Origin of the sequence: Methylobacterium oryzihabitans, from assembly GCF_004004555.2 — a bacterium.
Lineage (GTDB): Bacteria > Pseudomonadota > Alphaproteobacteria > Rhizobiales > Beijerinckiaceae > Methylobacterium > Methylobacterium oryzihabitans.
Genome location: NZ_SACP01000041.1, coordinates 1 through 41,141, shown reverse-complemented (window position 1 = coordinate 41,141; position 41,141 = coordinate 1). Strand labels below are relative to the sequence as shown.

General features: G+C 73.2%; 37 protein-coding genes. 19 read left to right on the top strand and 18 right to left on the bottom strand.

The features are described 5' to 3' along the window. Positions 1-554 (top strand): DUF1236 domain-containing protein (locus EOE48_RS30110; RefSeq protein ID WP_246154900.1); only part of this gene is annotated, 554 nt, incomplete at its 5' end. Between the two features lie 193 nt (positions 555-747). After that, complete coding sequence (locus EOE48_RS26110) at positions 748-1,626, top strand: MBL fold metallo-hydrolase (RefSeq protein ID WP_127733810.1); 879 nt, start codon at positions 748-750, stop codon at positions 1,624-1,626. Between the two features lie 11 nt (positions 1,627-1,637). Here the strand turns inward: EOE48_RS26110 and EOE48_RS26105 are convergent, their stop codons facing one another. From EOE48_RS26105 to gcvA, 3 genes are all read right to left on the bottom strand, one after another. Next, a complete protein-coding gene (locus EOE48_RS26105) occupies positions 1,638-2,654 on the bottom strand; it encodes a nickel/cobalt transporter (RefSeq protein ID WP_127733809.1) in 1,017 nt (338 codons plus the stop codon). Continuing rightward, complete coding sequence (locus EOE48_RS26100) at positions 2,645-3,325, bottom strand: DUF1007 family protein (protein ID WP_127733808.1); 681 nt, start codon at positions 3,323-3,325, stop codon at positions 2,645-2,647. The genes EOE48_RS26105 and EOE48_RS26100 overlap by 10 nt, the downstream gene beginning before the upstream one ends. Positions 3,326-3,404: 79 nt before the next feature. Further along, on the bottom strand, positions 3,405-4,334 hold the full coding sequence (gene gcvA / locus EOE48_RS26095) for a transcriptional regulator GcvA (RefSeq protein ID WP_127733807.1): 930 nt from the start codon (positions 4,332-4,334) through the stop codon (positions 3,405-3,407). A gap of 165 nt (positions 4,335-4,499) precedes the next feature. On the opposite strand from gcvA, the gene EOE48_RS26090 reads away from it, so the two are divergent. Continuing rightward, a complete protein-coding gene (locus EOE48_RS26090) occupies positions 4,500-4,715 on the top strand; it encodes a DUF1127 domain-containing protein (RefSeq protein WP_127733806.1) in 216 nt (71 codons plus the stop codon). A gap of 222 nt (positions 4,716-4,937) precedes the next feature. On the opposite strand, the gene denD is transcribed toward EOE48_RS26090, so the two are convergent. From denD to EOE48_RS29390, 4 genes are all read right to left on the bottom strand, one after another. Beyond that, a complete protein-coding gene (gene denD, locus EOE48_RS26085; RefSeq protein WP_127733805.1) occupies positions 4,938-5,921 on the bottom strand; it encodes a D-erythronate dehydrogenase in 984 nt (327 codons plus the stop codon). A gap of 247 nt (positions 5,922-6,168) precedes the next feature. After that, complete coding sequence (locus EOE48_RS30335; RefSeq protein WP_127733804.1) at positions 6,169-7,332, bottom strand: GNAT family N-acetyltransferase; 1,164 nt, start codon at positions 7,330-7,332, stop codon at positions 6,169-6,171. Between the two features lie 95 nt (positions 7,333-7,427). Further along, a complete protein-coding gene (locus EOE48_RS26075) occupies positions 7,428-7,688 on the bottom strand; it encodes a hypothetical protein (protein ID WP_127733803.1) in 261 nt (86 codons plus the stop codon). A gap of 331 nt (positions 7,689-8,019) precedes the next feature. Further along, positions 8,020-8,172, bottom strand: a complete 153-nt coding sequence (locus EOE48_RS29390; RefSeq protein WP_187371554.1) for a hypothetical protein — start codon at positions 8,170-8,172, stop codon at positions 8,020-8,022. A gap of 386 nt (positions 8,173-8,558) precedes the next feature. On the opposite strand from EOE48_RS29390, the gene EOE48_RS26070 reads away from it, so the two are divergent. The 3 genes from EOE48_RS26070 to EOE48_RS26060 all read left to right on the top strand — a co-directional run bounded on the left by EOE48_RS26070 (position 8,559) and on the right by EOE48_RS26060 (position 11,463). Continuing rightward, complete coding sequence (locus EOE48_RS26070) at positions 8,559-9,710, top strand: aminotransferase (RefSeq protein ID WP_127733802.1); 1,152 nt, start codon at positions 8,559-8,561, stop codon at positions 9,708-9,710. 93 nt (positions 9,711-9,803) lie between these two features. Beyond that, entirely contained in the window at positions 9,804-10,259 is a 456-nt protein-coding gene (locus tag EOE48_RS26065) for a DUF4112 domain-containing protein (protein ID WP_127733801.1), read from the top strand. A 22-nt stretch (positions 10,260-10,281) separates the two neighbouring features. Then, positions 10,282-11,463: an ABC transporter permease gene (locus tag EOE48_RS26060; RefSeq protein ID WP_127733800.1), complete on the top strand. Its 1,182-nt coding sequence runs from the start codon at positions 10,282-10,284 to the stop codon at positions 11,461-11,463. A gap of 40 nt (positions 11,464-11,503) precedes the next feature. Here the strand turns inward: EOE48_RS26060 and EOE48_RS26055 are convergent, their stop codons facing one another. The 3 genes from EOE48_RS26055 to EOE48_RS26045 all read right to left on the bottom strand — a co-directional run bounded on the left by EOE48_RS26055 (position 11,504) and on the right by EOE48_RS26045 (position 17,924). Beyond that, positions 11,504-12,970, bottom strand: a complete 1,467-nt coding sequence (locus EOE48_RS26055; protein ID WP_127733799.1) for a mechanosensitive ion channel family protein — start codon at positions 12,968-12,970, stop codon at positions 11,504-11,506. Positions 12,971-13,729: 759 nt separating this feature from the next. After that, positions 13,730-15,136, bottom strand: a complete 1,407-nt coding sequence (locus EOE48_RS26050) for an MFS transporter (RefSeq protein WP_246154898.1) — start codon at positions 15,134-15,136, stop codon at positions 13,730-13,732. A 202-nt stretch (positions 15,137-15,338) separates the two neighbouring features. Next, on the bottom strand, positions 15,339-17,924 hold the full coding sequence (locus EOE48_RS26045) for an FtsK/SpoIIIE family DNA translocase (protein ID WP_127733798.1): 2,586 nt from the start codon (positions 17,922-17,924) through the stop codon (positions 15,339-15,341). Positions 17,925-18,183: 259 nt separating this feature from the next. On the opposite strand from EOE48_RS26045, the gene addA reads away from it, so the two are divergent. The 6 genes from addA to EOE48_RS26015 all read left to right on the top strand — a co-directional run bounded on the left by addA (position 18,184) and on the right by EOE48_RS26015 (position 25,815). Continuing rightward, a complete protein-coding gene (gene addA / locus EOE48_RS26040) occupies positions 18,184-21,630 on the top strand; it encodes a double-strand break repair helicase AddA (RefSeq protein ID WP_127733797.1) in 3,447 nt (1,148 codons plus the stop codon). Between the two features lie 132 nt (positions 21,631-21,762). Then, positions 21,763-22,083 carry a thioredoxin gene (trxA, locus tag EOE48_RS26035; RefSeq protein WP_127733796.1) on the top strand — a complete coding sequence of 107 codons (321 nt, stop codon included), beginning with the start codon at positions 21,763-21,765 and terminating at the stop codon, positions 22,081-22,083. Between the two features lie 228 nt (positions 22,084-22,311). Then, positions 22,312-22,761, top strand: a complete 450-nt coding sequence (locus EOE48_RS26030) for a copper chaperone PCu(A)C domain-containing protein (RefSeq protein ID WP_127733795.1) — start codon at positions 22,312-22,314, stop codon at positions 22,759-22,761. Between the two features lie 79 nt (positions 22,762-22,840). After that, positions 22,841-24,634 carry a PQQ-dependent dehydrogenase, methanol/ethanol family gene (locus tag EOE48_RS26025; protein WP_127733794.1) on the top strand — a complete coding sequence of 598 codons (1,794 nt, stop codon included), beginning with the start codon at positions 22,841-22,843 and terminating at the stop codon, positions 24,632-24,634. A gap of 61 nt (positions 24,635-24,695) precedes the next feature. Next, positions 24,696-25,214: a c-type cytochrome gene (locus EOE48_RS26020; RefSeq protein WP_127733793.1), complete on the top strand. Its 519-nt coding sequence runs from the start codon at positions 24,696-24,698 to the stop codon at positions 25,212-25,214. Then, on the top strand, positions 25,180-25,815 hold the full coding sequence (locus EOE48_RS26015) for a hypothetical protein (RefSeq protein ID WP_127733792.1): 636 nt from the start codon (positions 25,180-25,182) through the stop codon (positions 25,813-25,815). The genes EOE48_RS26020 and EOE48_RS26015 overlap by 35 nt, the downstream gene beginning before the upstream one ends. Before the next feature lie 298 nt (positions 25,816-26,113). On the opposite strand, the gene EOE48_RS26010 is transcribed toward EOE48_RS26015, so the two are convergent. Further along, positions 26,114-26,458 (bottom strand): hypothetical protein, encoded by a 345-nt coding sequence (locus EOE48_RS26010; RefSeq protein ID WP_127733791.1) that lies wholly within the window; start codon positions 26,456-26,458, stop codon positions 26,114-26,116. A gap of 575 nt (positions 26,459-27,033) precedes the next feature. Between EOE48_RS26010 and EOE48_RS26005 the strand changes: the two genes are divergently transcribed. Next, positions 27,034-27,444 (top strand): DUF1236 domain-containing protein, encoded by a 411-nt coding sequence (locus EOE48_RS26005; RefSeq protein WP_127733790.1) that lies wholly within the window; start codon positions 27,034-27,036, stop codon positions 27,442-27,444. Positions 27,445-27,694: 250 nt separating this feature from the next. Further along, positions 27,695-27,967, top strand: coding sequence for a hypothetical protein (locus EOE48_RS26000; RefSeq protein WP_127733789.1), 273 nt, complete (start codon positions 27,695-27,697; stop codon positions 27,965-27,967). A gap of 108 nt (positions 27,968-28,075) precedes the next feature. Here EOE48_RS26000 and mscL read toward each other — a convergent pair whose 3' ends face one another. After that, the gene (mscL, locus tag EOE48_RS25995; RefSeq protein ID WP_127733811.1) at positions 28,076-28,486 is read right to left on the bottom strand and encodes a large conductance mechanosensitive channel protein MscL; all 411 of its coding nucleotides are present in this window, start codon (positions 28,484-28,486) and stop codon (positions 28,076-28,078) included. Between the two features lie 100 nt (positions 28,487-28,586). On the opposite strand from mscL, the gene tam reads away from it, so the two are divergent. Continuing rightward, entirely contained in the window at positions 28,587-29,354 is a 768-nt protein-coding gene (tam, locus tag EOE48_RS25990; protein WP_127733788.1) for a trans-aconitate 2-methyltransferase, read from the top strand. A gap of 10 nt (positions 29,355-29,364) precedes the next feature. On the opposite strand, the gene pssA is transcribed toward tam, so the two are convergent. From pssA to EOE48_RS25970, 4 genes are all read right to left on the bottom strand, one after another. Continuing rightward, positions 29,365-30,222 (bottom strand): CDP-diacylglycerol--serine O-phosphatidyltransferase, encoded by an 858-nt coding sequence (pssA, locus tag EOE48_RS25985; protein ID WP_127733787.1) that lies wholly within the window; start codon positions 30,220-30,222, stop codon positions 29,365-29,367. A 9-nt stretch (positions 30,223-30,231) separates the two neighbouring features. Further along, positions 30,232-30,945 (bottom strand): phosphatidylserine decarboxylase, encoded by a 714-nt coding sequence (locus EOE48_RS25980; protein ID WP_127733786.1) that lies wholly within the window; start codon positions 30,943-30,945, stop codon positions 30,232-30,234. Positions 30,946-31,273: 328 nt separating this feature from the next. After that, complete coding sequence (locus EOE48_RS25975) at positions 31,274-33,259, bottom strand: ABCB family ABC transporter ATP-binding protein/permease (protein WP_127733785.1); 1,986 nt, start codon at positions 33,257-33,259, stop codon at positions 31,274-31,276. 53 nt (positions 33,260-33,312) lie between these two features. Further along, positions 33,313-34,452 (bottom strand): LysM peptidoglycan-binding domain-containing protein, encoded by a 1,140-nt coding sequence (locus EOE48_RS25970; RefSeq protein WP_127733784.1) that lies wholly within the window; start codon positions 34,450-34,452, stop codon positions 33,313-33,315. Between the two features lie 213 nt (positions 34,453-34,665). On the opposite strand from EOE48_RS25970, the gene EOE48_RS25965 reads away from it, so the two are divergent. Then, entirely contained in the window at positions 34,666-35,259 is a 594-nt protein-coding gene (locus tag EOE48_RS25965; RefSeq protein ID WP_127733783.1) for an LOG family protein, read from the top strand. A 207-nt stretch (positions 35,260-35,466) separates the two neighbouring features. Here EOE48_RS25965 and cysS read toward each other — a convergent pair whose 3' ends face one another. Beyond that, on the bottom strand, positions 35,467-36,849 hold the full coding sequence (cysS, locus tag EOE48_RS25960; RefSeq protein WP_127733782.1) for a cysteine--tRNA ligase: 1,383 nt from the start codon (positions 36,847-36,849) through the stop codon (positions 35,467-35,469). 365 nt (positions 36,850-37,214) lie between these two features. On the opposite strand from cysS, the gene EOE48_RS25955 reads away from it, so the two are divergent. Both EOE48_RS25955 and EOE48_RS25950 read left to right on the top strand, forming a co-directional pair. Next, positions 37,215-37,547 carry a hypothetical protein gene (locus EOE48_RS25955; RefSeq protein ID WP_127733781.1) on the top strand — a complete coding sequence of 111 codons (333 nt, stop codon included), beginning with the start codon at positions 37,215-37,217 and terminating at the stop codon, positions 37,545-37,547. A gap of 212 nt (positions 37,548-37,759) precedes the next feature. Next, positions 37,760-38,464: a class I SAM-dependent methyltransferase gene (locus EOE48_RS25950; RefSeq protein WP_127733780.1), complete on the top strand. Its 705-nt coding sequence runs from the start codon at positions 37,760-37,762 to the stop codon at positions 38,462-38,464. Between the two features lie 21 nt (positions 38,465-38,485). Here the strand turns inward: EOE48_RS25950 and EOE48_RS25945 are convergent, their stop codons facing one another. Then, complete coding sequence (locus EOE48_RS25945; protein WP_127733779.1) at positions 38,486-39,013, bottom strand: CreA family protein; 528 nt, start codon at positions 39,011-39,013, stop codon at positions 38,486-38,488. A gap of 142 nt (positions 39,014-39,155) precedes the next feature. Here EOE48_RS25945 and EOE48_RS25940 point away from each other — a divergent pair, with 142 nt between their 5' ends. After that, positions 39,156-40,163, top strand: a complete 1,008-nt coding sequence (locus tag EOE48_RS25940; RefSeq protein WP_127733778.1) for a DUF2865 domain-containing protein — start codon at positions 39,156-39,158, stop codon at positions 40,161-40,163. Positions 40,164-41,141 lie beyond the last annotated feature (978 nt).

Below are 41,141 nucleotides of genomic sequence, written 5' to 3'. Positions count from 1 at the left end.
CGCGAGGCGGGGCCGACGGGGCCGGGCCGCGCGGCGCCCAGCCGGGAGACGCGGGCGGCCGCGGCGGCGCCGGGGGCGAGCGCCCGGGCGCGACGGAGCCCGGCGGCCGCGGCGGCGAGTCCGGCGGCCGGGCGGGAGATCGCGGCGGCGAGCGCGGAGATCGTGGCGGCGAGCGTGGGGACCGGGGCGACCGGACCGGCGAGCGCGGGGGTGAGCGCGGCGACAGGGGCGATCGGGGAGATCGCGGCGCCGACCGGGGCGAGCGCGGGGCCGGCCGCGGCGAGGCCCGCGGCGCCGTCACGCGCCTCGACACCCGCCAGCGCACGGAGTTCCGCCAGACCATCGTCCGGTCCGGGGTGCGGCCGGTCACCAACGTGAATTTCGCGCTCTCGGTCGGCACCGCGGTGCCGCGCTCGGTGACGCTGCACGCCCTGCCCCCGGCGATCCTGACGCTGGTGCCGGCCTATCGCGGCTTCAGCTACGTCCTGGTCGGCGACGACATCGTCATCATCGACCCCGACACCTACGAGATCGTCGACGTGATCCCGGCCTGACGGGGCGGGAGGCCGCGGCCGGGGCCCCCGGCCGGCCGATCGTAACGGTGGTTTAACGGCCGGGGAGGAACCTGTGCGCCGGTTCTGCCGTTCGGGTTGCGGCAGGTCATCTGTCGGGCCGGGGTTCGGCCCTCCCGGTTGTCGTGTGTGTTAGCGCACTTGCGTTTCCCTCAACCCCGACCAACTTCCAGCCATGAGCAACAGGGGTCCGATCGAGCAGGAAGGGGTCACGCTTCGGTTCTGGGGCGTGCGCGGTTCTACCTGTGCGTCAGGTCCCGACTTCGTCCAGTTCGGCGGCCACACCCCGTGCGTCGAGGTCCGGTGCGGCGAGCGGCTGTTCATCCTCGACGCCGGCTCCGGCCTGAACGCGCTGGGCGCCCATCACGGCACCTCCCTGCCCCGGCGCGTCGATCTGCTGTTCAGCCACCTCCACCTCGACCACATCGCCGGCCTGCCGTTCCTGAAGCCGGCCGTGCTCGATCCGTCGCGGGAAATCCACACCTATTGCGGCAACCTCGACGGCGCCAGCGCCGCCGAGACGGTCGACCGCCTGTTCTCGCCGCCGATCTTCCCCATCCCCCTCGACGTGCTGCCGGCGCGCTTCGTCCATCACGGCTTCCGGGCCGGCGAGACGCTGACCTTCGAGGACGGGATGCAGGTCGGGACGATCCCGCTCCACCATCCCCAGGGCGCGACCGGCTTCCGGTTCCGGCACGGCGGTCGCACCGCCTGCTACATCAGCGACCTCGAGCACACCGAGCCGTGGCCGGACCCGGCCCTGCGGCGCTTCGTCGAGGGCGCGGACCTCGTCGTCTACGACGGCATGTTCACCCAGGGCGAATATCCGGCCTGCCGCGGCTGGGGTCATTCGACCTGGGAGAAGGGCGTCGAGCTGTGCCGCGCCGCCGGCGTCGGGCAGCTCGCGATCATCCACCTCTATCCCCAGCACACCGACACGATGCTGCTCGGCATGGAGCAGCAGCTCAAGGCGGCGATGCCGACCGCCTTCATCGCCCGCGAGCGCCAGGAGATCGTGCTGCCGGCCCTCGCGCGGGTGCCGGCGGTGGCCTGAGCGGCCCGGCGTCAGAACGCCGCTACCGCCCAGCCCGACAGCAGCCCGACGCCGAGCACCAGCACGAAGCCGCCGGCGAGGAGTTCCAGGGCGCCGACCGCCACCGCGCCACTCTGCCCGCGCCCGCCGGCGAGCCGGAGGGCGAGGGCCTTGGCGAACACCGCCAGCGAGGCGAGCGCCCCGGTGGTGAGCGCGGTGCCGAGCGCCATCGCGAGGGTCGCGGCGATGCCGGCCCAGAACACCCCCTGCGACAGCGCGAAGACCAGCACCAGCACCGCCCCGGCGCAGGGCCGCAGGCCCGCCGCGACCACGATGCCGGCGCGCTCGCGCCAGTCGCTGCGCCCGATGCGCTCGCCGTCGGCGAGCCGGCCGTGGCCGCAATCCGGCCCGCAGGCCGGGCCGGCCTCGTGCCGCAGCAGCGCGGCGAGCCGCCCGGCCTTGCCCCAGGTGACGACGAGGCCGAGGAGCGCCACCGCGGCGAAGCCGGCGATCTCGATGCCGGTCCCGGCCCGGCTCAGGCCGGACGCGGTGAGGCGCAGCGCCACCGCGCCGCCGCCGACCAGCGCCACCGCCACGGCGGCCTGGAGCAGCGCCGCGGCGAAGCTCATGGTGAAGCCGCGCCGCAGCGCACGCTCGCCGGCGACGATGTAGCCGGCGATCACCGCCTTGCCGTGGCCGGGGCCGGCGGCGTGGAACACCCCGTAGGCGAAGCCGAGGCCGACGAGCAGGCCGTAGCCGGCCTGCCCCGCCTTCACCGCCGAGACCGCGCGCTGGAGCTGGCGCGAGAAATCCGCCTGGAGGGCGAGCAGCCAGCCGCCGAGCCCGCCGGCCGAGGGCGTCGCCTCGCGGAAGCCGAGGCCGAACGGCGAGCGCGGCGGCGGCGCCGACAGGCCCGGCGCGAGGAGCAGCATCAGCCCGGTGAGGAGGCCGAAGGCGGCGACGACCGCCGCCGCGGCGAGCAGCAGGCGCAGGCCGGTGCGGCCGGTGGCGAGCGGCAGCCCGGCGGCGGGGCTAAGTCTCAGGAGCATGCGACCACGATCCGGTTGGCGAACTGCACCCCGTAGGTCGAGGCGGCGGTGAGGGCCTCGAAGAACGCCTCCGACATCCCGGCGGCGGGCTTGTCGGTGGACTTGCCGGCGGACTTGGCGTCCGCGGCCTGCGGCCTGGGCCGGTGCACGGTGGCCCGGCAGCCGGCGGGGGCGCCCGACAGGGTCGCGACGCCGTCGCCCTCGGCGAGGCTGAAGGCGACGAAGTAGGTCGGATCGAACACTTCGAGCGACAGCGCGCCCGGCCCCGCCGGGGCCTTGAGCGGCAGGGTGAAGCTGAGGGTCAGCGCGCCGTCGGCGTAGCCCATCGCCGGCGCCTCGGGCGCCCCGACCTCGACCGGGCGGCCGGACACCTTCAGGGCGGTGAAGTAGCGCGAATCGCCGAGGCTCTCGATGTTCTCCCGCGCCAGGACCGCCAGGGCCTGCGGGCTCGGCGCGCCGTCGCCGCCGCGCTCCAGCCCCTGCACCGTGAGGGCCGAGTAGGACGGGTCGAAGGTCCAGGCGTGGCGCAGGCCGGTGACGCGGCCGTCCGGGCCGTAGACGATCTCGGCCTTCGTCGTGATCCAGACATGCGGATGGGCCGCGGCAGGCGCCGCGGCGGCGAGGCCGAGCCCGGCCGAAGCCAGCAGGAGAAGGTGCGATCGGATCGTCATGGTGGCTTGGCGTGCGTCCGCGACGCTCCCCCGGGAATGGCTGATCGACCGTCGGCGACGGCGTCGTCCCCGCCGCATCCTAGGTCCCGTCGCAAAGCGGCGAAAGCGGGGCCGCCTGCTCGGCGAGCCAGGCGCGGAACAGCGCCACCTTGGGCGGGTCCTGGCCCTCCGGCGTGACGATGAAGAAGGCGTAGGGGCTCGCCACCTCCTCGGGGAACGGCCGCACGAGGCGCCCGCCCGCCAGCAGGTCGCCGCCCAGCACCCGGGTCGCCAGGGCGACGCCCTCGCCGGCGGTGGCGGCCTGGAGCACCATGAAGGTGTGGGTGAAGCGCGGGCCGCGCCGGGCCTCGATCCCGGTCACCCCCGCCGCGGCGAGCCAGTCCGGCCACGCGACGGCCTCGAGGTCGATCGGGTCGTCGTCGTGCAGCAGGACGTGGCGGGCGAGGTCGGCGGGGCGGGCGAGCGGCGGGGTGCCGTCGCGCAGGGCCGGGCTGCAGACCGGAAACACGCTGTCGCGCAGCAGCAGGTCGGCGCGCAGGCCGCGATAGCGGCCGCGGCCGTGCCGGATCGCCACGTCGAGCTCGTCGCGGGCGAAATCCGCCAGAGTGTTGTTGGCGACGACGCGCACGTCGAGCTCGGGATGGCGGGCCCGGAACGCGCCGATGCGCGGAATCAGCCACAGCGAGGCGAAGGAATGGGTCGTGTTGACCGTCAGCACGTGGTCCTGGCCCTGCCGGCGCAGCCGCGCGGTCGCGTCGGCGAAGCCGTCGAGGAGGTCGCCCACGGCCGCCGCGTAGCGCTCGCCGGCGGGCGTGAGGGCGACCCCGCGGCTCGGCAGCCGGCGGAACAGCGGCACGCCGAACCACCCCTCCAGCGCCTTGACCTGCTGGGCCACCGCCCCGGCGCTTACGCCGAGTTCGTCCCCGGCGGCCTGGAAGGTCGGGTGGCGCGCCGCCGCCTCGAAGGCCCGGACGGCGTTGAGCGGCGGCAAACGGCGGCGCAGGGTCATCTCGGCCCAGATTTCCTATGCCGGAGCGGCAGAGCTTCTGGTTTGCTCCCGTCGCGTCCCGGCGGCAAGATCGCTGCTATCGATCACATCTGCTGAAGGCGGGAGGACGTCATGGCGGCGCTCGCGAGTACCCGAGAAAATCTGCGGCGGGACCCGGTCCCGGCGATGCCCGCCCCGCGCCTGCGCCTCGTGCCGCCGGTGGCCCTGCGCCCGGCCCGGCCGCGGCCGGTCGCCAACTGGTTCGAGCGGCTCGAACTCTGGGCCGAACGAGCCCGCGAGCGCCGGCTCCTCGCCGAGGCCCCCGACGCGATGCTGCACGACCTCGGGCTCTCCCGGGCCGACGTTTCCCGGGAGACGGGGAAGCGGTTCTGGCAGGGGTGAGGCGGCGGCGATCCTGGACGGCACCGGGCCTGAGCTTCCGAACGGCCTGGCACCGCCGCACCGGGACGGAGCGGTCGCCCTGTCGATGCGGGGCAGACCCGAGCGCGCATCGATGCGCCGGCGTTCCGGCCCCGTCGCCCACGCGGCGAAGGGCCGGGTGCGCCCGACCGGGAACCGGGCGGGCCGACCGCCGCGGACCGGTGCGCTCCCGTCCCTCCCCGGTCACGCCGCGATGCGTCCGCCGAGCTCGTCCTCGATATGGGCGCGGATGATCGTCTCGAAATCCGGCTCGGCGGTGAAGCCGAGTTCGATCGCCCGGCGCGGGTCGAAGCCGCGGGGCCAGCCGGCGACGATGCGCTCGATCACCGGATCAGGCTGGTGGCGGATGCGCGCGGCGACGGCGTCGCCGGCGACCCGGCGCAGGGCCTCGATCTGCTCGGCCACCGTCACGGCGACGCCGGGCATCGTCAGGTTGCGCCGGTCGCCGAGGCGCGCACCGTCGATCGTCGCCGCGTGCAGCAGGAACCCGATCGCGGCCCGCGGCGAGGCGTGCCAGTGGCGCACCCCGTCCGAGACCGGCAGGATCGCCTCCTGGCCGGCGAGCGGCTCGCGGATGATGCCCGAGAAGAAGCCCGAGGCGGCCTTGTTCGGCTTGCCCGGCCGCACGCAGATCGTCGGCAGGCGGATGCCGACGCCGTCGAAGATGCCGCGCCGGGTGTAGTCCGACAGCAGCAATTCGCCGATCGCCTTCTGGGTGCCGTAGCTGGTCAGCGGCGCGGTGAGGTACTCGTCGCCGATCGCGTCGGGCATCGGCGCGCCGAACACCGCGATCGACGAGGTGAAGACGAGGCGCGGCCGGTAGCCGTCGCCGATCGCCCGCACGGCGTCGAAGAGCCGGCGGGTGCCGTCGAGGTTGATGCGGTAGCCCTTGTCGAAATCGGCCTCGGCCTCGCCCGACACGATGGCGGCGAGGTGGACGATCACGTCCGGCCGGGCGGCGACGAGCCGCTCGGCCTCGCCCGGCAGCGAGAAGTCGGAGGCCGAGAGCGAGACCGGCACGCCGGTGCCGGCGGGGGCCTCGGGCGCCACCACGTCGTGCAGGGTGAAGCGGGTGATCGTCTCGCCGCCGAGCCGGCAGTCACGGACCAGCCGGTCGAGCAGCTTGCGCCCCACCATGCCGGCGGCGCCGAGGATGAGGATGTGCATCGGAAATCTCCTGTCGCGGTGAACGATCGGTCGGCGGGCGGGATCGGGAGGGAGGCGGGGCGGCGGATGTCGCGCGGGTCAAGGCCGCGGCAGGCGGACCGGTCCCGCGCGCGGACGCGGCCGGTCGGGGCATCCGACCATGTTCTCCTCCCTGCCGCCCTGAAGGGCGGTGTCGCCCTCGCGGGCGTGTCGCCCTGACGGGCGTATCGCCCGTTCGGGCGTGTCGTTCGGCCTGCGGGTGTTCCCGTCAGGCGAGATGCTTGACCATGTGGACCAGCCGGCGGTCGGCGAGGGGCTCGATCCGCTCGGTGTCCCACCCCTGCCGCGTGTACCAGTCCCGGTTCCGCGTCAGGGGCTCCCCGGTGTAGAGGCGCAGGGTGGCGAGGTCGAGATCCCGCGCGCGGTTCTCCGCCGCCGCGAGCAGGCGGTTGCCGAGGCCCTGCCCCTGGCGGCGCGGATCGACGGCGACGCTCCAGATCGTCAGGTGGCCGGGCTCGGGATCGAGGACGAGGGCGCCGGCGACGTCGTCCCCCTCCCCCGCGAGCCAGACCTCGTGCTCGGCCAGCACCGTGGAGGCCGGGGTCAGGAGCGGCAGCGGCTCGACGCCGAGCAGCGCCCGGTTGCCCGCGAAGGCGTCGGCCTGCACCCGCCCGAGCGCCGGGAGGTCGGCGGCGTCGGCGCGGCGCAGGTCGCTGCCCGTGATGCGCCCGGCGTTCAGCGCCGACAGGCGCAGGCGCTGCGGGTCCGGCCCCGACAGGTTGTCGGGCGCGAGCCAGCGCCGGAAGGCGCCGGCGGCCTGCGGCCATTCGCGGTCGAGGAGCGAGAACCACGCGGTGTCGCGGTTGCGCCCCTTCACGATCATCGCCTGGCGGAAGATTCCCTCGAAACGGAAGCCGAGGCGCAGGGCGGCGCGGCGCGACGGCGCGTTGAGGGCGTTGCACTTCCACTCGTAGCGGCGGTAGCCGAGGGTGTCGAAGACGTAAGCCGCGAGCAGCGCCATCGCCTCGGTCGCCCCGGGCCGGCGCTGGAGCGCGGGCGCGTACAGGATGTTGCCGACCTCGATCACCCGGTTGGCCGGGTCGATCCGCATCAGCGCCGCGTGCCCGACCGCCCGGCCGCTGGCGCGGTCGAGGATGGCGTAGAACAGCGGGTCCTCCGAGGCGGCGCAGGCGGCGAGATGGTCGAGGAACGGGCCGCGCTCGGGGAACGGGCCGGCGCCCATGTAGGGCCACAGCGCCTCGGTGCCGGGGCCCGTCACCGCCTGCGCGAGGTCGTCCCCGTGCGCGGCGGGATCGAGCGGGACCAGGGTGACGAGGTCGCCCTCCAGAACGATCCGCTCCGGCCGGGGCGCCGCACCGACGGCGACCGGCTCGCCGACGGGCAGGCGGGTGACAGGATCGGCTTCGGCCATGGATCGTCTCCGGCACCGCGACCGCCTTCCCTCCCACGGGACGCGGCCGGCTGCCAAGGACAATCCGGGCGGGCGGCCGTCTCCGGCCGCCGCCGTCAGTGCGGCTGCGGCGCCGGGACGGCGACGGTCGGCTCGACGAAGCGGGCGACCGGGAAGTACAGCGTGCAGGCCCGGGTCTCGTGGACGACGTGGACGATCGCATTGGGGGACCGGTGCCCGTGGGTCGTCCGGCGGGCGAAGGCGGCCGACAGTTTCTGGACATGCGGGATCAGCTCGACGTCGTCGTCGATCCGCGTGCCGTGCCGGTCGCGAAACAGCCTTCCGTCGATCTCGATGTGGAAATAGTACAGCGCCATGGCTCCAGCTCCCTGAGAGCGATGGCCGGAAGCTAAGGACACGGGCGACCGGTCTCCTTAACGCCGTTTAACGGTCCCCGAAAAACCGCAACTTCGGCGACGACGGTGCGAGGAGCCTCGATTCGGCCTGACGGGACTCACCTAGGTCAATGAAGCCTCGGGCGGGCCGCGATAGCGTGATCGGGTCGTGCCGGTCGCCCCCCTTCTACCGGCACGGTGCCGTCGGTTCGCATGCGGTTCGACGTCATCGCGGCCGACGGCGTCTCTTCTCGGACCCCAACTCAGCCCGCCGCAGGCCTGCCCTCGGCGGGCTCTCCTTGGCGGCATCGGTTCAGTGCTGCGCCCGGCCGGGATCGATCGACCGGTAATAGGCGACGACCGACCGGAAGGCGTCGTCGACCGGCGGGACGGGCACCGCGAGCCTCAGGCCGAGACCGGCGAGGCCGGCGGCGAGACCGGCGAGGAGGCAGGTGCGGAGGGTCATGCGGTGTCCGATGGATCGCTGCGCCATGCGGGTACCGGCTTCGCTCGGCCGGCGCGCGGGCTCGCGACGGCTGTCCGGGGATGGCGCGCGACGGGCCCGCAGGCTGCCGGGAAACGCGGCCTCGGGCAACCCGGAACGGGTACGGCCGGGCCGGCGATCGATCCCGGATCGGAGCGAGGGGGCGGAGCCCTTCACCAGGATCGCGGCCGGCCCGGCCGCATGCCCAGAACCTAGCCGACGGCTGACGAGTGTCAACAATCGTCAGCCGACCCGGATGCCCCGCCGCGCGGCCATGTGCGGTTTCGCACAACCCTCCCGCGTGCTAGCGGAGATTCGACCGTCCCGGGCTTGACCCGCCCGGCGCCACCGAACCCGTCTCGTTGCGCATGAACCCGATCTTCTCCGACCTGCCGACCACCGTGTTCGAGGTGATGTCGGCCCTCGCCCGCGAGACCGGCGCGGTCAATCTCGGCCAGGGCTTCCCGGACGATCCCGGCCCGCAGGACGTGCGCGAGCGCGCCGCCGCGGCGGTGATCCACGGCTGGAACCAGTACCCGCCGATGATGGGGCTGCCGGAACTGCGCGAGGCGGTCGCCGCGCATTACCGGCACTGGCAGGGCCTCGACCTCGATCCGGCCCGGGAGGTGATGGTGACGTCGGGCGCGACCGAGGCGATCGCCGGCGCCCTGATGGCCTTGATCGAGCCCGGCGACGAGGTCGTGCTGTTCGAGCCGATGTACGACGCCTACCTGCCGCTGGTGCGCCGGGCCGGCGGGGTGCCGCGCTTCGTGACGCTGACGCCGCCGCATTTCCGGCTGACCGAGGCGGCGCTCGCCGCGGCGTTCTCGGACCGCACCCGGGTGGTCCTGTTCAACAACCCGCTCAACCCGACCGCGACGGTGTTCCCGGATGAGGATCTGGCGCTGCTCGCCGCGTTCTGCCGCCGCTTCGACGCGGTCGCGGTCTGCGACGAGGTGTGGGAGCACGTCACCTTCGACGGCCGCCGCCACCGGCCGCTGATGGCCCTGCCGGGGATGCGCGAGCGGACGGTGAAGATCGGCTCGGCCGGCAAGATCTTCTCGCTCACCGGCTGGAAGGTCGGCTTCGTCATGGCGGCGCCGGACCTGATGCGGGTCCTCGCCAAGGCGCACCAGTTCCTCACCTTCACCACGCCGCCGAACCTGCAGGCGGCGGTGGCCTACGGGCTGGGCAAGGACGACGGGTATTTCGAGGGCATGCGGACGGATTTCGCCCGGGCGCGCGACCGCCTCGCCGGCGGCCTCGCCGGGCTCGGCTTCAGCGTGCTGCCCTCGGCCGGCACCTACTTCCTCAACATCGACATCGCGCCGCTCGGCGAGAGCGACGACGTCGCGTTCTGCGAGCGGCTGGTGCGCCGGCACGGGGTCGCGGCGATCCCGGTGAGCGCGTTCTACGCCGAGGGCGGCGTGCGCAACGTGGTGCGGTTCTGCTTCGCCAAGCGCGACGACACCCTCGACCGCGCCCTCGACCGCCTCGCCGATGCGCGGCTGGTCCGGTGAGGAACGCGGACGGCGCCCCCCGTCTTGTGGCGGCGGCACCCCGGGGCCACATGATCGTGCATGAGCACGACCTTCCCGCCCCGGAGCCCCACGATGGACTTCACGCAGACGGCCGGTCCCGTTCCGCCCTTCGGCGCGGCCTCGCTCCGCGCCGGCGCCGGCGCGGAGGATGCCGCCCAGGTTCTGGCCCGGCTAGAACTCCTGGCGCACATCCTCGACACCGCCTTCGTCCTGCCGGGCAACCGGCGGGTCGGGCTCGACGCCGTGGTCGGGCTGATCCCGGTGGTCGGCGACCTCGTGACGACCGCGATCTCGTCCTACATCATCTGGGAGGCGCGCCGGCTCAAGGTGCCGCGCACGCTGCTCGCCCGGATGGCGGCGAACGTCGCGATCGACGGCGTGGTCGGCGCGGTGCCGCTGGTGGGCGACCTGTTCGACGCCGCGTTCAAGGCCAACCGCCGCAACGTGCGGCTGCTGCGCCGCCACCTGGAGCGCAGCGGCGCCGTGCGCCCGACCACGATCGACGGCACCGCGACGCGGATCGACTGACCGTTCTCCGCGGGGCCGGCGCATGAACGAGCGGCCCCGCTCCCTCGACCCCGTGCCCGTCGCCCCGCCAGCGCCGGGGCCGGCGGTCCCGCCGCCCCCGGCGGCCGGCCCGCGCCGGCTGTCGCCGCTCAACCGGCGGCGGCTCGCGAATTTCCGCGCCAACCGCCGCGGCTACTGGTCTGCGGTGCTGTTCGGCGTTCTGTTCGTCGTCAGCCTGTTCGCCGAGTTCATCGCCAACGACCGGCCGATCATCGCCTCCTACAAGGGCGAGATCCTGATGCCGGTCTTCGTCGACTACCCGGAGGAGAAGTTCGGCGGGTTCCTGGCCCGGACCGACTACCGCGACCCGGTGATCCGCAAGGAACTGGCCGAGAACGGCTGGGCGCTGTGGCCGCCGATCCGCTACTCCTACGACACCCACAACCTCGACCTGCCGGTGCCGGCCCCGGCGCCGCCGACCTGGCTGCTCACCGAGGCGCAGTGCCGGCCGCTGGCCGAGAAGACCGGCGGCCGGGGCTGCCGCGACCTCGAATGGAACTGGCTCGGCACCGACGACCAGGGCCGCGACGTCGTCGCCCGGCTGATCTACGGCTTCCGCCTGTCGGTGCTGTTCGGCCTCACCCTGGCGATCACCTCGTCGATCATCGGCGTGCTCGCCGGCGCGGTGCAGGGCTATTTCGGCGGCTGGATCGACCTGATCTTCCAGCGCTTCATCGAGATCTGGACCGCGATCCCGTCGCTGTACCTGCTCATCATCATCTCGTCGATCATCACGCCGAGCTTCTTCGTGCTGCTCGGCATCCTGCTGCTGTTCTCGTGGGTGTCGCTGGTCGGCGTCGTGCGGGCCGAGTTCCTGCGCGCCCGCAACTTCGAGTACGTGCGCGCCGCCCGGGCGCTCGGGCTGTCGGACGCCCGGATCATGTTCCGGCACCTCCTGCCGAACGCCATGGTGGCGACCCTGACCCTGCTGCCGTTCGTGCTCAACGGCTCGATCACCACCCTCACCTCCCTCGACTTCCTCGGCTTCGGCCTGCCGCCGGGCTCGCCCTCCCTCGGCGAGCTCTTGGCCCAGGGCAAGGCGAACCTCCAGGCGCCGTGGCTCGGCCTGACCGGCTTCGCGGTCATCGCCGTGACGCTCAGCCTGCTGATCTTCGCCGGCGAGGCCGTGCGCGACGCCTTCGACCCGCGCAAGACCTTCGCCTGAGCAGGACCTTCGCCTGAGCAAGACCTTCGCCTGAGACGGATCAGGCGGCGGCGGGCGGGTTCGCGGCGGCCGCCTGGGCGGCCTGCGCCGCCCGCGCCGCGGCGGCGGCCCGCTCCAGGGCGTCGCCGGGCAGTTCGGCGGTGCCGGAGCGGACCAGCACGGCGTTGGAGGCCAGCGGCACCCCGGCCGCCTGGAGGCCGCGGTAGATCCGCCGCAGGGCCTCCCGCTGCACCACCGAGGGCTTGGCCGGCCGCACCGTGAACTTGCAGCGGATCACCACCGCGGTGTCGGCGATCTCGTGCACGCCCTGCATCTTGAGCGGCAGCAGGAATTCCGGGCCGAAATCGGGGTCGGCCTGCATCTCCTGGCCGATCTTCTTGATCGTGCGGCGCGCCTTCTCGAGGTCGGCGGCGTGGTCGAGGCGGATCAGGAACTTCACCGTCGACCAGTCGCGAGAGTAGTTGGTGATCTGGCTGATCGTCCCGAACGGCACGGTGTGGATCGGGCCGTTCTGGTGGCGCAGTTGCACCGAGCGCAGGGTGATGCGCTCGACCGTGCCCTTGAGCTTGCCGGTGTCGATGTACTCGCCGATCCGGAAGGCGTCGTCGGCCATGAAGAAGATGCCCGACACGATGTCGCGCACCAGGGCCTGGCTGCCGAACGACAGCGCGAGGCCGAGGACGCCGAAGCCGGCGAGCATCGGCCCGATGTTGATGCCGGCGGCCGAGAGCACGATGAGCGCGGTCACCGCCGTGACGGCGCCGAAGGCGAGGTCGCGCACGATCGGCAACACGGTGGAGAGCCGCGAGCTGACCGCCGGGCCGTCGTCGTCCTCGGCCGGCCCGTGGCCGGAGGCGTGGGGGATCTGCGCCTGGAAGTAGCTGCGCAGGAAGCACCACAGCGACCAGCCGAGGACCAGGGAGGCGCCGATCTCGACCGCGCTGCCGCCGGCGTGGCGCAGGCGCGGATCGGCCACGACCGGCTCCCAGGCCCGCGCCAGCAGGGCCAGACCCGCGACCCAGATGCCGCCGGCGATCGCGGCCCGGGCCGCCACCGCGGCGGCCCGGGTCACCGGCGGGCTGTCGGCGAGCTGGTGGGCCGCGAGGCGGCGCAGGAGGTGGTCGCCGGCGAGCGCCAGGAGCGGCAGGGCCAGGAACGCGACCCGGGTGGCGGCGACCGCGGCGGCCCAGGTGTCGTAGCCGGGATCGGCCACCACCAGCAGCGCGACGACCCAGGCCGCCACGACCGTGGCGGCGAGGGCCGGGGCCAAGGCCGCCGCCAGCACGCGCCGGAGCACGCCGCCCTCCTCCCCGGCCCTGCCCCGGACCAGGGCGACGAGGTCGCGCCGACCGAGCCAGAGCCAGACCAGCGTCAGGGCGGTGGTCAGGGTGGTGCCGAGCAGGGTCCAGGCCGCGAGCCCGGAGGGCGCGGCCCCGCCCGCCCGGGCCAGGATCGCCGCGAGGTCGAGGGCGAGGCCGAGGAGCACGAGGGCGACGAGCATCGCCATGTGCCATCGCGGCCGCCGCACGGGGAGCAGCCGGGCGCCGGGATCGGCGGGCGAGAGCAGGAAGCGGCCGGCCGCGAAGGCGAGCCCGGCCAGGGCGGCGGATCGGAGCAGCGCGGCGGCGAGCGGGCGGGCGGGCGCCGCGTCCGGGACCAGCCGCAGCAGCAGCGCCGCCGTCGCGAATGAGCCCGCGCCACGCCCGGCGCCAGCGTCCCCCGGCCGCGCCGGCGCGCCGGGCGAGCAGCAGGCCGACCAGCCCGCCGGCCACCGCGGCGGCGACGAGGAGCCGGACCAGATGCAGCCCGACCGCGCCGTGCCACGCCGCGGCGGCGGCCTCGGAGATCGAGCCGAGTTCGGACAGCCCGTCGACGTGGCGGGCGAGCCCGGTCTCGAAGGCCTGCCAGACGGTCTGCGGCGGAGGCGGGGCCGCGACCGGCGCCGCGGCCGCGGGACCGGGCTCGTCCTCCCAGCGGAGCGTCACCGGTGCCCCGGCCTGCCGGGCCGCGCCGAGGACCGTCTCGACATGCGACCGGTCCAGGCCCGGGCGGAGCGTGACGGTGACGCCCGGCTCGGCGGCGACGCCGGCCCCGGCGGTCAGCAGCCCCAAGGCGCAGGCGAGCGCCGCCCGGCGCAGCATTCTCAGTCCCGATCGCGACCGTGCCACGTTCCGCCTCCGATCCGCATCCGCCCCGACGGCCGGCTCGCCCGTCCCCGGACCGTGCTACGCCGGAACGGTTGCGATTCTCTCCCGATCGGCCCGGGTCAGGACGGCGGTCCGCCGAGGGGCGGAACCGAACGGCGCATCAGCAGCAGGCTCAGGCCGGCGCCGAGCATCGAGGCCGCGAGCGCGGCCAGGAAGGCGTCGATGCCGCCGGCCGCGATCACGGCGGCGCCGAGCAGCGCGCTCAGCACCGCGCCGAGGCGGCCGACGCCGAGCGCCATCGCGGCCCCGGAGGCGCGCAGGCCGGTCGGGTGGAGCGACAGGCCGAGGACGTAGAGGGTGGTCTGCACCGCGTTGACGAACAGGCCGTGCAGCCCGAAGCCGACGATCAGCATCGTCGGCCCGACATCGCCGCGCAGCAGCAGCGCGGTCACCGCCGCCCCGAGGCAGCACAGCACCTGCGGCCGGCGCGAGCCGAAGCGGGTGATCGCGACGGCGCAGAGCAGCGCGCCGACCACCCCGCCGAGATTGTAGGCGGTGAGGCCCGCCCCCGCCATCTCCTCGTCGAGGCCGTCGCCGATCAGCATCGTCGGCAGCCACGAGAACGCGCTGTAGACCGCGAGCAGACAGAAGAAGAACGCCGCGCACAGCCCGACCGTGTCCCGCCGCCGCTCGGGCGTGAACAGGGTGCGGAAGCCGGCGCCGCGGCTCACACGTTGCTCGGACGGGTCGACGAACACGGCGCGCGGCGGCACCGGGCGGTCGAGCCGGTCGAGCATCCGGGCGAGCTCGTCCCAGCGTTCGGGATGGCGGGCGAGGAAGCGGGGCGATTCCGGCAGGGTCCGGCGCAGGACGAGGGCGAAGGCCAGGGTGAGGCCGCCGCCGATCAGGAACAGGCCGTGCCATTCGAGGCTGGGCAGGACCAGCCCGGCCACCAGCCCGGCGATCATGCCGCCGAGAGGCACGCAGACCACCGTCGCGGTCACCACGAGGGTGCGGTGGCGCCGGGGCGCGAACTCCGCCGCCAGGGTCGCGGTCGCCGGCAGCGCCCCGCCGATGCCGAGGCCGGTGACGAAGCGCAGCACCGCGAGCGACCCGAGATGGTCGACCAGCCCGGCCGCCGCGGTCGCCGCGCCGAACGTCGTGACGCAGATCACGATGGCCCGCCGCCGCCCGGCCCGGTCGCCGACCCGGCCGGCGAGCAGGCTGCCGAGCGCCATCCCGAACAGGCCGGCCGCGACGGTCGGGGCGAAATCGGCCCCGGTCAGGTTCCAGTCGCGGCCCAGCGACGGGATGGCGAAGCCGATGAGCTGGCTGTCGAACCCGACGACGATGACCGTGAGGGCGGCGAGCAGCACCGCGCGCCGCTGGAACGGCGCCCAGGGGCCGGCATCGATGAGGTGCCCGACATCGATGCGGGTGGTCGCGGCGGTGCCGGGTCCCGTCCGCGCCGGCACCGGGGCGGGCTGCGGACCACGTCCGCCAGCCGCCGCGATCATCGCGCCCATGCGGCCACCGGCTCGGCGCCGGTCGGGCAGGCCGGCCCGGTGCTGAGATGTGCCATGTCGTCCTCCCGCGCGGCCGTCCGGCGGCCCCGGATCTCGCCGACCGGCCTTCAGGCCGGTCCTCACGGGCTTGTTGTGCGCCGGGACGTCCGTTGCCGGCAAGGGGTGTTGCCGGCGGAGGGAGGGTTGGACGCGGCCGGGGAGATCAGACCTCCTGCCCCTCGGCCTCGACCAGGATCTCGCGCTTGCCGGCGTGGTTGGCGGGGCCGACGATGCCCTCGCGCTCCATCCGCTCCATCAGCGAGGCCGCCCGGTTGTAGCCGATCTGCAGGCGGCGCTGGATGTAGCTCGTCGAGGCCTTCTTGTCGCGAAGCACCAATGCCACCGCCTGCGCGTAGGTGTCGCCACCCTCGCCGACCGCACCGGGGTCAGAAGCCGGACCCGGATCGCCGCCCTCGCCGTCCTCGCCCTCCTCCGAGGTGATCGCGTCGAGATAGGCCGGCCGGCCCTGGCGCTTGAGGTGGGCCACCACCCCCTCGACCTCGTCGTCCGAGCAGAACGGGCCGTGCACCCGCGTCGTGCGGCCGCCGCCCGCCATGAACAGCATGTCGCCCTGGCCCAGCAACTGCTCGGCGCCCATCTCGCCCAGAATCGTGCGCGAGTCGATCTTGCTCGTCACCTGGAACGAGATCCGCGTCGGGAAGTTCGCCTTGATCGTGCCGGTGATCACGTCCACCGACGGACGCTGCGTCGCCATGATGAGATGCAGGCCCGCCGCCCGCGCCATCTGCGCGAGCCGCTGGATCGCCCCCTCGATGTCCTTGCCCGCCACCATCATCAGGTCGGCCATCTCGTCGACGATGATCACGATGTAGGGCAGCGCCGAGAGGTCCATCACCTCGTCCTCGTACACCGCCTCCCCGGTCTCCCGGTCGAACCCGGTCTGCACCGTCCGGGTGATCACCTCGCCGCGTGCCCGCGCCTCCGCCACCCGGGCGTTGAACCCGTCGATGTTGCGAACGCCGAGCTTCGACATCTTCTTGTAGCGTTCCTCCATCTCGCGCACGGCCCACTTGAGGGCGATGACCGCCTTCTTGGGGTCGGTGACGACCGGCGAGAGCAGGTGCGGGATGCCGTCGTAGACCGACAGTTCCAGCATCTTGGGATCGACCATGATGAGCCGGCACTCCTCCGGCTTCATCCGGTAGAGCAGGCTGAGGATCATGGTGTTGATCGCCACCGACTTGCCCGAGCCGGTGGTGCCGGCCACCAGCAGGTGGGGCATGCGGGCGAGGTCGGCGATGATCGGCTCGCCGCCGATGTTCTTGCCGAGGCACAGGGCGAGCTTCTGCTTGGTCTCGGCGAAGACCGGCGAGGCGAGGAGCTCGCGCAGGTACACGGTCTCGCGCTTGGCGTTGGGCAATTCGATGCCGATGGCGTTGCGGCCCTGGACGACGGCGACGCGGGCGGAGACGGCCGACATCGAGCGGGCGATGTCGTCGGCGAGGGAGATGACGCGGCTCGACTTGGTGCCCGGCGCCGGCTCGAGCTCGTAGAGCGTGACGACCGGACCCGGGCGCACCGCCAGGATCTCGCCGCGCACCCCGAAATCCTCGAGGGTCGATTCGAGCAGGGTGGCGTTCTGCTCCAGGGCATCGGTCGAGACGGCGGTGCTCGGCGCCGGCTGGCGCGGCTCGGCCAGCAGGTCGAGGGCCGGCATCTCGTAGGTGTCGGACAGCGCCGGCGGAGGCGCCCGGCGGCTCGGCAGCGGAGCCGGCGGCGGGGCGACGCGGGTGCGCGCCGGGGCCGGCGCCGGCTCGGCCGGCAGGTCGTCGCCGTCCTCGTCCTCGGGCTCGTCGTGGACCCGCGGCGGTGCGAGGCGGCGGGCGGCGCGGGCCGGCTCGTCGAAGACCGGCTCGCGGCGGGTGCCGGGCTCGGGCGCGTCGAAGCCCTCCTCGTCGCCGTCCTCCGAGAAGGCGCGGCGGGCGGCGAGCGCCGGGGAGTTGCCGGCATAGGCCGCGGCGCGCTCGGCGGCGGCACGGTCCTCGCGCCACCCGGCGATGCGGTCGCGGACCGCGTCGCGGGCGCTCATCGCCAGATGGGCGAGCGTGCCGAGGGACGCGAGCCCGAAGCCCGGCGTCTCGTCGTCGTGGGGCGCCGCGCGCCGGGTGCGCTCGTCGTAGCGGCTGGAGACCGGGCCGTAATGGTCCGCCTCGTCCTCCTCCTCGCCCTCGATCAGGCCGAAGCCGCAGGCGGCGGTGAGGCTGAGCACCGCGGCCCCGGCGAACAGGAACCCGGCGATCGCCGCCGCCGGCCCGAAGATCGCCCGCACCGCCCCGAGCAGGGCGTCGCCGACGACGCCGCCGAGGCCGGTCGGCAGCGGCCAGCGGGCGGTCGACGGCAGGGCGCTCGCCATCGCGCTCGCGGCGCCGAAGCCGATCACCCACAGGGCGATGCGCAGGTTGAGCCGCGGCAGCGTGTGGGCGCGCAACAACTGTACGCCCCACACCGCCGGGGGCAGCGCCAGCGCCAGGGCGCCGAGCCCGAGGAGCTGCATGCCGAGGTCGGAGACGATGGCGCCCCCATAACCGAGAAGGTTGCGCGCCGCTTGGCTGGTGGCGTGGTTGAGGCTCGGATCCTCGATCGACCACGTCGCCAGGGCGACGACGAGGCCGGCCGCGCCGAGCAGCAGGGCGAGCCCCGACAGCTCCGTCATCCGCCGCTTCAGGAAGGCGCGGAGGGTGTCGACGAGTGCATCGTAGGGCGATGCCGAGCGACGGAGCGAACGCATGCGAGGCAAGCCGGGTACGCGGGACGGAGCCTGCACACTAGGGCGGCGCGGTTAACGCGCCTTTAAGGCTGTCGTCCCCTTCGGGCGAATGGAATCAAGCACTTGGCTTGGGCTGGCATCGCCGCCCCGCTGTGCCCGCGCGGACACGGGCGGCACTTCGCTGTGAACGGGGCGACGCCGCGGCTTGCGGGCCCGTGCCCGGCGGTGCGACCAGAGAGGCTTGGCCGGACGAAGGTTCCCGGCCCGCCGGGAGCGTGCCGTGGGCATCGAAGGGTTCGTGGTCGACGGGATCACCGTGGCGGCGCAGCGCCGCGCCGCCGATCCGCGCGCCTCGGCCTGGGTCTCGGCCAATGCCGGCGCCGGCAAGACCAAGGTGCTCACCGACCGGGTGGTGCGGCTGCTGCTGCACGGGGCGACGCCGGCCCGGATCCTCTGCCTCACCTTCACCAAGGCGGCGGCGGCCAACATGTCGATCCGGGTGTTCGAGCGCCTCGGCCGCTGGGTGACGCTCGACGACGACGCCCTGCGGCGCGAACTCACCGTGCTGGAGGGCGAGGCGCCGGACGCCGCCACCCTGCGCCGGGCCCGGCGCCTGTTCGCCCGCGCCGTCGAGACGCCCGGTGGGCTCAAGATCGAGACCCTGCACGCCCTGTGCGAGCGCCTGCTCCACCTCGTGCCGTTCGAGGCCAACGTGCCGGCGCGCTTCGCCGTGCTCGACGAGGCCCAAACCCGCGAGATGGTCGATCGCGTCATCGATCTCGTGCTCGCGGACGCGGTCGACGGGCGCGACGACCTCAGGCAGGCCCTCGCCCTGGTGGCGCCGGAGGCGGCGGGTGAGGCCCTGCGCAAGGCGATCGCCGCCGCCGTGCAGTGCCGCGACGTGCTTGATCATCCCGACGGGCCCGGGGGGCGGCTTGGGCGCCTGCGCCGGGCGATCGGTGCCGAGGAGGATGTCGGGCAGGTCGAGCGCCGGATGCTGGAGGACGGCCTCGGCGACTGGACCGTCCTGATCGAAGGACTCCGGACCGGGAAGGCGACCGACGAGAAGCGGGCCGAGGCGCTCGCGCTCGCCGCCTCGTTGTCCGGGCCGGAGCGGCTGACCGCGTATCTCGCGGTGTTCTTCAAGGACGAGGGCGCGGGCGACCCCTACGCCGCGTCGAGCCTCGGCACCAAGGCGGTGCCCGCCGCGGTGAAGGAGGCGCTGCTCGCCGAGCAGGAGCGGCTCGCCACCCTGCGCGACCGCCTGCGCGCCGCTCGCGCCTTCGCCCGCACCGAGGCGCTGTTCGTCCTGGCGCGGGAGATCCACCGCCGGGTCGAGTTGCAGAAGGCCCGGCTGGGCGCCCTCGACTTCGACGACCTGATCCACAAGACCCTCGACCTGCTCCAGCGGGTCGATTCGGCCTGGGTGCTGTACAAGCTCGATCGCGGCGTCGACCACGTCCTCGTCGACGAGGCCCAGGACACCAACCCGCGGCAATGGGAGATCCTGCGCCGGATCACCCAGGAATTCTGCGCCGGCGAGGGCGCCCGCGAGCCGGGCCAGGGGCTCGCCCGCACCCGCTTCGCCGTGGGCGACCCGAAGCAGTCGATCTACAGCTTCCAGGGCGCGGCGCCGGAGGAATTCGAGGTCACCCGGCGCGCCTGGCGGCAGGCCGCCCTCGGCGCCGCGCTGCCGTTCGAGGATGTCGGCCTCACCCTGTCGTTCCGCTCCGCCACCGGGGTGCTGCGCGGGGTCGACGCGGTGTTCGCGGTGGCCGAGCATTACCGCGGCCTGTCCTTCGGCGACGCGGCGGTCGGCACCGTCCACACCACCGCCCGGGTGCGGGCGCCTGGGCAGGTCGAGCTGTGGCCGGTCGAGACCCCCTCCCCTGAGGACGAGCCGGACGCCTGGACCCAGCCGGTCGACGCCGTCGAGGCCGGCGCCCCGGCCCTCGTCACTGCCCGGCGGGTGGCGAAGGCGGTCCGGCACTGGACGACGGGCGGCGACGAGGGCGGCCGGGTCTGGCGCCCGGGCGAGATCCTGATCCTGGTGCGCAAGCGCTCCGCCGCCTTCGAGGGCGTGATCCGCGCGCTCAAGGCCGAGGGCGTGCCGGTGGCCGGCCAGGACCGGCTCGACATCGCCGCCCACATCGCGGTGCTCGACCTCGTGGCGGCGGGCCGGGCCGCGCTGCTGCCCGAGGACGACCTCACCCTCGCCACCGCCCTCAAGACGCCGCTCGTCGCGCTCACCGACGACGACCTCGTGCGCATCGCCGCCGGGCGCGACCCGTCCGAGCCGCTGGTGCGGGCGCTGGCGCGCCACGCCGGGGCCGGCGACCCCGCGGCGGTCCGGGGCGCCGCCGCCCTGGCGCAGTGGCAGGACCTCGCCCGGGCGCACGGACCGTTCGGCTTCTACGCCGACCTGCTCGGGCCGCTCGGCGGCCGCACCGCCCTCGTCGCCCGCCTCGGCGGCGAGGCCGGCGACGCGATCGACGTCTTCCTCACCGCCGCGGCCCAGGCCGAGGCCGGCACCGACGCGCCCTCCCTCACCGGCTTCCTGTCGCGCTACGCGCCGAGCGGCGGGCGCGACGCCGGCGGCCACACGGTGAAGCGCGACCTCGACGCGGCCCGCGACGAGGTGCGGGTGATGACCGTCCACGGCGCCAAGGGGCTGGAGGCCGGTCTCGTCGTGCTGATCGACGGCTGCGAGGTGCTCGGCCGCGACCCGGTGCTGATCCCGGTGGCGGTCGGCGACGGCACGGTGCCGGCGTGGTCGTCGGCGAAGGCCCACGACTGCGCCGAGATCGCCGCCGCCCGCGAGGCGCTGCACGAGCGCGCCCGCGAGGAGCACAACCGGCTGCTCTACGTCGCGATGACCCGGGCCGCTGACCGGCTGGTGATCGCGCCCTATCGCGGCAACGACCGCGAGACGCCGGGCGAGGCGTGGTGCGAGATGGTGCGACGCGGCCTCGTGGCGGCCTTCGGCGGCGTCGAGCGCACCGAGATGCCCTACGGCCCGTCCGAGTGCTGGCGCGAGGGGGCGGCCTTGCCGGCCCCACCCGCGACCGCGGTGCCGGTGCCCGCGCCGGGCGCCCTGCCCGACTGGCTGCGCCGGCCGCTGCCGCCGGAAGCCGAGCCGACGCCGCCCCTGCGCCCCTCCGGCCTCGGCGCCGCCGACGAGCCGCGCCGGTCGGATGCCCGCTCCAGCGACCCGGCGGCGCGCCGGCGCGGCGTGCTGATCCACGCCCTGCTTGAACATCTGCCCGCCCTGCCTCCGGAGCGGCGCGAGGGCGCGGCGGCGGCGTTCCTCGCCGCCCGCGCCCCGGGGCTCGACGCCGGCACCCGGGCCGGCATCGCCGCCGACGTGCTGCGGCTCCTCGCCGACCCGGCCCTGGCGATCTTGTTCGGGGACGCGGCGCGGGCCGAGGTGACCCTCGCCGGCCGGGTCGCGATCGGCGGGAGCGAGCGCCCGGTCCACGGCCGCGTCGACCGGCTGGCGGTGACGCCGGACGCGGTCTGGCTCGTCGACTTCAAGACCGGGCGCCCGCCCGCCGCCGACGCGCCGGTGCCGCGCGGGCAGGCGGCGCAGGTCGCGCTCTACGCCGCCTTGCTGGCAACGATCTATCCCGACCGCCCGGTCCATCCGCTGCTGGTCTGGACCGGCGGCCCGGTGGTGCGCCGGCTGTCGGACGGCGAGAGGGCCGAGGCGCTGGCGGTCCTCGCCTGAGGCGCGTGCGCTTGCGCACAGCCGAATCTGCGGGCCCTCTCCGGCCCGGCTTGATCGGGTTCCGGGCGGTTCCTACGTTGCGCTCACTCGGGACGGCTCGGGTTTCGCCCCGCAGCGGAAAGGTTGACGACGATGGCGACCATGAAGGTGACGGATGCGAGCTTCCAGAAGGACGTGCTGGAAGCCTCGGAGCCCGTCGTGGTGGATTTCTGGGCCGAGTGGTGCGGCCCGTGCCGGGCGATCGGGCCGGCGCTGGAGGAGATCTCCGGCGAGATGCAGGGCCGGGTGAAGATCGCCAAGGTCAACGTCGACGAGAATCCCGGCATCGCGTCGCAATACGGGATCCGCTCGATCCCGACGCTGATGATCTTCAAGGACGGCCAGCTCGCCAGCCAGAAGGTCGGCGCCGCCCCCAAGGGCGACCTGTCGCGCTGGATCCAGGCCAGCGCCTGACCCGCGCGCCGGTTGCCGGCGATCCGAATCCGTCGAGCCCGGCCCGCGTGGCCGGGCTTTTTCGTGCCGGCGGCAAATTTCGAATTCTGAATTGGAATGCCTTGACGCGGGTCGCGCCCGGGATATTCTGCCCGTAAGCAACGCCTAAGAAAGCGTTCAATAGAACGGGAGGGTGTCCATGGCAAAGGTCATGGTGCGGCGCAGCACGTCGCGCATCGGAGGCGCTCGATGACTGTGCCGAGGTCCGCCGCACTGGCAGTTTTCGGGCTGTTTCACCTGATTTTTTCCCTGAAGACCGCGCAAGCGGGCGAGATTTCGATCGTTCAGGCCTGGATCGCGCCGAATTCGACCATCGGGGCCGACATCCCGCTGCACATGACCGTGGTCAATGCCGGCGCCGAGGGCGACGCGCTGCTGCGGGTGCGCTGCCCGATGGCGAACTTCAGCGAGAAGGTGACGGTCGACAAGGGCGGCGAGGGTGCGCCGTCGCGCCGGGCCGTGCCGACGATCGCGGTCCGCGCCGGCGGCGACACCCGCCTCACCGCCGAGGGACACCACGTCATGCTGCTGCAGACCCGGCAGGTGCTGGCCGAGGGCGAGACCTTCGAGTGCGCGACGAGCTTTCGCCGGGCCGGGCCGGTGCCGATGACCGTGACGGTCAGGACCCCGCCGACCTGAGCCGCAGGCCCGCGGAACGGACGCGCGACCGACCGCACAAGAGCGGCGCGCGAGAGGAAGCGATCTGGAGGAAGCCACCATGACCCGATTCTCGACCCGCTGCCGGCGCGCGCTCGCGGCCGGAACCGCGCTCGCTCTCGTCACCGCGGCGGCCCAGGCTCAGGCCCCGACGCAGGGCGCCGCCCCGGCGCCGGCGACCGGCCAGACCGTCGACCAGAACCGCCTGCTCAAGGCCGACAAGGAGGAGGGCAACTGGCTCCTCCACCACAAGAACTTCGGCGCCCACCGCTACTCGACCCTCGCCCAGATCAACCGCGACACGGTGAAGAACCTGAAGGTCGCCTGGACGATGCATCTCGGCGGCATCGAGGGCGGCGGCATCTGGAGCCACGGCGGCCTGGAGGGCACCCCGATCGTCGAGAACGGGATGATGTACGTCACCGACGGCTGGGGCTCGGTCTACAAGATCGACACCCGCAACGGCGCCGGCAAGCTCCTGTGGAAGATGGACCCGAAGACCGACCGCGAATGGGCCGGCGCGGTGGCGTGCTGCGGCGTCAACAACCGCGGCGTCGCCCTGTGGGGCAACCAGGTCATCTCCCACACCCTCGACGGCCGGCTGATCGCCACCGACAAGGAGACCGGGCAGGTCGCGTGGCAGCGGCAGGTCGCCGACCCGGACAAGGGCGAGACCATCACGGGCGCGCCGCTGGTCGTGCACGACATGGCGGTGAGCGGCGTCGGCGGGGCCGAGTACGGCATCCGCGGCTGGATCGCCGCCACCGACCTCAAGAGCCAGAAGGAGATCTGGCGCACCCACACCATCCCGGGCAAGGGCGAGCCCGGCATCGAGACCTGGAAGGGTCCGAACAACGCCGAGGTCAGCGGCGGCGGTTCGACCTGGGTCACGGGCAGCTACGACCCCGACACCGACCTCATCATCTGGGGCGTCGGCAATCCCGGGCCGGACTGGGACAACACCTACCGCCCGGGCGACAACCTCTACACCGATTCGACGGTCGCCCTCGACGCCAAGACCGGCGCGATCAAGTGGCACTTCCAGCACACGCCGAACGACCCCTACGACTACGACAGCGTGTCGGAGAACCTGCTGGTCGATGCCGGCGGCAAGAAGATGGCGCTGGAGGCCGACCGCAACGGCTTCGCCTACGCGGTCGACCGCACCAACGGCCAGTTCCTGTGGGCGACCCCGTTCGTCAAGAAGGTGACCTGGACCCGCGGCATCAACCCCGACACCGGCAAGCCGTTCGAGTACGACCCGACCAAGGACGTGCAGCGCTACAATCCGGCGGTGACGCCGCATCCCGAGAACAAGGTCGCGGATGTCTGCCCCGGCAACATGGGCGGCAAGAACTGGCCGCCGACCGCCTACCATCCGGGCACCGGGCTCTGGTACATCCCGGTGATCGAGAGCTGCAACCGCATCACCCACGAGACGATGACCACCGCGAGCCTCAAGCCGCGGGAGTTCTTCACCGGCGGCGGCCCGACCCAGCCGTTCCGCATCACCGGCAGCGTCACGGCGATCGACGTCAACACCGGCAAGGTCGCGGCCAAGCTGGAGACGCCGTTCCCGCTGCTCGGCGGCATGCTGGCGACGCCGGACCTCGTCTTCACCGGCGAGCCGGACGGGCGGGTGATGGCGCTCGACGCCAAGACGCTGGCCAAGATGTGGGAGTTCAACACCGGCGGCGGCGTCAACGCCCCGCCGATGACCTTCACGGTCGACGGCAAGCAGTACCTCGCGATCCTGGTCGGCCTCGGCGGCGCCTGGGACAAGTGGTTCATCGACTCGACGCCGGAGCTGAAGTCGATCCAGGCCGGATCGATGCTCTACGTCTTCGCGCTCTGAAGCTCACCCCGCGATCAGCCGGCGCGGACCGTCACGGTCCGCGCCGCGACGAGGCCCATCGATGCTCAAAGTCACCCTGCCGGCCCTCGCGGTCGGCCTGATCTCGGCCGTCGCGGCGGCGCAGCAGCCGCCGCGCCCGGATCCCGGTCTGGCGGTCTACAAGAAGGCGAACTGCGTCGGGTGCCACAAGTGGCACGGCGGCGGCGGCGGAGGCTACGGCGGCGACGCCCTGTCCCTGCGCCACACCCAGCTCACCCGCGAGCAGATCATCGAGACGGTGAATTGCGGCCGCCCCGGAACCGGCATGCCGTTCCACCTGCGCGGCGCCTACGACGCCACCAAGTGCTACGATTCCCTGCGCGCCGAGATGGGCGCCCAGATGCCGCCGGAGGGCACCGCCTTCCTGCGCCAGAGCGAGGTCGAGGCGGTCGCGACCTACGTCGCCGAATCCCTGAAGGGCAAGGGCGAGCCGACGCTCGCCGACTGCACCGCCTTCTTCGGCGACACCTCCCGAGCCTGCGACCTCTACCGGAAGGAGACGCGCGATGGCACGCCCGCGCCGCAGCAGACCACGCATTGACCTCGCCGCCGCCCTGATCGCCGGGCTGATCTCCGGCCCCGCCCTGGCGGCGACCCCGGACACGACCGACCTGCGCGAGGTCCGGGTCGGCATGCCGATCGCCGAGCTGCCGATGGCCGGCTTCGACCACCTCACCTGCCGCGGCCCGCAGCCGCGGGAGATCGCCTCGTGGCAGGACTGGCGCACCTGCCCGGCCGACGAGCGCGGCCAGCGGACGATCGGCTTCCGCTACGACGACGCGCGCAAGGGCACCAAGGTGGCAGGCCACCCGGCGCTCCTGAGCCTGCGGGTCGGCGAGGATGCCCGCGTCGACGGGCTCGAGATCGAGACCGACCCGAAGGCGCCGATGTTCCTGCGCAAGAAGGGTTTCCTGCTCGGCCTCCAGGCCCGGGCGCATTGGGGCGACGAGGGCTGGACCTGCGAGACCCGGACCCCGAGCGGCGACGAGAGCCCGATCGGCGACACCTTCGTCAAGGAGGTCTGCCGCAAGGCGCTGCCGCACCGGACCGTGACCGTCCTGCGCGAGCTCTACCGCCCGATCGGGCAGGAGCTGCGCGCCTTCGTCAGCCGCACCCGCATCTCGATCGCGGGGACCGACTAGAGCGCTTCAGAATCGCGCTGCGATCGCGAAGCTCTCCAGGTCTTTGATTTCGCCGCATTTCCTTCGACGAACCGGTCTCACTTCGTCGAAGATGCTCTGGGCAGATATCGCAGAAGCGGTCGCCGGTTCTGCGACAAAAATCTGCGACAAGACAGGGATCCAAGCGGACGAAGCGTCGGCCTGCCAACGCAAGTCTGCTGAGAGCGGAATCCGATCGCGCGGCGATCGGCCCCTCCCCTCGCCGCGTGCGCCGTGCCGTCGATCACGAAGCCGGGCTCGCTTCGCCCGACGGCGCGGGTCAGTGCGGAGCCGCGTCGGGCTTGTCGGTGCGCTGGCCCGCGACCCAGGTGTCCCACAGCAGGATCAGTTTCTGCAGCTTCTGGGTGCGCACCGGATCGTAGGTCTCGCGCAGCTCGGCCCTGAGCGCAGCGATGCGGTCGGGGTCGAAGGCGAGGCTCGCGAGGTCGAGGGAGTTGGCCCGCATCGCCACGACCAGCGACTGGAAGCTCTGGGCGGGCGTCGCCGGGCCGCTCTCGGTGCCGGCGATCCAGGCGTCGCCGGCCAGGGCCGCGGCCTGGATCTGCACCGGGCTGAGGCCGGGGTTGACGCCGGCGGTGGCCGCCGCGCCGGGTGCCCCGGGCACCGACGGCGGCGACGGGGCTGGAGCGCCCCGTGGCAGCAGCACGGAGGCAGCCCCCGAAGGAAGGACCGGCGTCATCTCGCCCACTCTCGTCGTGGCCGCCGGACACGTCATGTGGCCGCCGGACCGGGCTTGCGCGGCGACCATCATCTCGCCGGAGGTTCCACACCTTATCCGCGCAATCGTTACCGAAGTGTCGATGCGGCGCATCTACGAAGCGGCTTGCGAGGTCTTTGCATGCACTTGCCGGCCTTCTCCGGAAGCGCGGACCGCAAAGCAGCCGGAACCGCCGCGACGCCGGCGCGGGTCCGGACGGGGCTCCGCCGGTCCGTCCCCGCCGGGCGACCCCCTGTCGATACTGCACTGGACTATGGCAGGTCCCGCCCGCGCCGCGGCTGGTCTGGCCGGAACCCGCCGCCGGGCGAGGGCGGCCCCGCCTGGACCTTCCGCGGAGCGGCCCGGGCGTGTCGCGACGGTTCGGCATTTTCAACTGAACCGTTTCGCCTCCTGGGGAGTTAGCACCGCCAAGAAGCCGCAGCGACCTGAACGGTGCGGCCCGCGAGATGGAGACCCTCACCATGAAGAAGACCCTCGTGATCGCCGCCGCCCTCTCGGCGCTGACCCTGCCGATGGCCGCCCAGGCCCAGGGCCTGATCCCGGGCGCCCAGCGCGGCGCCGAGGAAGGTGCTGCGGCGGCCGGCCCGATCGGCGGCATCGTCGGCGGCGCGGTCGGCGCGGCCACCGGCGCGGTCGGCGGCCTGCTCGGCGTCGACGACCGTCCGCGCTTCCGCTCGTACGCCGTGCGCCAGCACCGCTCGTACGACTGGGACGGCGACGTCGCGGTCGGCACCGTGCTGCCGTCCTCGGGCGTGAGCTACTACGAGGTTCCGTCCGACTACGGCATCCGCGGCCGCCGCTACACCGTGGTCAACGACCGCGTCGTGCTGGTCGATCCGGCGACCCGCCGCGTCGTGCAGATCGTCGACTGACGTTCCGCCGCGGCGACCGGGGCGCCGGCCACTCGGCCGCCGCCCGGTGCTCGCGAGACCAGATCGAGCAAACCCCGGCCCCGCGGCCGGGGTTTTGCTTTTCCGGGCCCGGGAAACCCGCGTGGAGACGCAACGACTGTCGCCGCCACGGCGTTGAGGGGGCTCGGAATCACGACCGCGACTCCGTCTCCCCACCGTCAGAGCCACCCCGCCGGCCGTCTCCACGGCCTTCAGGACAGCGAGACCTGCGATGTCCGATACCGACGACAGCCACGCCGCCCTGCCGGAACCGGTCCGCACCCATCTCGGCCAGCAGTTGCGGTCGGTCTACAACGCGTCGGCCGAGAAGCCGCAATATCTCGGCGACCCGGCGCTTCCGCCCGAGCTCGGCCCGCATCTGCGCCGCCTGGAGACCCGGCTCAAGGCCCGGGAGACCGGGACCGGTGCCGTCGAGGACGCGCTGAAGGATCTGCTCGACCGCGAGCCGGCGGGCCGCGCCGCCGGCACCGGGCCGCGCGGCTGATACGGATTTCGGACGATTCCGTCCGAAATCCGTATCACCAGTCCGCGCGGCGCTTGAGCGAAGCCGGTTTCCGCATGGCGAAGCAGTTAATCGGAACCCGTACGAGCCCTATCGCCGCGCCGCCAGGATGTCGCGGATCTCGGTGAGCAGCTTCACGTCGGCCGGATCCTCCTTCTTCGCCTCCTCCCGGTGCTGGAGCCGGTTGATCGCCCGGATCGCCACGAACAGCACGAAGGCGATGATGAGGAAGTTGATCGCCACGGTGAGGAACTGGCCGTAGCCGAACACCGCGCCCTGCTTCTTCGCCTCGGCGTAGGGGGCGCCGGGCTGCACCGCCGAGGACAGGCGGATGTAGTAGTTCGAGAAGTCGAGGCCGCCGGTCAGGGCGCCGACCACCGGCATGATGACGTCCTGGACCAGTGAGGTCACGATCGCCCCGAAGGCGGTGCCGATCACCACCCCGACCGCGAGGTCGATCACGTTGCCCCGCAGGGCGAATGTCTTGAATTCCTCGATCATCGACGCCATGGCCGTCTCCTTGCCGCCGCACGCGGGGGGCAAGGACGAAGCTTGGGCGCGCGGCCCCGTGATCCAGGGCCGGCGCCGCGGAGACGCACCGATGAGCGACTGGGACGCGGCGCAGTACCTCAAGTTCGCCGACGAGCGCACCCGGCCGGCGGCCGACCTGCTGGCGCGGGTGCCGCTGGCACGGGCGGCACGGGTGGTCGATCTCGGCTGCGGGCCGGGCAACAGCACCGCGCTGCTGCGGGCGCGCTTTTCCGACGCGGACCTGACCGGGATCGATTCCTCGCCCGACATGCTGGGGCAGGCGCGCGTCGCCCTGCCGGAGGTGGCGTTCGTCCAGGCCGACCTCGCCGCCTGGACGCCCGCGGCGGCGCCCGACCTGCTGTTCGCCAACGCGGTGCTGCAATGGCTGCCCGACCACGCCGCGCTGCTGGCCCGCCTCGCCGGGTTCCTGGCGCCGGGGGGCTGCCTCGCGGTGCAGATGCCCGACAACCTCGACGAGCCCTCGCACCGGCTGATGCGCGAGGTCGCGGCCGAGGGCCCGTGGCGCGACCGGCTCGCCGGCATCGCCCGCACCCGGCTCGGCTCGTTTTCCGACTACGACCGCTGGCTGACCCGGGCCGGCTGCCGCGCCGACCTGTGGCGCACCACCTACGTCCATCCCCTGTCCGGGCACGGCGGCATCGTCGAGTGGGTGCGGGGCACCGGGCTGCGGCCCTACCTCGCGCCGCTCGACCCGGAGATGCGGGGGGAGTTCCTCGCCCGCTACGAGGCCGCCCTCGCCCGCGCCTACCCGGCCCAGGACGACGGGCGGGTGCTGCTGCCGTTCCCGCGGCTGTTCCTGGTGGCGCAGCGGGCCTGAGGCAGAATGCTCAGGCCGCCGGCCCCTCGGGCGTCGCGGCTGGGGCCGCGAGGTCGGCCTTGGCCCGGCGCCGGTACTGGTTGGCGCCGAGCGGGATCGCGCAGAGATAGCCGACGCTCAGCAGCGCCAGCGTCTCGAACGGGAAGCTGATGAACAGCCCGAACCCCGCCACCGTGACGACGAAGATCGGCAGCACGTATTCCCGCGGCACCCGCTTGCCCATGGTCTTGCCGGAGAAGGTCGGCACCGTCGAGATCACCAGGAGCGCGATGACCAGCATGTAGACGAGGGCGACCGGGGCCAGGGCGGTCTCGAACGACAGGCCGAGGAAGTGCAGGTAGAGCGGCAGCAGCACCGTCAGGGCGCCGGCCGGGGCCGGCATGCCGACGAAGAAGTCCTTCTTCCATTCCGGCCGGCTCGGATCGTCCAGCATCACGTTGAAGCGGGCGAGGCGCAACGCCATTGCGATTGCGAAGATCAGCGCGACGATCCAGCCGACCGACTTCAGGTTGTGCAGGGTGAAGCTGTAGAGGATCAGCGCCGGCGCGCAGCCGAAATTGACGAAGTCGGCCAGCGAATCGAGTTCGGCGCCGAAGCGCGAGGTGCCCTTGAGCAGGCGCGCCACCCGCCCGTCGATGCCGTCGAGCACCGCCGCCACCACGATCGCGATCACCGCCGGCTCGAACCGGTCCTCGAAGGCGAGGCGCACGGCGGTGAGGCCGAGGCAGACCGCCATCAGGGTGATCATGTTGGGGATGATCATCCGCACCGGCACCGAGCGGAACCGGCGCGGCTTGGCCTCCGGGCCGGTCCCCTGCGGGCCGGCCTCGTTCGGGTCCGGGGCGAAGGGCGGGAAGAGATCGTCCATGGCGGTCCCTCAGACCCGGCGGAACTGGCGCACCGGGCCGGTGCCGCGCAGGTCGGCGAGCACTGTCTCGCCCGCCACCGCCTTCTGGCCGAGGCCGACCAGCACCCGGGTTCCGGCCGGGAGGTAGACGTCGACCCGCGAGCCGAACCGGATCAGCCCGAAGCGGTCGCCGACCGCGAGGGTCTCGCCGGCCTTGACCCAGTCGACGATGCGCCGGGCCACGAGGCCGGCGATCTGCACCACGCCGACCCGCACGGTCTCGCCGTTGCAGATGGTCTCGACCACGAGGCCGTTGCGCTCGTTGTCCTCGCTCGCCTTGTCGAGTTCGGCGTTGAGGAACAGGCCGGGCGTGTAGTGGATCTGCCCGATCGTGCCGGCGACCGGCAGGCGGTTCACGTGGCAGTCGAACACGTTCATGAACACCGAGATCCGCAGCATCGGCTCGGAGGGCAGGTCGAGCTCCGCCGGCGGCACCACCGTCGAGATCAGGTTGACCCGCCCGTCGGCCGGCGAGATCACCAGCCCGTCGCCGACCGGCACCACCCGCTCGGGATCGCGGAAGAAGTAGCAGACCCACAGGGTGAGCAGGAAGAAGATCCAGCCGAGGAACTGCACGAAGGTGCCGGCGAGCACCGTCAGCACGATGCCGATCGCGATGAAGGGGTAGCCCTCCTTGTGGATCGGCACCAGCACGCGGCGGATCGTCTCGAACAGGTCGGTCATGGGGCCTCGGGCAGCAACAACGCGGTCAACGGCGCCCGCGGATGGCAGGCGCCGCCCCCGCCGTCAATCTCCCGATCCGACGAGACAGGGCCATCGCTTCAGAGCGATGGCCCTGGTTTCCCGCTTGGCCTCAGGCGCCGGCGTTCGCATCCGCTCACTTGGCTCTCGCTCCGCTCTGTGTTCGAGCGGACATTCGCCCCCTCGAACCCGCTCCGCGGGGCGCTCTTCGGGCACAGAGCGCCCCGCGCCCGTCATGCAGCGTCGCCCTGCGGGCGACCGCAGGACAATCGCTGAAGCGATGGCCCTGCCGGCGACAAGGACCGCCGGCTCACGACACCGAGGCCGGCTCCGGCTCCTTGAACGCCCCTGACGGCGGCGGCAGGTCGCCCCGCTCGATCGGGCGGCGCAGGCTCTCGTCGTCCTCGTCCTCCGCGCGCTTGAGCCGCTCGCGCGCCTCGTCGGCCTCGCGCTGGCGGTTCCACAACGCCGCGTAGACGCCGCCGCGGGCGAGCAGGTCGGGGTGGCTGCCGCGCTCGACGATCACGCCGCGGTCGACCACGATGATCTCGTCGGCGCCGACCACCGTCGAGAGCCGGTGGGCGATGACCAGGGTGGTGCGGCCGCGGCTGACCCGGTCGAGGGCGTCCTGGATCTCGCGCTCGGTGAAGGAATCGAGGGCCGAGGTCGCCTCGTCGAGGACGAGGATCGGCGGCCCCTTGAGGATCGTGCGGGCGATGGCGACGCGCTGCTTCTCGCCGCCCGACAGCTTCAGGCCGCGCTCGCCGACCGGGGTGTCGTAGCCCTCCGGCAGGGATGCGATGAAGCGGTCGATCTGGGCGAGGCGGGCGGCCTCGCGCACCTCGTCCTCGCCCGCCTCCCAGCGGCCGTAGCGGATGTTGTAGCCGATCGTGTCGTTGAACAGCACCGTGTCCTGCGGAACCATGCCGAGGGCGGCGCGCAGGGAATCCTGCGTCACCGCCGCGATGTCCTGGCCGTCGATGAGGATGCGGCCGGAGGCCGGCTCGTAGAACCGGAACAGCAGCCGCGACAGCGTCGACTTGCCCGCACCCGACGGGCCGACGATGGCGACGGTGCGGCCGGCCGGGACCTCGAAGCTGACGCCGCGCAGGATCGGGCGGGCCGCGTCGTAGGCGAAGCGCACGTCCTCGAACCGCACCACGCCGGCGGTGACCGCGAGCGGCCTGGCGCCCGGCCGGTCGGCGATCTCCGGGTTCTGGTGCAGGATGCGGAACATGTCGTCGATGTCGATCAGAGCCTGCTTGATCTCGCGGTAGATCATGCCCATGAAGTTGAGCGGCATCGAGAGCTGCACCAGCATCGTGTTGACCAGCACGAAGCCGCCGATCGTGCCCCGTCCGGCCATGATGTCGCGCGCGGCCAACCCCATCACTACCGCCATGCCGATGGTGAAGATCACCGCCTGACCGGCGTTGAGCACCGCGAGCGAGACGTAGGTCTGGGTCGAGGCCTTCTCGTACTTCGCCACCGAGCGGTCGTAGCGCTCGGTCTCGCGCGCCTCGGCGCCGAAATACTTCACGGTCTCGTAGTTGAGCAGCGAATCCACCGCCTTGGTGTTGGCGTCGGTGTCGGACTCGTTCATCCGCTTGCGGATGGCGATCCGCCACTCCGTCGCCTTGTAGGTGAAGCCGAGATAGGCCGCGACCATCGCCAACACGACGGCCGAGTACAGCCAGTCGAACTCCCAGGCGAGGACGCCGAGCACGAGAACGAACTCGACGATGGTCGGCACCAGGGTCAGCACCATCAGGCGCGACAGTTCCTCGATGCCGGCGCGGCCGCGCTCCAGCACCCGGGTCAGGCCGCCGGTCTTGCGCTCCAGGTGGAAGCGCAGGGACAGCCGGTGCATGTGGGCGAAGGTCTGGAGCGCGAGGCGGCGCACCGCGTGCATCGCCACCTTGGCGAACAGACCGTCGCGGACCTGGGTCAGCAGCGACATCGCGATCCGCGACACCGCGTAGAGCGCGATCATCGCGAGCGGCGCCGCCCACAGGCCGGTCGGCGGCGGGCCGGACCCGTCCTTGCCGCCGGTCACCGCCACGAGGGCGTCGGTGGCCCACTTGAAGGTGAACGGCATCGCCAGGGTGACGACCTTGGCGCAGAGCAGGAGCCCGAAGGCGACGAAGACGCGGCGCTGGAGGTCGGGACGGGTGCCGGGCCACAGGTAGGGCCACAGGCGGCGATAGGTCTCGATCAGGCCGGGCCGCCCGGCGGGGGCGCCGGCGGTGGTGTTGGGGTCGGTCACGGCGAAGTCCGGGAGCGTGGAGCCCCGCATATAGGCGTGCGCGCCGGCGGCGGACACCTGCGGCGGCGCAGGCCCCTCGTGTCCTAGCCGCGCTTCTCGGCCGGCGCCATCGTGGCGTCCCGGCCGCCGTCGCCCGGCAGCACGAAGACCTGACCGGGATAGATGCGGTGCGGGTTGCGGATCTGCGGCTGGTTGGCGCCGAAGATCACCGTGTAGCGCAGGCCGCGGCCGTAGACCCGCCGGCTGATGCTCCACAGGTTGTCGCCGCGGACCACCTGCGCCGTCCCGACGCCGGGAACGAACACCACGCCGGGCTCGCCGGCCCCCGCGACCCGCACGGTCGCGTCCGGGGCACGGCCCTCGGGGGTCGCGCCGGGACCGGACTTCGCGGCCACCGGGCCGTCGAGCCCCTTCGGGTAGGCGAACGGCACCTCGGACCGCGCCTGCACCGTCCCGGAGGCGGGGTCGACCTGATCGATCCGGACCCGGTAGTCGCCGCCGCGCACGCCCCGTCCGATGGTGAAGCTGACGCGCCCGTCCCGTCCGGCCCGTCCCGGAGCCACGAGGGTGTCGTTGAGGTAGAGCCGCGTCTCGGTCCGCGGGGCGCCGCGGGCGCTGACGTGCAGCCGCCCCCCGGCCTCGGCATCGACGCTCACCACCCGCAGGGGCGCCGGGGCGGCGGCGACCGGGGCGGTCTCGTCGGGGCGCGACAGCACGAGCGTCGGCTGGCCGGCGCGGCTGACCGCGACCAGGGGCGGGGCGCGCCGGTCGGCGGCGACCACCACGGTCGCGCTGTCCGACCCCGCGGCGGCGAGGCCGCCACCGCCGGTGCTGCGCAGGGTCACCTCGCTGCTGCCGGCCGGGAACGGCGGCGGCACCAGGGCGAAGTGGCCGTCCGCGTCGGTGCGCCCGCGGGCGAAGGGCTGGCCGCCGACGAGAAGCTCGATCTCGGCGTTCGGCTCGGCGCGGCCGGCGACCACCGCGGCCCCGTCGGGCTCGACCCGGATCACGTCGAAGCGCGGCTCGGCGGGGGCCGGCGCCGGGCGCGCCTCGGCCCGGTCGGCGGGGCGGACGGCGGGCACCGCCTCGGCCTGCGGGGCCGGTTCCGGCGCCGCGCCCTGGCGGACCGCGCGCGTCCCGGTCGCGAGCGCGCCGATGAGCCCGAGGCCGATCACGAGGCCGACGACCGCCAGCGACACGCCCCTGCGCCATTCCGCCGTCATGGCACCCCTCCCCGTCGTCCGCGGCAGGATCCTTGCACCGGTCGTCCGGCAACGCTCGCCCGCCGCGGCCATTCGCCTCCGGGTCGACAAGACGGGAGACGCCCCACCATAGTATCAGCCATCGCGAGGAGACACCACGCCGCGCGGCTCCCCCCTCCGGTCGATGCCCTCGCGCGGCCTCGGGGGCGGCGCGGATCGACCACGGGAGCATCGATGCGAACGGTTTGCGTGTATTGCGGTTCGGGGTTCGGGGCCGATCCGGTCTACAGGGACGCGGCGCGCGACCTCGGCCGCCTGCTGGCCGAGGCGGGGATCGGCCTCGTCTACGGCGGCGGCAATGTCGGGCTGATGGGCACGGTCGCCCGCGCGGTGCTCGACCACGGCGGCCACGTCACCGGCATCATCCCGGACTTCCTCAAGTCGCGCGAGCGCATGCTGGACGACGTGCAGGAGACGATCGTGGTCTCCGACATGCACACCCGCAAGAAGCTGATGTTCGACCGCTCTGACGCCTTCGTGGCCCTGCCGGGCGGCATCGGCACGCTCGAGGAACTGGTCGAGCAGATGACCTGGGCTCAGCTCGGCCAGCACGCCAAGCCGATCCTGCTCCTGTCGGTGGCGGAGTTCTGGGCCCCGCTGCTGGGCCTGTTCGACCACATGCGCCGCAGCGGCTTCATCCGCGAGGGGCTCGACCTGAACTACCTCGTGGCCTCCAACCCCGCCGAGGTGCTGCCGGCCTTGCGCGACGCGATCCGCCGCAGCGCCCCGCGGCCGGAAGCCGAGGCGCTGATCGAGGAGCGGTTCTGAGGCAGGGGTGCAGGGCGCTGGGCTAACCCTCCCCCCTCTGCGGGGGAGGGTGGCGAGCGCAGCGAGCCGGGAGAGGGGAACGCGACGGTTCAGAACGTAGCGCCTTACACAGCTGCCGAGCCACCTCCGGAAGCGTGGTGCCCCTCTCCCGCCCTGCTTCGCAGGGCACCCTCCCCCGCAGAGGGGGGAGGGTTCAGGCCCCCGCCATCACGGCAACGCCGTCCACGTCGTCGTCCCGTCCTTGTTGTCCTTCACGCTGACGCCGAGGGCCGTCAGCGTGTCGCGGATCCGGTCCGACTCGGCCCAGTCCTTGCGCGCCCGCGCCTCCTTGCGGGCGGCGATCAGGGCCTCGACCGCGGCGGCGTCGATGCCCGATGCCGCCACCGCCGCCTGCTCGCGCTCAGAGCGCGAGCGCCGCAGCAGCCCCATCAGGTTCGCCGCCGCCTTGAGGGCGGCGGGCTCGTCGAGGCGGTGCAGGGCGCCGAGCGCCGCCGGGGTGTTGAGGTCGTCGAGCAGCGGCTCCAGGACCGAATCCGGCACCGAGGCGGCGGGAGCCGCGTCGCCGACCGCCTCGTACCAGCGGTCGAGCATCCGGCTCGCCTCGTCCAGCCCCCGCAGAGTCCAGTCGATCGGCTGGCGGTACTGGGTCTTGAGCATGTTCAGGCGCACGACCTCGCCCGGCCAGTCGTTCAGCACCTCGCGGATGGTGACGAAGTTGCCGAGGGACTTCGACATCTTCTCGCCCTCGACCTGCAAAAAGCCGTTGTGGAGCCAGACGTTGGCCATCACCGGGGTGCCGAAGCAGCAGCGCGACTGCGCGACCTCGTTCTCGTGGTGGGGGAACACGAGGTCGATGCCGCCGGCATGGATGTCGAAGGTCTCGCCGAGATGCCGCCACGCCATCGCCGAGCACTCGATGTGCCAGCCCGGCCGGCCGGGCGGGACGATGCCGCAGGGCGAGGGCCAGGACGGCTCGCCGGGCTTCGAGGGCTTCCACAGCACGAAGTCGAGCGGCGAGCGCTTGTAGGGCGCGACGTCGACCCGGGCCCCGGCCTCCATCTCGTCGAGGGGACGCTTCGACAGCGCACCGTAATCGGGCATCGAGGGCACATCGAACAGGACGTGGTCGGCGGCGACGTAGGCGTGGCCGGCGGCGACGAGCCGCTCGGCGATGGAGGCCATCTCGGCGATGTGGTCGGTCGCCCGCGGCTCGACGAAGGCCGGGCGGGCGCCCGGGATGTTGACGTCCGGCGCCATCAGCACGCCGAGGTCGCGGATGTCGGCGTGGAACTGCGCCAGCGTCCCGTCGGTCAGCGCGCGGATGGAGATGCCGCGCTCCTGCGCCCGCGCGTTGATCTTGTCGTCCACGTCGGTGACGTTGCGGGCGTAGGTGACCGCCTCGGCGCCGTAGAGGTGGCGCAGCAGCCGGAACAGCAGGTCGAAGACGATGATCGGGCGCGCGTTGCCGATATGGGCCGCGTCGTAGACCGTCGGGCCGCAGGCATACATCCGCACGTTGGCCGAATCGATCGGCCGGAACGGCTCCTTGGCCCGGGTCAGCGTGTTGTAGAGGCGCAACAACGGGGCCATGAAACACCTTCGGACTCTGTCGGGCCGGAACCATCGCCACGCGGTCCGGCCACGCTCCTAACCTGTTGCGGCACCGCGCTTCGCGCGGGGTGGCGCCGCCCGCGCCGGACCGCGGCGGGCCCGGCCGTTTTCGCCCCGTGTTGCACCTGCGAGACGCCCCGGGCGGCCGATCCGGGTTAGCCCAAATCCGTGAGCTTTTCGAGCCGGAACGGCCCGCCCCTCGCCGGGACGGACCGCGGGCGAGGTGCGGGCGCAGGTCCGTGCCGTCCGACCCGGATCGGGACGCGCACCGGCTGGAATTGAGGTTTTGTTTACCAACCGCTTCCAGTTTCGACGGCAACGATTCCGATCCGGAAGGTCATTTCATGCGACGCACCCGTGCCGCCCTCTGCGCCCTCGGCCTCCTCGCCGGCTTCGCCCTGCCGGCCGCGGCCGCCGAGACGACCGGCCCGGCGGCCGCCCGCACGGAGAAGACCTTCCTGATCCCGTCGAGCGACGGCTACGGCGTCGCCGACTGCCTCGCCAGCACCGGCGGCGAATGCGGCCAGGTCGTCGCCGATGCGTGGTGCGAGTCGCAAGGGTTCTCGCGGGCGGTCTCGTTCGGCGTCGCGGCCAAGGACGAGTATACCGGCGCGATCGAGACGCCGAGCGTGCCGCGCCCGGCCGAGCGCCCGGTCCGCATCACCTGCAAGGAGTGATACGGTTTTGGGACGCTTCGTTCCGAAAACCGTATCACCAGCCCGCGCGGTGGAGCCTTCGGCTCCACACGCCTGAGCGAAGCCGAAATCCGCATCGCGAAAGCGACCGCTTGCGGTCGCCTGAAGCGATCAGTCGGATTTCGTATGAGGCGCGGTCCGGAGGACCCCGCGACGCTCCGGGAACCGGCCCCGCCACTCACGAGAACCGCGCCATGATGCCGAGCCTTGCGCAGCTGTCGCAGCATTTCAACGCGGTCAAGGAGCCGGGCTACCTGGAAATCTACGAGGAGCATTTCGGCCACCTGCGCGACAAGCCGATCAACGTCCTGGAGATCGGGGTGCATCACGGCGGCTCGCTCCTCATGTGGTCGGAGTATTTCCGCTTCGCGCACGTGGTCGGCATCGACATCATGGAGCCGCCGGTGCGGTTCTCCGGCAACATCCGGTTCTGCAAGGGACGTCAGGACGACCCGGACTTCCTGCGGCAGGTCGCCGCGAGCGTGCGCGGGGGGCGGTTCGACATCATCATCGACGACGGGTCGCATTTCGGCCTGTACACGAAGATCGCCTACGAGACCCTGTTCGACGAGCATCTGTCGTCGGGCGGCTACTACGTCATCGAGGACTGGGGAACGGGGTACTGGGACGACTGGCCCGACGGGTCGCGCTACCAGCCGGCCGCCCGCGAATGGGAGATGGCGGCCGAGGAGAAGAACCGCTTCGTCTACGTCGAGGAAGGGTCGTTCGGACACCTGCCCAAGCTGTTCCACAGCCACCAGTTCGGCATGGTCGGCTTCGTCAAGCAGCTCGTCGACGAGGCGCATTACGGGGCGATCCGGAACGTGTCGCCCCGTCGCCCGTCCAAGTTCCGGACCCTCAACCTCTCCGAGGGCGTCGCCCTCATCCGCAAGCGGTAGCCGAGCGGCGGGCGGATCCGGTCACTTGATGAAGTCGCCGCATTTCGGCGGCATCTCCGTGCCCCAGGGCATGAGGGGCACCGTCGAGGTCGAGTTCTTCGGAGAGCCTTGCACCACCTTGTCGGAATAGACCATGTAGATCAGCGTGTTGCGCTTGGCGTCGCAGCCGCGCACGATCTGCATGCTCTTGAAGATCAGCGAGCGGCGCTCGCTGAACACGACCTCGCCCTGCGAGGCCTTGCCCTTGAACGACACCGGGCCGATCTGGCGGCACGACAGCGAGATGTCGGAGACCTCCTCGGCGAGGCCGAGCGTGCCCTTGATGCCGCCCTTCTCGGGCTGGGTGTAGTGGCAGGCGACGCCGGCGACGTCGGGGTCGTCGATGCCGTAGACCACGAGCTTGTCGTTGGGCGTCAGCGGACGCCAGACGGTCGACTTGTCGAAGATGCGGTCGGGATCGTCGGCGGCCTGCGCCGCTCCCGCGGCGAGGCCCGCCGCCAACCCGGCCGCGAGACCGCCGACCACCATGAGACCCCGACGCCACACCATCGCCTCATCCCCAACCTACACAAGCTTAACTTATGTAGGACGGCTGTCGCCGCACGGCGAGGGCCGCTAGAACAGCCCAGTCGCACGAGTCTCCGGCCCCGGTCGAAGACCTCGCCGCCCGCCTCGGTCCCTTCCGGAAGCCATGTCGCCGATACGCTCGATCGCCCGGATCCTCGCCGGTCTCGGTGCCGTCCTCGCCTTCGTCCAGGGCGCCGCGGCGGAGCCCAACCCAGCGGCCTGCCAGCGCTACCGCGCGGAACTGGCCAACCTGCGCCAGGACGCCAACCGCGGCCAGATCGAGGAGATCCAGCGCCTCGTCGCCTACCGTCAGTCGATCGGCTGCGAGGGCGGCCGGTTCCTGTTCTTCGACATGCGGCCGCCGCAATGCGCCCAGGTCGAGCAGCGCATCCGCGCCCTCAACGCCGGCTACGGCGCCGGTGCGACCCAGGTCTCGGACGCGCGCCGCGGCCAGCTCATCGAGGCGGTGAAGGACGCCTGCACCGGCCTGCCGCCGGCGACGCCCAGGACCGCCGACGGCGGCGCTTCCGGCACGGCGGCCGGCGGCTCGCGGGTGATCTGCGTGCGCACCTGCGACGGCGCCTATTTCCCGATGGCGAACCTGCCCGACGGGCGTGAGGGCGCCGACCAGATGTGCAAGGCCCTGTGCCCCGGCACCGAGGCCGCCGCCTACTCGATGCCGCCGACCGACAACGGCCTGCATCAGGCCGCCGCGATCGCGGGCCGCCGCTCCTACGCCTCGCTGCCGAACGCCTTCAAGTTCCAGAAGACCTTCGTGCCGAACTGCTCGTGCAAGGCCGAGGGGCAGACCTGGGCCCAGTCGCTCGTCAAGGCCGAGAGCATGCTGGTCCGGCACAAGGGCGACATCTTCGTCACCCCGGCCCAGGCCGAGATGCTGTCGCGCCCGAAGGTCCGCCTGACCCTCGTCGGCCGCGCCGACCGCACGGCGGCCGCCGTGGCGGCGACCGCCGCCGCCCGCGGCGAGGAGGCCCTGACCGAGGCCGGCACGCCGTCCGAGCCGCGCCAGACCGCCGGCGCCGAGGAGCGGACGCCGATCCGCATCATCGCGCCGGACGTGGTGCCGGTCCCGGCCCAGGTCCGCCTCGACACGGGCGCCCCGGCGACGCCCTGACGGCGCAGACCAGGAACCAAATCCGGCCTGTCCGGTTCGTGGGGTCCCGTCACGTTTCACGGATCCCTCGATGCGACCCCTCCGCGTGCTGCTTCTCACCGGCACGATGCTGCCCGCCCTGCTGCTCCCCGCCGTCGCGTCCGCGCGGGAGGGGGCGGCCGCGGAGACGGTCCGGTTCGCCCAGGCTGGGCCTCCGGAGCGGGGCGGCCCGCCCGAGCGCGGCGGACCCGGCGGCCCCGAGAGAGGCGCCCCGCACGAGCGGCCGGGACCGGCCGAACGTCCGGCCCCGCGGCCGGAGCGCCCCGAGCGACAGGAACGGCCGGAGCCGCCCCGCGAGCGCCCGCCGGCGGCCGAGCGCCCGGCACCGCGGCCGGAACGGCCCGAGCGACCGGACAGGCCCGAGCGCCAGGAACGCCCCGACAGGCAGGACCGCCCCGAGCGCCAGGAACGCCCCGAGAGACCGGAGCGTCCCGACAGGCAGGAGCGTCCCGACAGGCAGGAGCGCCCCGAGCGCCAGGACGCACCGCGCGAGCGGGCGCCCCGGCCCGAACGGCCGCCCGCGCCGCCGGCCGGGGAACGCCAGGAGCGTGACGAGCGCCCGGCGCCGCGGCCCGCACGTCCCGACCAACCCGAGCCGCCGGCCCAGCGCCAGCCCGACCGCCCGGCCGAGCGGCGGCCCGACCCGGATGCGCGCCCGCAGCCGGTGCCCGATCGCCGCCCGCCCGGTGCCCCGGCCCCGCGTGCCCCGGAGGCGCCGGCGCAGCGCGCGCCCGATGCACCCGTCCAGCGCGCGCCCGACGCGCCAGCGCAACGCACCCCCGACGCGCCGCGACCGCCCGCATCCCCGCCGCCGGCCGAGCCCGGACGCCCGGCCGAGCCCGGTCGCCCGGCCGCCCCGATCCCGCCCTCGGCGCAGCCCCCGGCGACCGCCCCGCACATGCAGCCCGGCGTCCCCGGCCGCCCGGTCGGCCGGCCCCC

Excerpts from the sequence above, each read along its gene's own strand:
- EOE48_RS26110 (WP_127733810.1), top strand. The coding sequence starts at position 748 with ATGAGCAACAGGGGTCCGATCGAGCAGGAAGGGGTCACGCTTCGGTTC.
- EOE48_RS26105 (WP_127733809.1), bottom strand. The coding sequence starts at position 2,654 with ATGCTCCTGAGACTTAGCCCCGCCGCCGGGCTGCCGCTCGCCACCGGC.
- EOE48_RS26100 (WP_127733808.1), bottom strand. The coding sequence starts at position 3,325 with ATGACGATCCGATCGCACCTTCTCCTGCTGGCTTCGGCCGGGCTCGGC.
- gcvA (WP_127733807.1), bottom strand. The coding sequence starts at position 4,334 with ATGACCCTGCGCCGCCGTTTGCCGCCGCTCAACGCCGTCCGGGCCTTC.
- EOE48_RS26090 (WP_127733806.1), top strand. The coding sequence starts at position 4,500 with ATGCCCGCCCCGCGCCTGCGCCTCGTGCCGCCGGTGGCCCTGCGCCCG.
- denD (WP_127733805.1), bottom strand. The coding sequence starts at position 5,921 with ATGCACATCCTCATCCTCGGCGCCGCCGGCATGGTGGGGCGCAAGCTG.
- EOE48_RS30335 (WP_127733804.1), bottom strand. The coding sequence starts at position 7,332 with ATGGCCGAAGCCGATCCTGTCACCCGCCTGCCCGTCGGCGAGCCGGTC.
- EOE48_RS26075 (WP_127733803.1), bottom strand. The coding sequence starts at position 7,688 with ATGGCGCTGTACTATTTCCACATCGAGATCGACGGAAGGCTGTTTCGC.
- EOE48_RS29390 (WP_187371554.1), bottom strand. The coding sequence starts at position 8,172 with ATGACCCTCCGCACCTGCCTCCTCGCCGGTCTCGCCGCCGGCCTCGCC.
- EOE48_RS26070 (WP_127733802.1), top strand. The coding sequence starts at position 8,559 with ATGAACCCGATCTTCTCCGACCTGCCGACCACCGTGTTCGAGGTGATG.
- EOE48_RS26065 (WP_127733801.1), top strand. The coding sequence starts at position 9,804 with ATGGACTTCACGCAGACGGCCGGTCCCGTTCCGCCCTTCGGCGCGGCC.
- EOE48_RS26060 (WP_127733800.1), top strand. The coding sequence starts at position 10,282 with ATGAACGAGCGGCCCCGCTCCCTCGACCCCGTGCCCGTCGCCCCGCCA.
- EOE48_RS26055 (WP_127733799.1), bottom strand. The coding sequence starts at position 12,970 with ATGGCGATGCTCGTCGCCCTCGTGCTCCTCGGCCTCGCCCTCGACCTC.
- EOE48_RS26050 (WP_246154898.1), bottom strand. The coding sequence starts at position 15,136 with ATGGGCGCGATGATCGCGGCGGCTGGCGGACGTGGTCCGCAGCCCGCC.
- EOE48_RS26045 (WP_127733798.1), bottom strand. The coding sequence starts at position 17,924 with ATGCGTTCGCTCCGTCGCTCGGCATCGCCCTACGATGCACTCGTCGAC.
- trxA (WP_127733796.1), top strand. The coding sequence starts at position 21,763 with ATGGCGACCATGAAGGTGACGGATGCGAGCTTCCAGAAGGACGTGCTG.
- EOE48_RS26030 (WP_127733795.1), top strand. The coding sequence starts at position 22,312 with ATGACTGTGCCGAGGTCCGCCGCACTGGCAGTTTTCGGGCTGTTTCAC.
- EOE48_RS26025 (WP_127733794.1), top strand. The coding sequence starts at position 22,841 with ATGACCCGATTCTCGACCCGCTGCCGGCGCGCGCTCGCGGCCGGAACC.
- EOE48_RS26020 (WP_127733793.1), top strand. The coding sequence starts at position 24,696 with ATGCTCAAAGTCACCCTGCCGGCCCTCGCGGTCGGCCTGATCTCGGCC.
- EOE48_RS26015 (WP_127733792.1), top strand. The coding sequence starts at position 25,180 with ATGGCACGCCCGCGCCGCAGCAGACCACGCATTGACCTCGCCGCCGCC.
- EOE48_RS26005 (WP_127733790.1), top strand. The coding sequence starts at position 27,034 with ATGAAGAAGACCCTCGTGATCGCCGCCGCCCTCTCGGCGCTGACCCTG.
- EOE48_RS26000 (WP_127733789.1), top strand. The coding sequence starts at position 27,695 with ATGTCCGATACCGACGACAGCCACGCCGCCCTGCCGGAACCGGTCCGC.
- mscL (WP_127733811.1), bottom strand. The coding sequence starts at position 28,486 with ATGATCGAGGAATTCAAGACATTCGCCCTGCGGGGCAACGTGATCGAC.
- tam (WP_127733788.1), top strand. The coding sequence starts at position 28,587 with ATGAGCGACTGGGACGCGGCGCAGTACCTCAAGTTCGCCGACGAGCGC.
- pssA (WP_127733787.1), bottom strand. The coding sequence starts at position 30,222 with ATGGACGATCTCTTCCCGCCCTTCGCCCCGGACCCGAACGAGGCCGGC.
- EOE48_RS25980 (WP_127733786.1), bottom strand. The coding sequence starts at position 30,945 with ATGACCGACCTGTTCGAGACGATCCGCCGCGTGCTGGTGCCGATCCAC.
- EOE48_RS25975 (WP_127733785.1), bottom strand. The coding sequence starts at position 33,259 with ATGCGGGGCTCCACGCTCCCGGACTTCGCCGTGACCGACCCCAACACC.
- EOE48_RS25970 (WP_127733784.1), bottom strand. The coding sequence starts at position 34,452 with ATGACGGCGGAATGGCGCAGGGGCGTGTCGCTGGCGGTCGTCGGCCTC.
- EOE48_RS25965 (WP_127733783.1), top strand. The coding sequence starts at position 34,666 with ATGCGAACGGTTTGCGTGTATTGCGGTTCGGGGTTCGGGGCCGATCCG.
- cysS (WP_127733782.1), bottom strand. The coding sequence starts at position 36,849 with ATGGCCCCGTTGTTGCGCCTCTACAACACGCTGACCCGGGCCAAGGAG.
- EOE48_RS25955 (WP_127733781.1), top strand. The coding sequence starts at position 37,215 with ATGCGACGCACCCGTGCCGCCCTCTGCGCCCTCGGCCTCCTCGCCGGC.
- EOE48_RS25950 (WP_127733780.1), top strand. The coding sequence starts at position 37,760 with ATGATGCCGAGCCTTGCGCAGCTGTCGCAGCATTTCAACGCGGTCAAG.
- EOE48_RS25945 (WP_127733779.1), bottom strand. The coding sequence starts at position 39,013 with ATGGTGTGGCGTCGGGGTCTCATGGTGGTCGGCGGTCTCGCGGCCGGG.
- EOE48_RS25940 (WP_127733778.1), top strand. The coding sequence starts at position 39,156 with ATGTCGCCGATACGCTCGATCGCCCGGATCCTCGCCGGTCTCGGTGCC.